General features: G+C 44.2%; 35 protein-coding genes and 1 pseudogene. 16 read left to right on the forward strand and 20 right to left on the reverse strand.

The window, feature by feature from the left end; all coding sequences use genetic code 11:
* Nucleotides 1–497 precede the first annotated feature (497 nt).
* Nucleotides 498–1,428: pseudogene (locus AACW75_RS14865) on the forward strand (carbamate kinase).
* Nucleotides 1,429–1,663: 235 nt separating this feature from the next.
* On the opposite strand, the gene maiA reads toward AACW75_RS14865, so the two are convergent.
* From maiA to AACW75_RS14890, 5 genes are all read right to left on the reverse strand, one after another.
* Nucleotides 1,664–2,368 (reverse strand): maleylacetoacetate isomerase, encoded by a 705-nt coding sequence (gene maiA / locus AACW75_RS14870; protein ID WP_145569521.1) that lies wholly within the window; start codon nt 2,366–2,368, stop codon nt 1,664–1,666.
* 21 nt (nt 2,369–2,389) lie between these two features.
* The gene (locus AACW75_RS14875; RefSeq protein WP_145569523.1) at nt 2,390–3,427 is read right to left on the reverse strand and encodes a fumarylacetoacetate hydrolase family protein; all 1,038 of its coding nucleotides are present in this window, start codon (nt 3,425–3,427) and stop codon (nt 2,390–2,392) included.
* 9 nt (nt 3,428–3,436) lie between these two features.
* A complete protein-coding gene (locus tag AACW75_RS14880) occupies nt 3,437–4,612 on the reverse strand; it encodes a homogentisate 1,2-dioxygenase (RefSeq protein ID WP_145569525.1) in 1,176 nt (391 codons plus the stop codon).
* Nucleotides 4,605–5,678, reverse strand: a complete 1,074-nt coding sequence (gene hppD, locus AACW75_RS14885) for a 4-hydroxyphenylpyruvate dioxygenase (RefSeq protein ID WP_145569527.1) — start codon at nt 5,676–5,678, stop codon at nt 4,605–4,607. Before hppD ends, AACW75_RS14880 begins: the two co-directional genes overlap by 8 nt.
* Before the next feature lie 481 nt (nt 5,679–6,159).
* Nucleotides 6,160–8,208, reverse strand: a complete 2,049-nt coding sequence (locus AACW75_RS14890; RefSeq protein ID WP_145569529.1) for a DUF3466 family protein — start codon at nt 8,206–8,208, stop codon at nt 6,160–6,162.
* Between the two features lie 309 nt (nt 8,209–8,517).
* Here AACW75_RS14890 and AACW75_RS14895 point away from each other — a divergent pair, with 309 nt between their 5' ends.
* The 3 genes from AACW75_RS14895 (at nt 8,518) to AACW75_RS14905 (ending at nt 11,084) form a co-directional block, all read left to right on the forward strand.
* The gene (locus AACW75_RS14895) at nt 8,518–8,763 is read left to right on the forward strand and encodes a hypothetical protein (RefSeq protein ID WP_017072318.1); all 246 of its coding nucleotides are present in this window, start codon (nt 8,518–8,520) and stop codon (nt 8,761–8,763) included.
* A gap of 288 nt (nt 8,764–9,051) precedes the next feature.
* Nucleotides 9,052–10,422, forward strand: coding sequence for an ATP-binding protein (locus AACW75_RS14900; protein ID WP_145569810.1), 1,371 nt, complete (start codon nt 9,052–9,054; stop codon nt 10,420–10,422).
* Entirely contained in the window at nt 10,419–11,084 is a 666-nt protein-coding gene (locus AACW75_RS14905; RefSeq protein ID WP_010432275.1) for a response regulator, read from the forward strand. Before AACW75_RS14900 ends, AACW75_RS14905 begins: the two co-directional genes overlap by 4 nt.
* Nucleotides 11,085–11,159: 75 nt before the next feature.
* Here the strand turns inward: AACW75_RS14905 and AACW75_RS14910 are convergent, their stop codons facing one another.
* From AACW75_RS14910 to AACW75_RS14935, 6 genes are all read right to left on the reverse strand, one after another.
* Nucleotides 11,160–11,819 (reverse strand): HAD family hydrolase, encoded by a 660-nt coding sequence (locus tag AACW75_RS14910; RefSeq protein WP_145569531.1) that lies wholly within the window; start codon nt 11,817–11,819, stop codon nt 11,160–11,162.
* A 1-nt stretch (nt 11,820) separates the two neighbouring features.
* Nucleotides 11,821–12,840: an ABC transporter ATP-binding protein gene (locus AACW75_RS14915; protein WP_145569533.1), complete on the reverse strand. Its 1,020-nt coding sequence runs from the start codon at nt 12,838–12,840 to the stop codon at nt 11,821–11,823.
* Entirely contained in the window at nt 12,840–13,625 is a 786-nt protein-coding gene (locus AACW75_RS14920; RefSeq protein WP_004732591.1) for an ABC transporter permease, read from the reverse strand. Before AACW75_RS14920 ends, AACW75_RS14915 begins: the two co-directional genes overlap by 1 nt.
* Entirely contained in the window at nt 13,625–14,518 is an 894-nt protein-coding gene (locus tag AACW75_RS14925) for an ABC transporter permease (protein ID WP_145569535.1), read from the reverse strand. The genes AACW75_RS14920 and AACW75_RS14925 overlap by 1 nt, the downstream gene beginning before the upstream one ends.
* The gene (locus AACW75_RS14930) at nt 14,515–15,414 is read right to left on the reverse strand and encodes an alkaline phosphatase family protein (protein ID WP_145569537.1); all 900 of its coding nucleotides are present in this window, start codon (nt 15,412–15,414) and stop codon (nt 14,515–14,517) included. Before AACW75_RS14930 ends, AACW75_RS14925 begins: the two co-directional genes overlap by 4 nt.
* A 61-nt stretch (nt 15,415–15,475) precedes the next feature.
* Nucleotides 15,476–16,579 (reverse strand): ABC transporter substrate-binding protein, encoded by a 1,104-nt coding sequence (locus AACW75_RS14935; protein WP_017075612.1) that lies wholly within the window; start codon nt 16,577–16,579, stop codon nt 15,476–15,478.
* Between the two features lie 211 nt (nt 16,580–16,790).
* Here AACW75_RS14935 and AACW75_RS14940 point away from each other — a divergent pair, with 211 nt between their 5' ends.
* A complete protein-coding gene (locus AACW75_RS14940) occupies nt 16,791–17,519 on the forward strand; it encodes a UTRA domain-containing protein (protein ID WP_145569539.1) in 729 nt (242 codons plus the stop codon).
* 129 nt (nt 17,520–17,648) lie between these two features.
* Here the strand turns inward: AACW75_RS14940 and AACW75_RS14945 are convergent, their stop codons facing one another.
* The 4 genes from AACW75_RS14945 to AACW75_RS14960 form a co-directional block, all read right to left on the reverse strand.
* Nucleotides 17,649–18,452 (reverse strand): amino acid ABC transporter ATP-binding protein, encoded by an 804-nt coding sequence (locus AACW75_RS14945; protein WP_267135300.1) that lies wholly within the window; start codon nt 18,450–18,452, stop codon nt 17,649–17,651.
* A 43-nt stretch (nt 18,453–18,495) separates the two neighbouring features.
* Nucleotides 18,496–19,161 carry an amino acid ABC transporter permease gene (locus AACW75_RS14950; protein WP_016787468.1) on the reverse strand — a complete coding sequence of 222 codons (666 nt, stop codon included), beginning with the start codon at nt 19,159–19,161 and terminating at the stop codon, nt 18,496–18,498.
* Nucleotides 19,162–19,288: 127 nt separating this feature from the next.
* Entirely contained in the window at nt 19,289–19,930 is a 642-nt protein-coding gene (locus AACW75_RS14955; RefSeq protein WP_145569543.1) for an amino acid ABC transporter permease, read from the reverse strand.
* Nucleotides 19,931–20,062: 132 nt separating this feature from the next.
* Entirely contained in the window at nt 20,063–20,929 is an 867-nt protein-coding gene (locus AACW75_RS14960) for a transporter substrate-binding domain-containing protein (RefSeq protein ID WP_145569545.1), read from the reverse strand.
* 216 nt (nt 20,930–21,145) lie between these two features.
* On the opposite strand from AACW75_RS14960, the gene pdxR reads away from it, so the two are divergent.
* A complete protein-coding gene (gene pdxR / locus AACW75_RS14965) occupies nt 21,146–22,660 on the forward strand; it encodes a MocR-like pyridoxine biosynthesis transcription factor PdxR (protein WP_237297852.1) in 1,515 nt (504 codons plus the stop codon).
* A gap of 188 nt (nt 22,661–22,848) precedes the next feature.
* Here the strand turns inward: pdxR and AACW75_RS14970 are convergent, their stop codons facing one another.
* Entirely contained in the window at nt 22,849–24,165 is a 1,317-nt protein-coding gene (locus tag AACW75_RS14970) for an aspartate aminotransferase family protein (protein ID WP_135454081.1), read from the reverse strand.
* Between the two features lie 363 nt (nt 24,166–24,528).
* On the opposite strand from AACW75_RS14970, the gene AACW75_RS14975 reads away from it, so the two are divergent.
* Together AACW75_RS14975 and AACW75_RS14980 are read left to right on the forward strand one after the other, a co-directional pair.
* Nucleotides 24,529–25,224, forward strand: a complete 696-nt coding sequence (locus tag AACW75_RS14975) for a sulfite exporter TauE/SafE family protein (protein WP_145569812.1) — start codon at nt 24,529–24,531, stop codon at nt 25,222–25,224.
* 12 nt (nt 25,225–25,236) lie between these two features.
* A complete protein-coding gene (locus AACW75_RS14980) occupies nt 25,237–25,989 on the forward strand; it encodes an SDR family NAD(P)-dependent oxidoreductase (protein WP_145569548.1) in 753 nt (250 codons plus the stop codon).
* Nucleotides 25,990–26,081: 92 nt separating this feature from the next.
* On the opposite strand, the gene AACW75_RS14985 is transcribed toward AACW75_RS14980, so the two are convergent.
* Entirely contained in the window at nt 26,082–28,487 is a 2,406-nt protein-coding gene (locus AACW75_RS14985; RefSeq protein ID WP_237297853.1) for a response regulator, read from the reverse strand.
* An 88-nt stretch (nt 28,488–28,575) separates the two neighbouring features.
* Here AACW75_RS14985 and AACW75_RS14990 point away from each other — a divergent pair, with 88 nt between their 5' ends.
* Nucleotides 28,576–29,334: a substrate-binding periplasmic protein gene (locus tag AACW75_RS14990; RefSeq protein WP_017075615.1), complete on the forward strand. Its 759-nt coding sequence runs from the start codon at nt 28,576–28,578 to the stop codon at nt 29,332–29,334.
* Between the two features lie 200 nt (nt 29,335–29,534).
* Here the strand turns inward: AACW75_RS14990 and AACW75_RS14995 are convergent, their stop codons facing one another.
* Both AACW75_RS14995 and AACW75_RS15000 read right to left on the reverse strand, forming a co-directional pair.
* Nucleotides 29,535–30,020 carry an NADAR family protein gene (locus AACW75_RS14995; protein WP_029225126.1) on the reverse strand — a complete coding sequence of 162 codons (486 nt, stop codon included), beginning with the start codon at nt 30,018–30,020 and terminating at the stop codon, nt 29,535–29,537.
* Nucleotides 30,021–30,284: 264 nt separating this feature from the next.
* Nucleotides 30,285–30,479 (reverse strand): hypothetical protein, encoded by a 195-nt coding sequence (locus AACW75_RS15000; protein WP_017075617.1) that lies wholly within the window; start codon nt 30,477–30,479, stop codon nt 30,285–30,287.
* A gap of 362 nt (nt 30,480–30,841) precedes the next feature.
* Between AACW75_RS15000 and AACW75_RS15005 the strand changes: the two genes are divergently transcribed.
* Genes AACW75_RS15005 through AACW75_RS15015 form a run of 3 tightly spaced genes read left to right on the forward strand, consistent with a single transcriptional unit; the run spans nt 30,842 to nt 33,144 of the window.
* Complete coding sequence (locus AACW75_RS15005; RefSeq protein WP_145569552.1) at nt 30,842–31,666, forward strand: ABC transporter ATP-binding protein; 825 nt, start codon at nt 30,842–30,844, stop codon at nt 31,664–31,666.
* Nucleotides 31,667–31,675: 9 nt separating this feature from the next.
* Nucleotides 31,676–32,608, forward strand: coding sequence for an ATP-binding cassette domain-containing protein (locus tag AACW75_RS15010; RefSeq protein ID WP_145569554.1), 933 nt, complete (start codon nt 31,676–31,678; stop codon nt 32,606–32,608).
* A complete protein-coding gene (locus AACW75_RS15015; RefSeq protein WP_135454093.1) occupies nt 32,605–33,144 on the forward strand; it encodes a transcriptional regulator in 540 nt (179 codons plus the stop codon). Before AACW75_RS15010 ends, AACW75_RS15015 begins: the two co-directional genes overlap by 4 nt.
* Nucleotides 33,145–33,566: 422 nt before the next feature.
* Here AACW75_RS15015 and AACW75_RS15020 read toward each other — a convergent pair whose 3' ends face one another.
* Nucleotides 33,567–35,546, reverse strand: a complete 1,980-nt coding sequence (locus tag AACW75_RS15020; protein ID WP_017075622.1) for a replication initiator protein RctB domain-containing protein — start codon at nt 35,544–35,546, stop codon at nt 33,567–33,569.
* Between the two features lie 1,279 nt (nt 35,547–36,825).
* Between AACW75_RS15020 and AACW75_RS15025 the strand changes: the two genes are divergently transcribed.
* The 4 genes from AACW75_RS15025 to AACW75_RS15040 all read left to right on the forward strand — a co-directional run bounded on the left by AACW75_RS15025 (nt 36,826) and on the right by AACW75_RS15040 (nt 43,518).
* A complete protein-coding gene (locus AACW75_RS15025; protein WP_017075623.1) occupies nt 36,826–38,043 on the forward strand; it encodes a ParA family protein in 1,218 nt (405 codons plus the stop codon).
* Nucleotides 38,044–38,048: 5 nt separating this feature from the next.
* The gene (locus AACW75_RS15030) at nt 38,049–39,023 is read left to right on the forward strand and encodes a ParB/RepB/Spo0J family partition protein (protein ID WP_135454094.1); all 975 of its coding nucleotides are present in this window, start codon (nt 38,049–38,051) and stop codon (nt 39,021–39,023) included.
* A 93-nt stretch (nt 39,024–39,116) separates the two neighbouring features.
* Nucleotides 39,117–41,279, forward strand: a complete 2,163-nt coding sequence (locus AACW75_RS15035; RefSeq protein ID WP_237297854.1) for a GNAT family N-acetyltransferase — start codon at nt 39,117–39,119, stop codon at nt 41,277–41,279.
* A 568-nt stretch (nt 41,280–41,847) separates the two neighbouring features.
* Nucleotides 41,848–43,518: a FapA family protein gene (locus AACW75_RS15040; protein ID WP_237297855.1), complete on the forward strand. Its 1,671-nt coding sequence runs from the start codon at nt 41,848–41,850 to the stop codon at nt 43,516–43,518.
* Nucleotides 43,519–43,726: the final 208 nt, after the last annotated feature.

Consider the following 43,726-nt stretch of genomic DNA (forward strand, 5'->3'; position numbering starts at 1 on the left):
ACCTATAACAACATGAGGCCGCACCTTAGTCTCAGAATGAAAACTCCAAATGAGGTGCATGAAAAAAGCCAACAGCTGACGCTGTTGACTTATTAGAAATACTGTCAACGTATTTTAGGACGAGACAATCTTAATGCGATCTGAACGTCATATTTAAAACAAAAATAAAAAATTAATCATTTTATAGCCTGAGATAATATTCACTAAAGACGAATCATTTATACAAAAAAAGAGTCCACCTCTGGATTGTATCCAAGCTTATGGATATTTAATCGAATTGCAATAACTCCCATTTCCACAGCTCCATTTCTAGTGAAATAATAATTTGATAGCTATCACATTTAGGACGGTTATTTTCCCATACTATCTCGGCATGTTAATTACTTAAGAGTAATTAAAACTTAGTAATTGTTATTAATAAGCTTGGATTTAATTAGAAACAAGCGGTTAATCCCTACGTAAAATAAAATCATTATTAAATGATCGGAGACATTATCATGCGCATAGTATTATGCTTTAGGCGGTAACGCTCTTTTAGCAAGAGGCCAAGCATTAACGGCTGAGAACCAACGTGAAAATATAATCAAATCAGCGGCGAGTATTGCTGCAATCGCACGCGAGCATGAGATTGTTATCGTTCATGGTAATGGCCCACAAGTAGGTTTGTTGATGGAACAAAACGCGGCTTATAGCGAATATTCGCCAGAGACTACCCCATACCCAATGGATGTACTCGGCTCTCAAACCTGTGGCATGGTGGGCTACATGTTACAACAAGAGCTAAGAAACATTGACCCTGAATTAGACGTAGCGACGCTAGTCACGCAAACTGAAGTATGCAAAAAAGACCCTGCGTTTGCGAACCCGACTAAATTTGTTGGCCCTGTATATACAGAGCAACGAGCCAAAGAGTTAATGGCTCAAAGCACAATGCAATTTAAAGCTGATGGCGAGTACTACCGTCGCGTTGTGCCTTCTCCTATGCCAAAAAGCATTGTTGAAATTCAGCAAATTGAAACTCTTCTAGATACAGAAAATCTTGTTATCGCTTGTGGCGGCGGCGGTGTTCCCGTGAGTATTGAGCATGGTAAGAGTACTGGCGTAGAGTGCGTCATTGACAAAGATCTTACGGCTGAATTGCTGGCTGAAAAAATCCATGCCGACTTATTTATTATCTTAACCGATGGTTCGATTTTCCGTAACTATGGTAAAGAAGACCAAGCAGAAATGAAGCAAGCAACACCTGCTAGTTTAGCAGAATTTTCATTCCCTGCTGGTTCTATGGGGCCAAAAATTGATGCCGTTTGTAAATTCGTTGAAGCTGGCTTAGGTAATGCGGCGATTGGTTCATTATTTGATTTAGATAAAATAATCACCAATGAAGCTGGCACTCTGATAACGAAAGGCGAAGGTATTGTTTATTACTAATATTATCGAGTGATAAACAATACTAATATAAATTATATTACAAGCCTCTTATTTAATTATAATGAGGCTTATTTTATTAGGACCGTTTAATGCTAGATGAGATAAGTATTCATAATTTTGGAAATTAAACCCGAAAAGAATGAATACATAATATCTTTAAATATACCCAATATTAATTATAACGTGATTTAATCCAAATAACGTTTCCAGTTCATTAAAAAACAATTCAATACGTTCACATCGGTGCATTTGCATCCGCTTGGTTCTCTGGCATCGCATCAATAAAGGCGGGTAACTGGTTACACTCCTCAACAATCGAGTTAATCAGCGGATAAGGCGACATATCAACGCCAAAGCGCAGCGCGTTATACACCTGCGGCACTAAGCAAATGTCTACGATACAAGGCAAATCCGTGAGGCTATAAACTGAATCCGCGTGTGTTTTTCGGTGTTTGGCCAGCTTCTCTTCTAACGCTGAAAACCCTTGGCTCATCCAATAGTGAAGCCAATCCATTTTTGCCTCTTGCTCGCACGACAACTCTCGCTCCAAATACTGCAACACACGCAGATTATTCAGAGGGTGAATTTCCATAGCGATATCCTGAGCCATCGCCAGTGCTTGATAGCGCAGTGGTGTTTGCTCTGGAATCAACAAGGTGTCTGGGCTGCTCTCACACAAATAACTTTCGTCCAAGTATTGCAAAATCGTCAGCGACTGATTGAGTTGAACGTCACCATCCACCAGCACCGGCACTAATTCACTGGCATTGAGATCGCGATATTGTGGATCATGTTGCTCGCCGCCATTACGCACCAAATGCACCGATTTCGACTCATAGTTGAGTTGCTTTAGGTTCAATCCAATACGCACTCGATAGGCTGCGGACGAGCGCCAGTAACCGTAAAGTATAATGTTCTTGTTCACGATGCTCTCGCTCATACTGAAACCCTATTACGTGGATTATAGTGCTCGATACTGGCTCACTTTTTGGTCTATCGCACCAAAAATAGAGTCACCCGCCGCATCAAACATCTCAAGCTTGATCGAGTCACCAAACGACATGAATTGAGTCGACGGCTTGCCATCTCGAATCGTCTCAATCATTCGCACTTCGGCAATACATGAATAACCTACACCGCCTTCGGCAATTGAAGTGCCGTGGTCAGTGCCTTGCTTATTAGAAACCGTGCCTGAACCGATAATCGCGCCTGCCGACAGTGGGCGAGTCTTCGCGGCATGCACGACCAACTCTGCAAAATTGAAGGTCATATCCACGCCCGCATTCGGACAACCAAAAGGTTGGTCGTTGTAGGTCGATATCAACGGTAGATGCACCTTGCTGCCTTTCCATTGATCGCCAAGTTCATCGGGTGTGACGGCAACCGGAGAAAACGCCGAAGACGGTTTAGACTGGAAGAAGCCAAAGCCCTTCGCAAGCTCAGCGGGAATCAAGCCACGCAGTGACACGTCGTTCACCAACATCAGTAAACGAATCGAATCATGCGCTTGTTTAGCACTTGCGCCCATAGGGACGTCACCGGTCACAATCGCGACTTCTCCTTCGAAATCTATACCCCACTCATCGCTGGCAAATTCGATGTTGTCACGAGGGCCGATAAAGGCATCTGAGCCGCCTTGATACATTAATGGATCGACCCAGAAGCTTTCTGGCATTTCAGCACCACGCGCTTTACGTACAAGCTCAACATGGTTTACATAAGCACTGCCATCAGCCCATTGATATGCGCGTGGCAGAGGTGATTCACAATACTGAGGTGCAAAGACTTCACTGCCTGTCACATGCCCATTATTTAACGAGGTGTATAACTCTTCTAACTGAGAAGCCACGCTGTCCCAGTTATCCAAAGCCACCTGCATGGTGGGTGTAAGGTGCATCGCGTGGAAGATTTCAGTGACAGCCACACACTGTTTGAGATCTTTACTCACGACCATCAATAGACCATCGCGAGTGCCATTTTTCTTGGTTGCTAATTTCATCCTTGTCCCTTACTTCTTGTCGTCTACCGGCTCTTGCAGGCTCATCTCTTGAGAACCAGTATCTTGCCAACTGTAGACATATTCTTTGTTCTCAACACTGTCGAGTTCGTCAGAGAACTGCAGCGCATGGCGAGTATCGATCATCACCGCCACTTCATCGGTAAACTTCTTCTTGTGCGCTTGCCCTGCCTTAAAGGCTTTAGGGTGAGGCCCATGCGTAAACCCAGCCGGATGGAAGGTCACCATGCCCGCTTCAATGTTATCGCGACTGAAGAAGTCACCTGCGTGATAGAACAGCACTTCGTCGTAATCATCGTTGTTGTGGTAGAACGGCACTTTTAACGCCCCAGGATCGCTCTCAATCGGGCGTGGCACAAAGGTGCACACCACAAAGCCTGCGCCAACAAACGTTGTATGCGCAGAGGGTGGCAAGTGGTAGCGATGTGACATCAGCGGTCTGATATCGCGCCAATTTACTTTCACCACAGCTAGGTCGCCATGCCAACCAATAGCATCCAATGGATTGAACGGATAAGTAATAACGCTGACTTTGTCGTGGCGTTTTACCTGAACCTGAGTCTGGCTTTCTGAATACTGAGCACGGAATTGATCGTTGATTGAAGGTATGTCGAGCACAGCAGGATCAAACACCGCGTGATTGCCGACCATGCCTTTCTCTGGCAAGGAATAAGCCGCGTCGGTGTTTTCTATCATCAAGATAAACATCGGCTCGCTTGGCTCTAAACGCCAGTTGGTTGAGCGCGGGATCATCACGTAATCCCCTTCGCTCACCGCTAGATGACCATAGTCACAATAGAGATCGGCACTGCCTTGATGAATGAACAACAGCTCATCACCGTCGGAATTACGCACCAAGAAATCCATCTTCTCGTCCATGCGCCACACACGAATTTTGCAGTCCGCATTGTGCAAAAGATGAGGCACAGCCCAAGGGGTTATCTGGCTGGCTTTTTCCACCAGCGTAAAATCGAAAGCGCGAGGGCGTAAATCGCCCTCCCACTCAGACCAACCTGTTGGGGCATGCTGGTGATGAAAGTGAGCCGCAGGGCCGAAGAATCCACTTCGCCCCGCTTCTCGCTCATAAATTGCCTCTTCGGGGAAGTCGGCATGCGCTTGTTTAGAGCACACCCCCTCCCGATGAGGAAACGAGATCCATTTATGCATCGTCTAATACTCCTCGACGAATCTGGTCCTCTTCAATCGATTCAAACAGCGCCTTGAAGTTGCCTTCGCCAAAGCCTTCGTTGCCTTTACGCTGAATGATTTCAAAGAACACAGGCCCGATTACCGTCTGCGTAAAAATTTGCAGCAAGATGCCATCTTTGGTCGGCGCACCATCAATCAAAACACGCAGGTCGCGCAACAGATCGGTGTCTTCGCCGTGGCCTTTCACACGATCATCAACTTTCTCATAATAGGTATCTGGGGTTGGCATAAAGTCCATACCGCGATCGCGCAGAGTTTTCACGGTTTTGTAGATGTCATCCGTGGATAACGCGATGTGTTGGATACCTTCGCCGTTGTATTCACGGATGAACTCTTCGATTTGTGATTTGTCGTCGGAAGACTCGTTGATTGGGATACGGATCTTGCCACACGGAGAGGTCATAGCGCGGCTCACAAGGCCCGTCAGTTTGCCTTCAATGTCGAAGTAGCGAATCTCGCGGAAGTTACCAAGGCGCTCATAGAACCCAGACCACACGTCCATGTTGCCTTGTTTAACGTTGTGCGTGAGGTGGTCGATTTCGAACAAACCAACATTAGCTTCGGCCATACGCTTTTCCGCATCGTCATAGAATCGGAAATCGACGTCATAGATACTCTGCTTGCCATAGCGATCCACAAAATAGAGCAGGCTCTCACCGATGCCGTAAATGGCAGGAATGCTCAGTTCCATCGGCCCTATCTCTGTCTTGTACTCTTCACCGCCGCCCTTGAAAGCTTGCTCCATTGCAGCCGTTGCCTCGTTGACACGAAAAGCCATGCCACATACCGATGGACCATGTACCTTGGCGAACGCTTCCGCTTGGCTGTGTGGCTGTTCATTGACGATAAAGTTGATGTCACCTTGTCGATACAGCCAAGCCTCTTTTGAGCGGTGCTTGGCGACCTCAGCAAAACCAAGTGACACAAACAACGCTTTAAGTTGCTCAATTCCCTTGTGGTCAACGGCCGTGTATTCAACAAACTCGAATCCATCCGTGCCAAGCGGGTTGTATGTATCCACCATGAACTTTCTCCTTGTACCTATTGGTTTGTATTACGTGGTTTTTTATTACGTGCTTTCTATTACGTAAATAGATGTTGTGTGTTTTTTGTCCTTAATTAAATTTGGCCTACAAGCCGACAGATTGGAATGGATGGAAGGAAATGGGCAATAACGCTAAAACCCCGTCAATTTGTAAAATATTTGTTACACGCGAATTGCTAAAACAAGAAAGTGAGTGCTATCAATGGATTGAAGAGTGGTGGGTTGATTTACAGCAGAGGAATAGATGTTATTGAATTGTTACATTCGAGCTTTATCAGCTAAAACAGAAAGAGATAAGTGTATGTTGAACGCAAAAAGAGCATCACAAAACAGGTGATGCTCTTTTAAAAAGCTTCATATCCCAACGGTATTCTCATGGGATGAGATATCAAACCTAACCCATTACTTTAATGGTTGGGGATCAAATGAAGGTTGTTTCTCTTGTGAGCACGTCATCAATTCAAGCAATCATAGAACGAGATTTTTTCAAACGAAATGAAAGCACGGAAATTAAACTGATAAGCACCAATAACCCGGTACCGGCACCACTACGTTCAACATCTTCAGCGCTATCATCACTTCTTTCAGCGATGTCCTCACTTGTTGCTCCAGATATCGGGATAAGTTTCACTGCCACCACCCTCTCGTCACCCACTCCATCATTACAATAAGCAAAGTGCGCGGTTGAATCATAAGCCATAGAAGAGGAGCTACTTTCACTCGCAAAACATTGTATTGACGTCCCGGAGATAACACCCGCGTCATTAATGTCGGTTGCGTCCAATATTCTAAAGTGGTTGTTGGCATCACTGTAGTCTCCGCCATTGGTCAGATCGTCTAACCACCAAGCTTGATCATTATATCTTGCACGTTTATCGGCATCGGTTCCGGTGTCGTTATAAGGAAAAATGAAGCCGCGATGCCTTCTTTCATGGCCGTCTACTTCAGAGTGAGTTTCGGCGTCAACATAACCAACGATTTCATTGTAGCTGTTGATCTCACTTGCTTTTCCCTCTGCACTGTCAAAGAAAATGTCTTCATCTAAACTTGCGAAGAATGTGGCTGTTGGCGTTGTGTCATTCGCATCAGCGACAAACATACGATTGTCAGACACACGATCCGACGGATAATCGCCATCTCGTTTTGCATAACCAATAACCATCATGTTTTCATTGATGTCTGTTGCGACAGAATTACTGTGAATGTATGAATCACTCACTTCTACCGTCACATTAGCGATAAATGTAGTCGTCCAAGCATTTTCCGAAACGCTGAAATTTGACGTACTGCTTGGCCTAAACACAGCTGCCTGCATAAGAAAGTTATCGGAATCATCTAGCTCTGTATTGTAACCAACTAAAACAGGATAAGAGCTATATGTCCCTCTAGATGAAATCGTTGCAGCCCTCACACTCGCCTGTGCTGAAGCTTCATCATCGTTGTAAGAGTAATAGGTCGAACTGGTTTCCCAATCGGATACTGCAAAACGGTTTCCATCATCATTGGGGCCATTCGCATCGGTTATATTCCAGACAAAAGCTCGATTAGCAAAAGCAAAGTTCTGACACTCTGGATATAAAGCAGGCTCAATATCTTCATCGATACAATTATCTAAATCCTCAGCATCACTGTCGGATGTGTACGGAGAATCGTAATCTTTATCCTCATCACTGTAATAAAAAGTTGCAACGGACGCGCTTCCGACCACATAGCTTTCCCCTCCATAACTGAAAGAGTCAAAAGCCATCGTTCGTCCCATTTGGGAAATTATATTCGCTTCGCCGTCAGCATCGCTGATCGTAATACTGGTATCGGCTTCAGGTTGGAGAACCGTAAATTCAGTGCCTGTATCGTAGTAACCACGCTGCCTATACAACTGAATATATTGGTTGTTATAGCTGTAGTAACCACTGCTGGTGTTACCAAGAACAAAACCATTCTCGTCAACTTTAGTGATGACCTTCTCCTCTGTTCCATCAACAAAGGAATAACTATAACTGCTCACATCAGGTGGGCTACTACCGACATCCGGGATCTCACTTAACGAGTAAGAGTCATAAAAAGCCGTGGAATTCGTCTGATAGCTCAGCTCGTAATATGCATCACGCTCATTTCTCAAGCCTCCAATGCCAGCATCCTCATCGCCATACCACAATAAAGAACTCCAAGCTTCACAAGTCGCGTAGCCAAGTTCGCTCGTGCAGTAGTTATAGATATCGTCATAATCTAAATAGTAGAACGTGTTATCGATACCAAAGGGGACCTCCTCTTTAAAGGAAAAACCTGGTTCTGCATTTTGAGCTTCCCCTGCGAATGCGTAATCGGTGTCACCACAACTGGTACTAAAGCAATCCGTTGTACCAAGCTCTGGTTCAACTGCGACCCCATACACCGATTCCGTTTCTACTGGTGATTCCTCTAAAACCACCCTATAAAGCGCAGCGTTACTATAAGAAGCAACCAACAACGTAGAAGAGACAACGACTGATTTTTTTACCATTGCCTTCATTCTACGGCTCCTAAAAAATAATCCATTTCAATACCAACGATAGCTTTCTGCCTTTATTGCTAAAGGCATTAAATTCATGAGTTCAATAGTGGACTAGGATAAAAATAGAAAATGTGGGAACTATGTAGAAACAATGGAGGTTTAAACAACCTGACTTGATGGGCTGATGCTCTGATGATCGGATGCTCTTTTAAAGTTAAGCGCTAACTTTCATCTCCTAGATTTATCCATTTTCTCTGCTAATTTGATCGCTAACCTATTTGCGTCAAAGAAATACACTTATATTTGGTTACGAATAGGAATTAAATGATGAACAAAATCACGACAGCATTACTTTTACTGACATCGACATTCGCGCTTCAAGCGTGCGCTGAAAGCCGAGAAGGCCCAAGAGAAATGCCAAGCTTTGAAGAAATGGATGCAAACGGTGATGGCGAATTACAATTAGAAGAGCTCAGAGGTCCACTCGCCGATGACTTTGATAAACTAGACGCAGATGGAAGCGGTGGTCTATCGGAAGAGGAAGTTCCGCCACCACCACCAAGACGTCAATAATTGTTAGAGGGTTATCCTAAAATAGTGATAATTCAATGCGAGCTGATGGGGTATAGCACCCTGTCAGCTCGCTATTCGTTTCTAACAAAAGAGTGCTTATACATGGCCTAAGATGAATAAAGAAATCAATGTCCATATTTCCCACACGATCGAGGGCTAATATTGGTTTATCTCATTTTATTGTCTTAACTCACTCTATCGTCTTAATTCACTTTAATTTCTGGAGAGAACGTGCGCATATCAATTTTCACCAAACTGTTTGTTTCAATACTAATGGTGTGCGTGACCATGCTCTTTGTACTGACCTATTTTATTAACTCCAGTTTTCAAAGAGGGCTCCAAGATTTCACAAATAATAATGAAATTGCCCTAGCTCAAGAACTCGCCAATAACTTAAAGCAATATTACTCACCTTCCGAAAAATGGAGGCGGCTAGAGCGTGAACCACATTTAATCGCCAGTAGCATTGGCGGCCCCTCACGACCACATCCTCGTGACAGACACCCATCGCCACCACCATTAAGAGAGCCGGAAGCGCCAAGCCTTCAACCTATTTGGCAACGACTCAACATTTTAGACCAAGACGGGCGAGCCATAATTGGACCGCCTGAAAACCTACATCACCTTGAAGATGGTCAGCATCAAGCGCTAGTCGAAATAACACTGGATGATCAAGTAATTGGGTATATCTCCATCGTTCAGATGGATGAAATATCAGGGCCTTTAGCAGAAAGCTTTTTCAAACAACAAACGACGCATGTAAGCACTATCGCATCGATTACCGTGTTGCTTTCATTCCTTATCTCTTTGTTTCTTGTTAGGCGATTTTTGAAACCATTGCGTGCTTTGTCGAAAGGTGCCAAATCTATCGAAAATGGCGATCTCGATTTCTACATTGAAAAAAGCGGCAATGATGAATTGTCCGATCTCATCGGAATATTTAACGGTGTTGTCGAGACACTAAGAAAACAGAAAACACTTAGAGAACAGTGGTTATCGGATATTTCACATGAACTTAGAACGCCTATCACCGTGCTGAGAAGTGAACTAGAAGCGCTACAAGACGGTATTCGATCACCTGAGCCAAAATACATCGACTCGTTACATCAACAAATCATCACGTTGGGTCAACTCGTTGAGGATCTTCACCAACTCTCCCTGTATGACATCGGATTTAACCTTAATGTTAAAAACAACGTTGATATACATAAACTGATTGATTCTGTGATCGTTCAAAACTCGATCCGTTTAGAACAGAAAAACATCACATTAACAAAGCACTATGACCATTCGGCCCAACTGTTTACCTCGTGTGATGAGAGATTACTGACACAACTGTTTGTGAATCTGTTAGAAAATAGCGCGCGATACACTGGCGATAATGGGCATGTATCGATAGATGTTACCGACATTAGTGATAGTATTATTATCAACGTTGAAGACAGTGATCCAGGTGTACCTGATGCATCACTTCCGCGTTTGTTTGAGAGGCTTTACCGCGTTGATAAATCGCGCAGTCGCTCAAGTGGCGGTTCTGGGCTTGGCTTATCTATCTGTAAAAATATCGTTGAAGCGCACCAGGGACACATTACTGCCAACCACTCAGAATTGGGTGGACTACGAATCATCATAGCGTTACCAAAGGAAATAAAATCGTGATTTTAGTCGTCGAAGATGAGCCTGCATTAGCAAGTGTACTGTGTGAGTACTTAGAGCACTCTGGCCTTGAAAGTCATCATATTATCGATGGTAACCTTGTCATTGACTGGGTAAAACAAGCATCGCCTAAACTCATTATTCTCGACCTCATGCTACCCAATCGAGACGGGTTGGATATTTATCGAGAGCTGAGAACGTTCAGTGACATCCCAGTAGTTATGGCGACAGCCAAGGTCGAAGAGATTGATCGACTCGTTGGGCTTGAATTGGGTGCAGATGATTATATATGTAAGCCGTACAGCCCGAGAGAAGTGGTCGTGAGGGTGAAAAATATTTTGCGCCGTTCCAACAAGCCCCAAGCCACGTCAGCAACGAACGCCATTGATATTGATGAATTGAGTATGACCGCTGTCCTATGTGGTATTAAGCTAAGTTTAACGCCAGCTGAGTTTCGGCTTTTGCACCTTCTTTATCAAAATGTTGGCCGCATTTATAGTCGCGATCAATTGATTGATAAAATCTACGACGATAGAAGAGTAGTCAGTGATCGCACTATCGATAGCCATATTAAAAACTTACGCAAAAAAATGGTCTCGATAAATGAAAAATGTGACTACATCAAATCCATTTACGGGATAGGTTACAAACTAGAAATAGAATAATACGAATCAAAAAGCCGCTTTCATCAGCGGCTTTTTTCGTTCTAAAGCGAACATAATTCAAAGATGGGATCAGCGTTAATCCCAGTCGAGAATCGACCAATTCGGTTGCGCGGCTATTGCTTTTAAACGCGGACACGGATTCACCAGATAGGCAAAATCAGCGTGTTCACACAAAGGTAAGTCATTGATTGAATCGGTATAAAAGTGGATGTCTGAGTAATTGGTTTCTTGCTTATCTAACCATTCTTTTAAGCGAGTCACTTTACCTTCTCGGTAGCTTGGTACGCCTGATATTTGAGACGTGAAACGGCCTTGGTTTTCAATCAAGTCGATACCGAGTGCGTTCTCAATACCCATCTTACGACCGACCGCTTCCACTAAGAAAGTTACGCTGGCAGAGATGATCAGCATATCGATGTCGTCATTTTCTAGCTGTTCAATCAAAGGTTTCGACTGTTTAAACTGCTTGGGCAAAATATGCTGTTCAACACACTCTTCCACCAAGGAGGTAACTTGCTCTGTTGGCATATCGGCTAAAGGTTGCATGGAAAACGTTAGGTAATCTTCCATGTTCAGTTTGCCTTCCGAATACAGGCCCATTAAGCGCTTATCTTCTTCGATAAAGTTAGGCGCAGTAGCAATGCCCTTTTCAACCAAGAACTCATTCCAAAGCATCGCTGCATCAGCATTGATCAGCGTTTCGTCCATATCAAATACATACAAAGGTTTGAACATCTTAGGCTCTCACGGGTTGAATTTCGTTGAGGTTAAACAGGAGTTCAAGTTGGCTGCCGTTTGTCAACAGTCGTTCAGAGGAACGGTTAAGCAGGTCGACCGTTAATTCACATTCATCAACATCCACTTGGTAGCGAATCACGTTACCCAAGAGCTGGTGGTTGCGAATGGTGCCGGTTTTCGGCGCAGAGATATGTTCGCCATATTGTCGGCCTTGCTCTTTAACGTAGATAGATTCAGGTCGAATCGCCACCTTCCACTCGGTTTCAATATTGAACAGCTGCTTAGCCTTATTCGCTTGCACCAGATTGTAGTGACCCATGAACCCAGCCACGAATTCATTGGCAGGTTGAGTGTAGATCTCTTCAGGTGTACCGGCTTGGACGATCTCACCTTTATTCATCAAGAAGATGCGGTCAGACATGATCATCGCCTCTTCTTGATCATGAGTCACGAAGATCGTGGTTAGGTTCATCTCTTTTTGAATATCTCGGATCTGCTGGCGCAGATGTTTACGGATCTTCGCATCCAGCGCTGAAAGTGGCTCATCCAACAACAAAATACGCGGCTTCACCACCAAAGCTCTTGCCAAGGCCACACGCTGACGCTGTCCGCCCGATAGCTGATGCGGGTAGAACTTCTCTTTGCCCGTTAAGTCCACCAGCCCAATCACTTTGGCGACTTCGCGCTTAATCTCGTCAGCAGCAAGCTTTTTCATTTTCAAGCCAAACGCAATATTCCCTTCAACCGTCATGTTCGGGAACAGCGCATAAGATTGAAACACCATGCCAATTCCACGTTGTTGCGGCACTTGGTGAGTAATCTCTTCGCCGTTAACCCAGATTTCGCCACCATCGACCGGGTTCAGACCTGCCAAGCTTCGCAGCAGCGTTGATTTACCGCAACCACTTGGGCCAAGCAGAGTAATGAACTCACCCTTATCGATGGAAAATTGAATGTCTTCAAACACCGTGTTGTCACCAAAGCGCTTGGTGAGGTTTTTCGCATTTACATAACTCATTATTTGGTTCCCTGGCTGAAACGACTTGCCAACCAAGTCAGTAAGAAAATAAACAGGAAGTACGTCATCACAAGGGCTGACGTGAAGTGACCACTGGTTTGACGCATGTTGTATAGGTAGATTTGCAGTGTCTCGTAGCGTGTGCCGACTAAGATGTTGGCGAACACGAACTCACCCAATAGGAACGAGAACGACAAGAACAGTGACGCCATTAAGCCTTTCTTAAGGTTTGGCAAAATAATCAGCAAGAATGCCTTGGTGGTGCTCGCACCTAATAGGTGTGCTGCGTCCATCAAATCATGCAAGTTAATCGCTTCAAAGCTGTTGGCAATCGCGCGATACATGAATGGCAGTGCGATGGTGAAGTAGGTGCCAATCAAAATCCACGGCGTGCCTATCAAAGAGATTTCGCTGTCTGCATACAATTGAAGTAAACCAACCGATGACACCACAGGCGGCACCGCGAACGGCAGTAAGATAAGGATATTCATCACCTTATCGAGTTTCGGGAAATAGTAAAACACCACGAAAATCGCAGGCAGAACCAACACCACACTCAATGACAGTGCCGCCACGCAGATAAACAGTGAACGACCAAAGGCTTGCAAGAAGCGAGGATCCGTCAGCAGGTTGATGTACCAATCTAACGTGAAGCCATCCGGCAGGATAGTGGCGCCCCATCGAGAAGAGATCGAGTAGATAAAGGTCGCTAAGATCGGGATCATCATGATGCCGACAATCGAATAGACCACGGTTTTATGAAAGCGAGTATTTACGGTGTTCATTACTTTCTCTTCCCTGCGTAGCTTTTGCTGATCAGCCATTGGTTAATCACAGTAATAAAGGCCAGCATCGCCATCAGAATCACAGAAATTGCCGCGGCTAGGTTTGGCTCTAGGAACAGGTCGCCCGATACTAAGCTCGCGATTCGAATCGTGATCACATTGTAGTTGCCCGAGGTTAACGCATACACGCTCGCATACGCGCCAATCGCGTTAGCAATCAAGATGATGAAGGTGCCAAGCAAGGCAGGCGACAACACAGGCAGCGCTATTTTGGTCCAGTACTGCCAAGTTTTCGCGCCAAGCAGTGCCGAGGCTGCTTGCCAGTCGTCACTCAAGGCATCGAACGCTGGATACAGCAACAACACCGCCAATGGGATCTGGAAATAGATGTAAATCGCCAGCAAACCCCACTTGCCGTACAAGTCAAAATCGCCCAGTAAACCGTACTGCTTGAGCAATAGGGTGATCGCACCGTTGGTACCCAAGATGATGATGAATGCAAACGACAAAGGCACACCAGAGAAGTTGCTGCTCATATTGGTAAAGGCAATCACCGCATCGCGGATTTTAGAATCAACGCGGCGCAGTGAAGAAACGAGCAAAGTCGCAATCGCTAAGCCAACAATGCTCGACCAAATCGACAACCATAAACTGTTGCCAAAAGCCTGCATCATAAAGGCAGAATCGAACACTTCAGCGTAGTTTTCTAGAGAGAGTTCGTCGTCATAGAAGAAGCTGTTGATCAGCACCCAAACCATAGGTGCCAGTTGGAACAGATAGAAAAACAATGCGAAAGGCGCAAGCCACAAAGCGGGCTTGAGGCGTTGAAACAAAGATTTGGTTTTAGGTTGAAGCGCTGAGCCATCGCTCTGCGTGATTACAGAACTGCTCATAAGGCCAACAATTCCTGAGTGTAAGATTTATCGTGTTCAAGGTTGAGTAACTGGCACACGCTGCCGCAGATGTCGGTCTGTTTCACTGAACATTCTTGGTGTGTAAACTTATCGCCAATCACAAAGAAAGGCACTTCGCGCTCTTCAGGCAAAATGCCACCGTGAGACAAGTCATTGTTCATGCCATGGTCACTGGTGATGATCACCTGATAGCCATCATCTACCCACTTCTCAAGGTAATTCGACAGGTAGATATCCGCGCCACGAGCACTGTTACGGTATTGGCGAGAATCCAGCCCGTGCTTGTGCCCTATGTCGTCAATGTTCATTGGGTGAATCAGCAAAAAATCAGGCTGATGAGTCACGCGCAGGTGCTCGGCATCCAAGAACAAGGCCTCATCTGGGTAGTGATCCCAGTGGTAGAAACAACCGTGTTGAATGTTCATGGTTTCATCGTTGGTAAAACGGTCACGCACAGCGTCAAACGGCGCTCGATTATACAACTCGCTCACCCAATGGTATGCCGCTGCAGCCGTCACTTTGCCTTGCGATTTAGCCAAGCTGAAGATCGACTCGTGATTCGATAAACGCACGATTTGATTGTTAACGATACCGCTTTCGACAGGGCGGACTCCCGTTAAAATGCACTCATACAGTGGGCGTGACATAGATGGCAGCTCACACTGCACAGGGTAAAGCGTGGCGCGCAGCTTATTTTTTTGCGTGCTTTGCGAAGTACCCTGTTTACTGTACGAATCGCTCTGTTTATTATGCAAATCGCCCTGTTTTGTCTGCAAATTGCTTAGTTCTAGAAGACCGTTCAGGTAGCCCATGCAATCACGGGCTACCTGATAATTCAGTCCATCTAGAACAACAAGGATAACCTTATTGCTCATGGTCTATTCTCTATTGCTTGTTTCTAAAAGCCACCTATTGAAGGTGGCGTGTTAAGCGGGGTTATTGCTGGTGAATCAATACACTTTCTTGCCATTGACGTGGCAGGCGACGTGCTGATTTTTCCCATGCAGAGAAGTCAGTCACTGGGTGAACGTTGCTGTATTCATCGTTTGAGATCAGCTTGTCTTGTACTGATTTAGGCAGCGTAATGTTGCTACGGATTGGACGTGCGTAACCTTCAGCTAGGTTGATTTGGCCTTGATCGCTAAAGATATATTCACGAGCCAACTTCGCCGCGTTCGGGTTTTGCGCGTATTTGTTGATGATGGTGGTGTAACCAGAGATCACCGAACCATCTTGTGGAATACTCACCGTGAAACGCTCACGGTCAATCGTGTCGCGGTAGTTCAGTGCATTGAAGTCCCACATGATTGCCACTTCCACTTCACCTTTTTCAAGGTTCGCGATGCTTGGGTCTGTGTAAGACAGACGGCCTTGCTTCGCTAGCTCGCCAAAGAATTTAATCGCCGGCTTTAGATTTGACTCGTCACCACCGTTAGCAAACGCAGCCGCTAGAATCGCGTTGTTTGCTTGCGCTGCTACACCGACATCGCCGACTGTTACTTTGTAGTCACCTTCTAGTAGGTCGCTCCAAGTTTTCGGCGCATCTTCAACAAGGTTGTTGTTGGAAATGAAAGAAATAGTGCCGGTGTAAGCCAGAGCCCAGTGACCATCTTTGTCTTTCGCCCAGTCAGGAATGTCATTCCAAGTGGTTGGTTTGTATGGCTGAGTGACGTTTTTCTTCACTGCCACACGTGCAAATGCGAAACCCACATCACCAATATCAGCGGTTGCGTTTTTCTTCTCTGCTTCAAATTTCGAGATCTCTTGCGCTGAGCTCATGTCAGTATCCTGATGCTTCAAACCGTAGTTTGCTTTCAGGTCTGCCCATGTGCCTTTCCAGTTTGCCCAACTGTCGGGCATGCCTACACTGTAAACCGCACCTTCTTTTTGAGCGGCTTTTACCAGTGATTCAAGATCGGCATCCTTTGCCATCGCTGGCATTGAAAGTGTTGCCGTTATTAGCGTCGCACCTATTAGCTTTGTAGGTGAACCCATCAGTTTTCTTGGCGATACAGTTGAACGGCTAAGCAAAGTTTTCATTGTCTCTATCCCTCTGGACTAGATCAGTAAGTTCGTTTTGTATTCTATCGCCGGAGTGTGACGCTTTCGCGCAAGTTATTTGACAGTTAGGATGCATTTGTGTGGCAGTTATATGTCACTTACATGACAGTAAGCCATTGTTTACTGTCACATTCCTGTTAACTCCATGGTTTACCTTATTGAGCACACGAACTTATGGACTAGATCAGTAATGAGAACATTGGGTACCGGACAATCAGGGACACAACTAGGAAGAATTAAGGCGAGCATTAGAGAACAACTTCAATCAGGTATCTTCACCGAGGGGCAAAAGTTGCCATCAGAAAGAAACCTCAGCGAACTGTTTTCCACCACACGAATCACGCTCAAAGATGCGTTAGTGTCGTTAGAAACTGAAGGCCTCATATACCGAGAAGAACGCCGAGGCTGGTATGTGTCACCCGAACGTATCCGCTATAACCCATTGTCGCGTTCTCACTTTCATCAAATGATTCGCGAGCAACATCGTATTGCAGAAACTCAATTACTAGGTACTCGCACAGAAATGGCAGCGGGCAATTACGCCAAAGCACTAGAGATAGAACAGATAACACCAATACACGTGATAGAGCGCCTGCGCTTTATTGATGGCAGAGCGGTGCTATTTGTTGAAAACATCCTAAAAGCCCCCTTGTTTGAGGGTGTGCTGTCGGAAAACCTCACCATGTCACTGACAGGTATCTACCGAGAAAAATATGGCTACGAGACCCAACGCTCTCGCTTTGACGTAGTCCCTACCTCTGCCCCAGCCCATGTCGCCAAGGCATTGAATTTGGCAGAGGGCCAGCCTGTTCTTAAGATCTGCCGAGTGAACTACAAACAAGACGGCGAGTTGATGGATTGCGAATTGGAGTACTGGCGACCCGATTCTGTAGTGATTCATATTGATAGTATTGGGTAGCGTCACATGACCATTTGTCTAAGTTTAGGCTTAGGCTTAGGCAGAAAAAGCTTACACATACAAAAAACTCCGACTGATTCTGTCGGAGTTCTTAACTGTCGAACCTTGAAGTTGTGCAAGCCATCTAGCTCATGAATCGAGCTTAAGGAACTGTCTTACCCTTGCTGAGTCTGGGTTAGTGAAAAACTTCTCTGGGTTGGATTTTTCAATCAAGATGCCCTTCTCTAGAAACACCACCTGATCCGACACCTGACGCGCGAACTCCATCTCATGTGTCACCACCACCATGGTGTAGCCCTCTTGCGATAGCTTCTTCATCACCAGTAATACCTCTTCGACCAATTCAGGATCGAGCGCCGAAGTTGGCTCATCAAACAGCAACACATCTGGTTCCATAGCAAGTGCTCTAGCAATAGCGACACGCTGTTTTTGCCCGCCCGATAACATGCTTGGGTAGCTATCCAGTTTGTGCGACATGCCTACCTTATCAAGTTGTTTACGAGCCATCTCTTCGGCGTCTGATTTTGCTATCTTCTTAACATGAACGAGCGCTTCCATCACGTTTTGCAACACGGTTAAATGCGGCCATAAGTTGAAGCTTTGAAATACCATGCCAAGGCGCTCTCTGAGTTTCGCAAGCTCTTTATATTTTAGTGGCTTACCCGTTTCTGAGTTGATCCCAATTCGTTCATCACCCATAAAAATCGTGCCGCGTTCAGGTTGTTCTAACCAATTCATGCAGCGCAATAGTGTCGACTTACCTGAACCCGATGAACCAAGAATACTGACCACATCGCCTTTGTTAATAGTCAGGTTGATGTCTCGTAGCACCTCAATTCCGTCAAACTGTTTGGACAAGTTTTCAACGCTGATGATCGTCTCTAGTGCTTCCGGTTTTGGCTCACACTCAATCACTTCCAAACTCACTCCCATAGAAGGGCTAATCGGAGCTTCCGTTTCAATAATTTTCGATGGTTTAAGCATGGCTTAGTCCTCTAAGTTCAACTTTGGTTTGGATTCGTTTGGTGATGGTTTCAAGTGCAATACTCACAGCCCAGTAGAGCGCGATAGCAATGATGAACGCATTCAATGGGATAAAATATGTGGATTGAATACTGTTAGCTGCCGCAGTAATTTCAGCGACCGTAATAATGCTGAGAAATGCGGTGTCTTTTAAGCAGATGATGAGTTGGTTAGTGATCAGAGGAACCGACTTAAATAATACGTTGGGCGTGATGACTCGGGTGAAGGTTTTCAGCTTAGAAAAGCCATAAGCGTGCGCTGCTTCGATGTAACCAGGCTCTAACCCTTTACGCACACCGCGGAAAATCTCACAGAAATACGTACCATGATAGAGACTGAGCGCGATGATTCCCGCTGTCACTGCGTCCAATCGAATACCAACCTGAGGCAAACCGTAATAGAGCAGGTAGGCTAAGATCAGAAACGGTAAGGTACGCATAATGCCGATCAAACTGTTGATGGTGTACTTAACACCGAGTCTCGAGTTTTCGAGACAGTACAACAAACCAATACCTATGACGAAACTCAAGATTGAAGACGAGACAAAAAGATAAAACGTGGTCACAAAACCAGAAGCAAACAGCTCTTTTTGTTGCCAGATAATATTCCATTCTTCCATATTTACTCCTTATATTTACCCACGAGATAGCACTTCAATACGCAGATAAATCGTGTTTCTGACCAAGTAGTCATAACGGCTAAACGGCTAAACTGCGACTACTGCTGCTGTTAACAGATGTATGCACTTATTGCTGCAGATAAGTAGCTCGGTTTTCAGCCACAGATTGCAATTTCACCAATACCCCGATGATCAACATGTACAAGACACCCGCACACAAAATGGGTCCCAAAGGCTCATAGGTCACAGCGGAAATTCGATTCGTTACTCGGGTTAAATCAACAATACCAATCACCGCGATGGCAGGGCTGCCTTTGATTAAGAACGACATCTCATTGACCAGTGCAGGTAGGCTCATGATCACCATTTGTGGGAACATGATTCGGCGAAAATAAGTCAGCCGCCTCATGCCAATAGCCTCGGCTGCTTCCATTTGCCCTTTTGAAAAGTTGAGAAAGGCATTGCGCCAAATTTCCGCATTAAATGCTGAGGTGTTGAGTGTGAGCGCTAAAATGGCAGAAACGTGTTTGTCTAAATTGATGCCAAATGAGGGAAACGAAAGAAAGATAAATAGAGCCAAAGTCACCAGAGGTGTTGCTCGTGCCCAACTGACATAGATGCCCAACATTTGATCGACAAACGGGATTTTCATCATTCGAATTAAGGCAATCGCTAGCCCAATCACCACACCCAATACAATCGAGACTGCCGATATCCATGTTGTAGCCCACGCGCCCTGTAGCAGCTGTTCCCAAGCGTAATAATCCATAAACGACCTCTTTAAAAAGCGACTTCTTGCAATAGGCTTTTGCGCGAATGACAAATGGGTTAAATCGCTCTGACCCTTTTGTCATCGGCACAAACAGCGGTTAACTGTTTGTGCCAGCACGTGCTTACTGATCTACTGGACCGCTGTTAGCTTGTGATACTGATCTACTGAAGTGATGGCTTCCGAAGGAAGATGCTCGAACGATTCACCGAACCACTTCTTCTGCAGCTCTGCCATTTTCCCTGTTTGCTCTAGGTGAATGAAAAACTCAGTGAGATAAGCCAATAGCTCAGGGCTCTCTTTTGGAACAGGCCAGCTTACGAAGCCAGGGCCAGATACCGCCTCACCTTTTTTAAAGACGTTAGACTTAGATTTCACCACCTCATTAACCGAAACCACACTATTGATGACGTAGTCGATTCGGCCAATAGCTAAATCTGAATACGCTTCTGGGTACGATTGGTACTGAACGACCTTACCTAAAGATTTACCCTGTGCTTCGAGCATTTCTTCAAGCTCTGGCAGTCGCTCTAACAAAGCACTACCCGCTTGCAAGCCAACAGTTTTACCGTCTAGATCCGCCACCGTATTGATGTCATCAGCATCCGCTCTGGTTAAGAAATAGTGCTGCGCTGAGGCAATAGGCGGCGTAAAGTCAAACACCTTCAATCGGGCGTCTGTCACGATTGCGCCCGTTAGCGCCACATCGTACTGACCCGCAGATACCGAGGCGAGCAACCCTGTCCAAGGTAAAATCTCTTGTTCAATATCGAACTTTGAATATTCACGCAGCTCATCAAGTAGATCTTTATTGATCCCCGCAGGCTTGCCTCGGTCAATGTAGTTGAATGGTGAGTAGTTATCTTCTGTCGCCACTTTCATAAAGCCTTGCTTTTCGATGGCTGAAAGTTCTGATGCTTGTGCAACACCAAAACAACCCAGCACGACGGTTGCAGCCGCTGTTGAAACCCATGCCTTCATCGTCATTCCATGTCTCATGTGCTTTCCTTATCGAGATTATTTGCCTGCCTTTACTTTATGAACGGAATGCATCTAAGACGTAGAGCCAATTTAATTTTCAGATTGGGACAGAGCCATTTTCATATAAGAGACAGAGTAAAAAATCACCGTTGATAGTTGATATAAATTCTGGCTCATTTCTTGCTATTTTATACAGATTGGACTGAGGTTCATTGAGAATAAGGACTGTATCTCATGGCGATAAATCACAATTGTTTCATCGAGTTTGATTCCAAAAGAAGCCTGCAAGAACAAGTACGTAGCTATTTGGTGACGGCGATATTGAATGGTATTTTTCCGGCTGAACAAGCGCTCCCATCTTGTCGTAAGCTCTCTAGCCAATTAGGTGTTTCACGCAATACTGTGTCCTTGGTGTACGACAGTTTACTCGACGATGGCTACCTGATAAGTAAACCTCGCAGTGGTTATTACTTATCAGAAAAGTATCAAAATCCGAGCGATGAAATTGACTCTAGCTTGGATCATTTTGAATCAACAGACAGCAACAATGCACCGGATTGGAGCAAACGAGTGAAGCTGCAATTAAGTCAATACCCACGAATAGTCAAACCGTCGCACTGGAGTTGCTATCAATACCCGTTTATTTTTGGCCAGCCTTCAATCAATGACTTTCCATTGGCTCAATGGCGAGAAGCAACAAGAAAAGTGACCTCAGATCCTCATGACCACCGCTGGCTGTGCGACAAAGTAGATAAAGACGTCGATATGCTGGTGGAGCAAATACGTACACGGGTGCTACCACAACGAGGCATCCACGCTCAAAGTGATGAAATCCTAATTACGTTGGGCTCACAGAGTGCGCTCTATCTGCTTTCAACTTTACTGATGAATGATCAAAGCCGAGTCGGCGTCGAGAACCCCGGCTATAAAGAAGCAAACCACATTTTTAATCTCTCAGGTGCGCAGTTACACCCTCATCAAGTAGATGAGCAGGGGTTAAAACTCAATGAACACTCATCGCTGTGTGACCATTTCTACGTCACTCCGAGCCATCAGGCGCCAACTGGGGTTACCATGAGTGACGAACGTCGAACTCAGTTGCTTGAGATAGCAAAGGCCAATGATGCCATCATTATCGAAGATGATTACGATGCCGAGTGCAATGTTGAGTGGAATCCAAAACCGGCACTTAAAGCTAATGATAAAGATGGCCGAGTCATTTACGTCAGCAGCTTTTCCAAACTATTGGCACCCGGCTTGAGATTAGGCTACATCGTGGCACCCGAAGAGCTGATTTATGACTTAAGAATCTTGCGCCGATTAATGTATCGACATGCACCAAGCCGTATTCAAATGGAAGTGGCACATTTTATTGAACAAGGCTATTACGACAGCTTTGTGAGGCGCTTCAGAGAGAACACGCGTCAACGTTGGAAGCTGCTCAATGATGCCGTCTTAAAGTATTTACCTGATTGCAAACGACTCGCACAAAGCGAGCAAGCCAACTCATTATGGCTACAAACACCGAGCCACATTAATAGCCAGCGACTGGCTTCACGAGCCGCACAGAAAGGGATACTGATTGAAACCGGGTATTCACACTTTATGACTAATACCGAAACGGAATCGGACTGTGAATCATTGTCAGAATATGATCCCAACTCTTATTTCCGATTAGGATTTCACGCCATCGATAAAGATCTGATCGCTCCCGGCATCAAAGAGCTGTCTGAGGTAATGAAGATTTAGCATCACTTAGGGCTGTTTTACCGACGCTCTCCATGAGCATGAATTAAAAAGATAATGACGTAAAAAAGAGCATCAATTGATGCTCTTTTTAAGACCGACATAACAATCTAAAAGCCAGACGCTTAAATAAGAATGGGGAGTCCTTATCAAAGTGCCTTGGTTTCTTTATTGGTTATCTGGTTAAAGAATTAAGATGCAAGCTCACACAAAACGTCATCAATGATCTTAACGCCTTTCTTTATCTCGCTTGGTTGGATAACCAAAGGAGGAGTTACATGAATACGATTATTAACAATAAAGGTTAGCAGGCCTCGTTTCGTTAGCTCCGCTTTCAATTGACCCATTTTCTCATTGCTCAATGGCGTTTTACTTTCTCGATCTTCGACCAATTCAACCGCCCAGAACATCCCTTTACCGCGCACATCACCAATCATAGGATGCAGCTCTTGAAGGCTGAGCAGAAGCGGCCCAAGAACGCTATTTCCGATATTATCTGCATGCGTAACAATGCCCTCTTGATCCATCACATCGAGCGTTGCAACGATCGAAGCCATCGCTAGAGGGTGACCAGAATACGTTAAGCCACCCATAAAGAAGTTCGACTTAAAGTACTCAACGATCGGTTCGCTGACCACCACACCACCAGCCGGAACATAACCAGAGTTAACTCCTTTCGCGAAAGTAATAAGATCAGGCACGACATTAAAGTGCTCAAACGCAAACCACTTACCCGTTCGGCCAAAACCGACCATGACTTCGTCAAAGATCAATTGAATACCGTATTTAGTTGCAAGCTCACGCACGCCAATAAGGTAGCCTTTCGGTGGAATTAGGAAGCCTGCAGTTCCCGGAATCGTCTCTAGAATAATCGCCGCAATCGCCGTTGGCCCTTCGCATTCAATCACTCGCTCTAAATGCTGCAGGGCACGCTCACTCTCTTCTGCCTCAGTCGCCGCGTTGAACTCGCTTCGATAGAGAAATGGATTGAAGAAATGAACGTGCCCACGGCTATACTCGTTTGGAATACGGCGAAAATCGCCCGTCGCCGCAATCGCTGTACCGGTATTTCCGTGGTAAGAGCGATAAGCAGAAAGCACCTTGTCGCGTCCTGTGAACTGTCTTGCCATGCGAATTGCATTTTCGTTGGCATCTGCGCCTGCGTTGGTAAAGAACACCTTCTTAAACTTGCTTGGTGCTTTAGACAAAATACGTTTAGCTGCCAAACCACGAGTGAGGTTTGCTGTCGCAGGTGCAACGGTCACCAATGAATCAGCCTGATCTTTAATGGCTTTAATCACTTGTGGATGCTGATGACCAATGTTGGTGTTAACCAGTTGGCTACTAAAATCAAGGTACTCTTTACCTTCGTAGTCCCACATTTTGCATCCTTGCCCACCAGCGATAGCGATAGGTTCTGCTGCTTCTTGAATCGACCAAGAATGAAATACGCTCTTGTCGAGGTCGATAATATCTTGGTTTACAAGCTGTTCTGTTGATACTTCCATTTCATCGTCTCCATAAACAAAACTAGATTCACAACCCTCTCGCTTCAGTCTTTCTCGTCTATCAAAGCGCGAAGAAATACGAGATTGAAAAGGCTGCGCTATCGGATGGAATAATCTTCGTCCCAAACAGGGCCCAACTCATAGTGTCAGTTTCAACAAAATCTTGGGCCAGTGAATCAGCTCAAACCTCGTCCCCGATCCAACCAACAGCCTGACCCAATCCAATCGTCGATCTGGCTCTATTCAAAATTCTTAGGTGTGAATAGATTGAAAGGCAGACGAGACAAGTCTCATCGGACGCTAATTAACGCAGCAGCAATATCAAAAGCAAAGAGGTGAGCAAGAGTGGAAATAGGATTGGCGATGATATTGATTCTGTTTGCAGGTGTGGTTCGAGGCTATTCAGGATTTGGGTTTGCGATCATTGCAGCACTATCTCTCAGCTTTATAGTTCCACCATTACAAGCGGTAACCATCGCTATCCTGTTGGATTTTTTAAGTACCTTTCCGCTGCTCAAGCGAAGTAAAACCACCATCAATATCCGGCTTATTGCGCCGCTGTGTATTGGCATGTTGGTTGCGGTGCCTTTCTCGCTGTATTTCATTAGCACGATATCGGAATCAGGCTTGAAGGCCTTTATCGCGATGATGTCTTTGGTCGCTGGTGCACTGATTATTTGGGATTTTCGCCTGACATGGTTACACCAGCGGCACGCATTTTGGGCAGGAGCTATATCCGGTTTCAGTATGACCGCGGCCTCTTCTGGCGGGCCTCCATTAGTGACGTATTTAATGAATCTCACTATTGAAGCCAAAGAGCAGAGAGCGACCGCCATTGTATTTTTCTTGTTGAGTTCTGCTGTTTCATTAAGCGGATTTATTTGGATAGGTGCATTCGACCAAGACACGTTTACCACAGGCTTATGGTTACTTCCGGCGGCTGTGATTGGCAATTTATTAGGCCAGAAACTGTATACATCAATACCTCACTTGCCTGCAAAAACAACGACCGCGCCGATCCTTATCGGCATGGCACTACTTATGTTAATTTCAAATTAGAAGGATTTACTTATGGATAAGATAGCGTTCATTACAGGGGCGACGTCCGGATTTGGTAAAGCAGCGGCAAAACGCTTTGCAGAAGACAATTGGTCGCTCGTATTGTCGGGTCGTCGTATCGAAAGGTTGCTCGACTTAAAGGAAGAATTGACGGTGCCTGTACATGTGATTCAACTCGACGTTCGAGACGCATACGCCGTAAAAAAAGCAGTTGATTCGCTACCCGCTGAGTTTTCATCGATTACAGCGTTAGTTAACAATGCAGGCTTAGCCTTGGCACCGGAAGGTGCACCTGATGTGGATTTAAAAGATTGGCACACTATGATCGACACGAATGTCACTGGATTAGTCAATGTCACGCATGCTCTGCTTCCGAAGTTAATTGAAAGCGGTGCGGGCAGCTCAATCATCAACGTAGGCTCAATTGCTGGGCAATGGCCGTATCCAGGAAGCCATGTATATGGCGCAAGTAAAGCGTTTGTAAAACAGTTTAGTTATAACCTACGCTGCGACCTTCAAGGTACTGGTGTGCGTGTGACTGACCTTTCCCCTGGCATCGCAGAAACAGAATTTACTCTAGTGAGAACTAAGGGTAACCAAATGGCATCAGACAACCTTTACCAAGGTACCACACCACTTTCGGCAGAAGACATCGCAGAGCAGATGTTCTATATCGCAACGCTGCCTGATCACATCAACATCAACCGCGTTGAAGTGATGCCCACTCGCCAAGCATGGTCGCCGTTCGCCATCGACAGAGACTAGTTTCAAACACTCTAAAGCAAAAAAGGTGGTCTATGCTGACCACCTTTTTTATTGCATTTTTACCCTATGCCCAGTCTTCACAAGCATCTAGCCTAAACAATCTTCTGCTCATGTTCCTTGCTCGACTCTGTCTCTTTCGACAAGAAACTTGCAACGATCTCTCTCAGTTTCCCTTGGTTAACTGGCTTGGGTAAAAACTCATCCATACCGACATCAAAACATAAATGCTTGTCTCTCTGCACAACGTTGGCCGTCAGCGCAACAATTGGGATGTGTTTTGAAGAGCCCTCTTCGAGTACTCGGATCTGCTTCGTCGCTTCGAAACCATCGAGAACAGGCATCTGACAATCCATAAAAATCATCACATAGTCATTGGCTTTAAATTTCTCGACACCAATCTCACCGTTGTCTGCGATGTCGACCTCGAATCCGAGCTTCTTAAGCATCATCTTAGCGACTTGTTGGTTCACTCTAGAATCTTCAACAACCAAGACTTTGCCACTAAATTCAGCTTTGACTGGCTCTGGTTTCGGTTGGTCTTTACTTGAATCTTGTTTATTTGATTCGGCTGCTGTGACAAAGACTGTTGGCTTTGTTGATTCTGGCTCATTGTCCTTGAACGCGACCTCACCTCGATTTGGGTAGGTAAAGATTTCAGTATCAGCGGCTCTCGCAAGGACTTCACTGAGCGTCCATTTAAGCTGGTTGTCTTGATAAGGGCGAGCAATGTAGGCAACAAAACCCACTTGTTTAGCTCGAACCTCATCTTGTTTTCGTGGGTCAGCCGATATCATCACCAATTTAGGACACGCTTTACCGAAGCGCTCAATCAAGCTTCTTGCTAGCTGGAATCCGTCAACGGTTGGCATCACTTTATCAATCAGTACGAGATCATAAGGCGACGATTTAGCCATCGAATCTGAAACCAGCTCTATCGCTTGGCTTGCTGTCTCGCAACACTCAGAGGCAACACCGAATGACTGTAGCTGTGTTGACGTGATACGCATGTTCAGTTGGCTGTCATCCACCAATAACACCGAGATTTTGTTGAAATCGATGTTGCTTTCATCGGTATCCAAACACGGATCAAAGTCAGCCGTAAAATAGAATGTACTTCCCTTGCCTATGACACTGGTTAGCTCAAGCTTACTGCCCATTAAGGTCACGATCTTATCGCATATCGTTAGACCGAGCCCAGTGCCTCCGTAAATACGAGTGGTGCTGCCGTCGGCTTGTTGAAACTTATCGAACACCGATTGTTGCTTGTCTTCTGCAATACCTATACCGCTATCAGCAACCTCGAACCTCACTCTGAGTTTTTGCTCTGGCTCTATCACTTGATCTAAATGAAGCGAGAGCGTGACATGGCCATGCTCGGTAAATTTGATCGCGTTGCCGGCTAAATTGTTCAACACTTGTCGTAGTTGAGTGCCGTCGCCAATGACCATAGTTGGGATTTTAGGGTCGATAGCTAATTGGAATCTGAGTCCTTTTTGCTCAGCTTTGACTCTAAAGGTCGACTCAACATCGGCTGCGATGCCCATCATCTTCATTGGTTCTTGCTGCAGTTCTAGACGACCCGCTTCGATCTTCGAGTAGTCAAGAATGTCATTGATTAAATCAAGGAGTGTAAGCGAAGAGGTATTGAGCATATTGACATACTCTTTTTGCTCTTTCGGCATGTCCATTTCAGAAAGCAGAGACGACAACCCGATAATCCCATTCATTGGGGTACGGATCTCGTGGCTCATGTTGGCAAGGAATTCACTCTTGTTGCGGTTAGCAATCTCAGCGACATCTTTGGCTTTTTCCAATTCGAGGTATTGTTGACGAATTCGTTCAATAGACTGGTTATAACTGCTCTCTAGTGTCGATATCTCATCTTGATAAGTACACGCTGTAGGGGTAAGAAAGCGTGGCTTGTTGTCATCGACTTGCTGCTCATTGATCTGAGAAGACATGACCATTAACCGCTTAACCACGAGACGATAGACAATGGTTAAACACACCACAGACAGTAAGAAAATTTTCACGGCTTCAAAGGCAAGCAATAAGAGGACTCGTTCTTCGAAGTCATTGAGGATCATGCTTAAATCGGACTGCACCGTTAACGTCGCAAGGGGGTAATCTTTACCTCCCATTTGGTGCACCATTTCCCAAGACTGAGAATAAGACTGCCCAGAGGTGAGTTGCCCCAATTCTAAGATTTTTTCATCGGGACTTTCAATAAGCAAGTAGCTCACGGAGGGTAAGCGAGAAATGCCTTCAGCTTGTACGAGTAATTGAGCACGATCTTCAACCCACAAGCTCGCAGTTAAGCCGGAAAGGTATCCTGCTTTAACCTGTTCGATCTGAGAACTGATAAAAGAAACTCGATTTTGGTACTCCACATACAATCCCAGACCTGTCACTATGACTGTGAATAAGGTGCTGATTGCAATGATTGTCCCGATCAATTGTCGAGAGAGTCCAATATAGCGTTTTCCTTTTTTCACCATACAAAAATTACCATTATTGTTATCCTAGCAAACTACAATTACTCAACTAGTATAATAGTAGTCATTCATCAAATAACTAGGGAAGGTTATGAAAAAACATCTTATCGTTGCATCCATAGTCAGTTTGTTTTCAAGCAGTTATGCTTTTTCAAGCGAACCTATTCACTACTACATTATTGCGAGCCAAGCGCAACCTTTTCAGATCGAAACTGACGGGTCATCTCACAGAGGAATTGTTTCTGATATTGTTCAGGCAGTATTCGATGACAGTCAATACGAGATCGATTACCACACCTACCCTTTCAACCGCATGATAGACAAGCTAGATGCTCGAGAGAATCCAAATTGGGTAACCTACGGCAGCCCTAGTTGGGGAAACATCCAATCTGTAAACCTGTCTAAAGATCCGATTTACAATGTAAAACACGTATTGCTCAGTAGTGGCAAGGAACCATTTGAGTTCAATACTATCGACGACTTAAACGGAAAAGCGGTGGTCTTGCTGGTGGGGTTTGAGTATCCAAACCTAGAGCCTTACATCAAACAAGGCAAGCTCAACGAGATTCGAGTTAAAGATTACAGCGCGGCTTTTCGTGTATTAAATCGAACTCCGGGTGATACCGTTTTTGTTGAGATGGAATCGAGAATCAAATACAACCTAAACGAGCAGAAGTTAAGTATTGATGATTACCAGATGCAAGAATTTGGTTCAGTGATCAATAACTACCCTATTCATTTAGCATTTGACCCTGAAATGGATCCTAAGCTGCAAAGCTTCATCGACCAGCGTCTCGACCAAATGAAAGACGATGGACAACTAGATGACATCGTACAAGGGTATTTATAGCCCCTTCATTTATTTGTATTAGCGCCTAGCTGACGTTATAGAGCACTTTTCTACTCTTAGTCACCTTACGACTTGCAACGAAAAGGCCGCTCTGCTTAGATTAGATTAGACTAATACTAAATTGCAGAGCGGCCTTTTAAATTCATTTTTAGGTAAACAAACGTTTAACTAGAATCCGGATAGATTCATTCGCGAGTTAGTTAATGCGACGCGTTCGAATGCAATTGTTGAGATCGAAGTTGTTGACGTACCACCATCAAGATCTCACCTAAACGATTCTCGCCAGTTCCATCACCACCATCTCCCCAGAAATGGTCTTTGTGGGAATGCTCCTTGATAACCGAGTCTCCAGTATTAGCGAGAAACAGAGCAAACTGTGGATTCTGTTTAAACTTCTCAGTCACAATAAATTCCATCACTTCAACACGAATGTCATACCAATCTTCACGAACTTGGTCTTGGTAATCTCGACTTAAAGAGAAGGCTTCTGCGGGTGTTCTGGCTTCTAGGATAGAAACACGTAGCGCTTCAGAGGCAAATTTCATCGCTTGATAATAATGCTCGCTGGTTGCCCAGATTTGATCGTCAACCCGAATAGGACACGCCGCGAAATTTGAGAGGTATCCATTTGGATCTTCGGGTTCATAAAACAATACTTCTTTGGCTTTAGCCACAGAACTAGACATAGCCTTCTCCTTACCAACGACATCGCATATTTTTGCTTTAACCTTAAAATTAGTGGCGTTGAATATTGCTGTCAAACAACTTAGTTCAAGAGTAAGCCATCAACATGTTTTTAGTTGGAAAGAAGTGACATTGAAAAGAATTTACTCAACTAATTGGCAGGATAGAATAATCGTTATCATTTGTTTCAACTAGAAAAAACAAAGAAAGTTTCTTATTAATCAAAGGGTAGCATTGCGCTACCCTCTTACGTTCAATCAGACTGATTAGTGAATCAGACCTAGCTCCCTCGCTTCTTCCAGACTAAAACCGCTTTCTCTAATTTCTCTTAGAACCTCAATACGACGACGAGCTTCAGCAGATTTCATTTTCTTTTCTGGTTTAAAAGATACTTCTTCTTCAGCATCCCACTTGTTTGCGATATTTGTCATTTCATCATGGTTGATAGAATTAATGGACATGTTTTCCTCCGAAAAGCACCATGTAATGGACAGGTAATCTGTAGCAAATACAATTTAGCTTGTTAAGAGATTCTGTACTGAAATGTGATGATTCCGACGCTTCACAAAGCTAATTAATAAATGGCTCATTTAAACTTTGCCAAAGCCATTTTCTGGGATTACATTTACAAGATTCCCCATAATAAATGTGGTTTGATCTAACTCTCATTTTCCCCTTTCTCATTTATTCTTTTCCACTGAAAATTCGTGAAATAACCCAAGATAATTTTCGAGGCACTTCATTCTTTTTGTGCTCATCGCTTTCACTAAATCCAACACATGCTAATGATAATAGTTATCAATATCATAACTGAGTATTTATCATGTCTATGGAAAATTCAGATACACCTCTTCTCGAAGTGAAGAACTTGTGTGTCGATTACATCACCGATGACGGCGATTTTAATGCGGTAAAATCCGTGAGCTTTAGCATAGGTCAAGGAGAAATCTTTGGCTTAGCCGGGGAATCAGGCTGTGGTAAAAGTACCATCGCTTTTGCCATTAACCGCCTGCATAAGCCACCGGCTTTTATCTCAGGGGGAAAGATACTGTTTAACGGACAAGACCTGTTGAGCTTATCTGATAACCATTTAAATACGTTGCGTTGGAGTGAGATTGCTATGGTCTTCCAGAGCGCAATGAACTCGCTCAACCCTGTCTTAACCATTCAAGAGCAGTTCGCTGATGTTTTACGTCATCACAAAGGCATAACCAACGAACAAGCCAAAGATCGCGCCGAGAAGTTACTCGATCTGGTGAATATTCCACGCCACCGACTCACAGAGTACCCTCACCAATTCAGTGGCGGCATGCGCCAGCGTTTGGTGATTGCCATTGCTCTCGCTCTAAACCCTAAGCTGATCATCATGGACGAGCCAACCACCGCACTGGACGTAGTTGTACAGCGCGAGATACTGCAACAAATACACCAGCTCAGAGAGGAGTTTGGTTTCTCGATACTCTTTATCACCCACGACCTGGCTCTTATGAGTCAACTGTGCGATCGCATTGCCATCATGCGTCACGGTCAGATTGTTGAAATTAACCAAGCTTATGAAATTCGTAACAATCCGCAGCACTCCTACACCCAAAAGCTTTGGAGTTCATTCCCTAATATTCACCAACATGCTCACGCGACCGCGTGCTAGGAGAGCTCAATGTCACAACCTATTTTTCAAGTAAAAAACCTCGTTAAAGAGTTCACTGTTGGTGGTGGATTTGGCAAAGAAGAAATTTTCAGAGCACTGCATGGCGTGAGCTTTGACTTGTATGCAGGGAAAACACTGGCACTGGTTGGTGAATCGGGTTGCGGAAAAAGCACCTGTGCCCGATTGATGACCAAGGTTTACCCAGCGACAGAGGGAGAGATATTATTCAAAGGCAAAGACATCTCCACGCTAAACAGCCGTAAAGATATCTTGGATTACCGCAGCCGCGTACAAATGGTATTCCAAGACCCGTTTAGTTCACTCAATCCAACCCACACCATTGAGCACCATTTAACGCGCCCTCTTAAAATCCATAAGCAAGTCGCCAACAAAAAGGCACTAGCAGAGCGTCTCAAGGAGTTATTAACGCTGGTGGAGTTACCCATAGAAACTCTCGCCAAATACCCACACGAGCTCAGTGGAGGCCAAAGACAGAGGGTTAACCTGGCAAGAGCGCTTGCGGTTGGGGCCGAGGTTATCCTCGCCGATGAACCGACCTCGATGTTAGATGTCTCGATTCGCCTTGGCGTGTTAAACCTAATGCAACGAATGAAGCAAGAGTTAGGAATTGGCTTTTTGTACATTACCCACGATCTTGCCACTGCACATTACATAGCTGAAGAGACAGCAGTGATGTACAAAGGCCAGATCGTCGAGTGGGGATCAACGCAGTCGATCTTAACCAACCCCCAACACCCGTACACTAAATTGTTGATCTCCGCGGTACCGGATCCCGATCTACCATTTGGCGAACTTGTCAAAAATGAGCCAAACTATTCAATAGACGCTGATCGTATTCGAGAGCAAAGCAGTGAAATACAGCATAAAGTAAAGCAAGTTGCTGATAATCACTTTGTAAAACAGTGGGATAATGTTGCATGAATGAACTAGACACTTGGTTAGAGCGCATCGAAGATTGGTACAAAGACCGAAAGCATGATCAAGTGGAAAGGTTGGAACCTTTGATCTTAACGCCTCCAGATGCACTCTGGGGGCCTTTGATCACAGATAAACAGAGCAAGGGTATCGCATGTTGGTTAGACGGATGCCTGAGAATCTTTACGTTTTATCGGTACAGAAGCGAAGCACAAACATCATTGAGCTTGTCATTGAATCCAGAAGTGGCTCCGCACGGGGCTAGCAACTCGCACCATCAAGAAAAGGCCTATCAGTACCTGATGTTTGGTTACAGCAAACTGCAGGCCGTTTCATGTGATCCTAGAGCAGAACCTGGCTTGCAAGAGTGGTGTACACAGCGAGTGCAACACTTGTGTGTGCTGGCTCTGGAGTTTGCGAATCAGCAACATGAAACACGTTGGCAAGAAGAGTCAGAAAAGTTGATCGAGTCGCATGTACGATTTATGGCGAGCCAAAACCAGAACGATGATCAAGGTAGAGTTAAACATCAGCTTCATTGATCACCCCTTCTCGATCAAAGACTGTCGCATCAGACCTAAGACCTTGAGTGACACCCACTCCTCTTAAAAAGACCCGATCTACAGAAAGCATGCTCTAACCTTGATCATGCTTCAAGGGTTAATTCTGTAAGATGTTGAATCTTAATAGCTATATGAAATGGTGAGATGAATTTTAGGCAAAAAAAAGCGAGTCCCTTGGGAACTCGCAAAAATCTATTCAGTATGATGTAACAAAATATGAGCCAATCTATTAATCATAAGAAAGGACAAAAGGTTGTCTATTCGGGATAAATAATAATCAACTGGATGCGTTACATTGTCATCGCTTTGTCAGCGTTAAGTGCGGTTTTAATCAGCACCTAATGTGTTCAAACTATCTATTCATCGACCGTCAATACAGGCTTATTGGTACCGGTGGATGACTAATGGCCAACCGCCATTTCATCGAGCGCTAAGAACACATTCTCGTCTAGATGACCTTCGTGAACTTGTTTACATACTTTACGACGCACAGCCAAACCCGAGATAAGACGCTCAATGGACAAATGTCGATTGCTGGTGCTGTCGCGGTCGTTGTACAGCTCAATCAACCTACTCAGTGTTTCGTATGGGATAACGTCCTCCCCTACTCTTAGCCAATCAAGCTTCTCAATAAGCTCTGAGCACTCTTCTTTAATTGAGGCATGTGAGTGCCCTGTCATTGCTGATAAAGCCGTTATGCTGCGTTCTAGAGCCTCTGCTGAGGTATATTTGGATAGAGTTATCATGATCTCGTCGGCATTGATCTCGACAGAGTGTTTACGTTGTTTAACTCGACGTCCCAATTTGCCTCTTGGTGACGGCGCTTTACGTTGAATGGGCTCAAATTCACCATCAATAATCTCAGACAGCTCTTCCAATTTTTGCTTAGAGACCATCTCATTACGAAGTGGGTTCGGGAGCGTTGGTGCCATATTACGCTTTCCGGCGTTGGTGGTACGTGCTCTTGAGTAACGCAACACCTCTTCCACATTACATTTGATATCGACCTGATAATCGGTTGTCTTACCTTTTTCGATCAACGACGTGATCGTTAGGTGATAACCCCACAAGTTAACTAAGAAAGTATCCTCTTGATCCCCAACTTCTCCGAGCTTCCTGAGTTCGCGAACCAGATCCATAGAGAAACGACGCCAATCGATATTGCGAGCCAATTTCTGATTCAGTTCGCTCAGTAACATGCAGTCCGTATGACGACGTGCCATTCGGCTTCTGAAATAGGAATACATTTGGAATACCAAGGTATGTTGCTTCAGAATTTCAGGCGGGAACAGGAAGAAATAATCGCGAGTAAGTAGCTCTTCGTAAAACGAAGGTTCCCAGACAAGGATGTATAGGTTCGGTTTGATACGAATTTCGCCGTCAGAGCCCTCTGTAGGCGCTTCTTCTGATGCGGTAATGGTTCTAGCTAAGAATCGGAAACGATCACTCTTAAAGCCTTCTGGCATGTTCTCACTGAGCCAGCGGCCTGTAAGCTCGTGAAGTTGAAAATCCGTAAACTCGATACGATCAATACTATCGCGGATCGAATCACGAGCTGGGCCACTGTCTTTTTTGCCTCGTAAAGACAAAATATCAGTGATGTAGAGTGGTGTTTTGTTGGGCGTGTGTTTCGCGTCTAGATGATAATCATCTTGGTGATGATCATGATATTGAACGGTTAGCGTGAATAACGCGAATAGCGTCATCAGATCATCAACCGTCATAATATTTTTAGAAGATCGTGTCTCGATCACCGCTCGAGTGCCAGAGATCGAAACCATAGATTTCTGGTAACTTTTACGCGTTCTTGGTGGTGCTAACGCTTGATCAATAATCCCAGCCCAATTGGTTGGCGAAACAATGAATTGATCTGCTTCATCTTTCATCGTCGGTGGGGTATTCAGTCCGTGTTCATTCAATAAACGTTTGTTTACTTTAGTTTGAGCTAGAGCCTTAGAACGTTTTTGCTTTTCATTTTGCTTTACGCTTTCAGTTACTAAGCTGGTCGCACCTAATACCGATATCAATTGGTTCGGGTTAACAAAGCGATGTAGCATGGTTTTACCAGCAAGGCCCTCTTCAAATCGAACAGGAAGTTGTTTGAAAAGACCAATACTTACAGCCGCTCTCAGCCTTTGTTGCAAGGCTGCACGAGTCACTTGACCATCGGTTGATTCGATAATTTCAGTTGTAGAAACATATCCGTCTCGGCTGCTAAACCCACGAAGTGAAATTAGGTTAAGAAGTTCTATTATGCTTTTGGTGACACCTTTGAAGTGTTGATATTGTTCTATCCATTCAACAGCTGTTTCAGATACCTCAAATAAATGACCATCTTTGTGGCTTCGTGCCTTAATTAACAATTTCTCTTCTGGTTTCATTTTTGATCCGTATCACACTAACCGTAATTTCACTATAGTTCCTGAATGATAAAGAAAGAATGATCATAAATAAAGAGAATTTATTGGCTTTTAAATAACTGATCTTTTTGATTAATATGATCTTAAATGATTAAGTGATCTAATGATCTGGGCGTCGGTTGCCTTGTAAGTTACTGAATTTAAACAGTAAAAAAAATGTTGCGTGGAAAGCATGATCATAAGAAACACGAAACGATGATCATTATTATAGGGAAAGCATGATCACAGAACATCAGAACTATGATCATTAACTCATTGTAAGCATGATCATTATTGAGTCGAAAGCATGATCATTATACTTATACAGCTTATCCACAGCCCGAGATTTTCGATGCGCTTCTCAGTTACTTTTAAGCTGCGAATGTGGATATTTTTTATTGTAAATCCATCGGAACAATGATCAAGAGATCGCTATTTTTATTGTTCTGAATCCTTCTAGTACAAAACTTGGTCTGTATTTGATGTTAGTTGGTTACTTCGATGTATTTAACGTGGGTTCTCATTGATACGCATTATACAGGAAGCATGATCATGAAATTGTCATGTTCGAGTATTCTCTCCCTGTGCAGATTGAGTTTTCAACAAATTAGGCGTTATAGGCCCTGAATCCCCATTACAAAAGCATTTGTCCGTAACTTAGCACCAAAAATACATGCTTCCGGAATGATATCTACTTGATCATTTTTCCGGAGGTTGATCATTTAGAACGGTCATTCATTCGGATCAATATTAATAAGACTACACCTTGATCATGCTTCGTAATGTGGCCTAATCAATTTTTTAATGAGAGATGTACTCCTTGATCATTCTTCCGACTCTGGCGTCATTTTGTTTGCCGAGTTACGCTCCTCCTTCATTTTTATTTTAGTTCGCTAGCCCACTTTCTGGTTTTACTATTTTTGTAATGAAGTAAAAATTGAAAATCTGCTAATTTCGAATGCAAATCACACGAACCGTAATCTATGGTTGTATTTCAATCGTTCCGACAGTTTTTTGTTGAAATGACATTTACATTGTAAATAAGTGACGTTGTGACATTTTAAATGTAGAGGAGAAATAACATGGTTAGAGGAGGTAAAATCGGAAATTTTTGTGTTCATCTAAGCTAATGTTTCATCGAATTGTAAAAACGATGTCTATTTTATGTGATTTTGCTCATAAATGAATGTTCATGTTTTTGTTGTGTTTGTCATTGATCGCTGTACAATTTGTGGTTAGTTAATCATTACGGAAACTGGCAATGAAAAGAGAACAAACGATTGATAAGCTCTATCAGCTGGCCGAACAAACTCAACAAGTTCAGGCTGACCGAATTGAGATTATTCTGGAAGAGCGAAGTGATGAACATTTCCCTCCAATGTCTAAAGCTATGATGGAGACGCGTTCAGGCTTAACTCGTCGAAAATTGGATGAGGCTATCAACAAGCTTGAAGCGGATGGTCATCAGTTTACAAAGAACAACGCCAATCATTACTCGATTTCATTGACGGAAGCTCACATGTTGATGGACGCGGCTGAAGTGCCAAAGTTCCACCAACGTAAACAGCATGTAGACAACAAGCCATGGGTTATCAACGTACAGAACCAAAAGGGTGGTACGGGTAAATCAATGACAGCGGTTCATCTAGCGGCTTGCTTGTCTCTGAATTTAGATAAGCGCTACCGTATCTGTTTGATTGACTTGGACCCACAAGGTTCTTTGCGTCTGTTCTTAAACCCACAAATTAGTGGTGCAGAGCACGACAGTATCTATTCTGCCGTCGATATCATGCTGGACAATGTGCCTGAAGGCCAAGATGTCGACCTGGAATTCCTTCGCAAGAATGTACTATTGCCAACACAATATCCAAATCTGAAGACGATTTCTGCGTTCCCAGAAGACGCGATGTTTAACGCTGAAGCGTGGCAAAGCCTGTCTCAAGATCAGTCACTTGATATCGTTCGTCTGTTAAAAGAGAAGCTTATCGACAAAATAGCTGATGATTTTGATGTGATTATGATCGATACCGGTCCGCACGTTGACCCGCTAGTGTGGAACGCGATGTACGCGTCAAATGCACTTCTTATTCCATGTGCGGCAAAGCGTTTGGATTGGGCTTCAACGGTTAACTTCTTCCAGCATTTACCTACGGTGTACGAGATGTTCCCGGAAGATTGGAAAGGGCTTGAGTTTGTTCGCCTGATGCCAACCATGTTTGAAGACGATAACAAGAAGCAGGTATCAGTATTAACAGAGATGAACTACCTGTTGAATGACCAAGTCATGATGGCAACTATTCCAAGAAGCCGTGCTTTTGAAACTTGTGCAGATACTTACAGCACGGTTTTCGACCTAACGGTTAGCGACTTTGAGGGCGGTAAGAAAACGCTGGCGGTTGCTCAAGATGCGGTACAAAAAAGTGCTCTAGAATTAGAGCGAGTATTACATAGCAATTGGCCTTCACTTAATCAGGGATAACAAAAATGGCAATTAAAACATCTGACTTAAATGCAAAGCTATTTGGTAAAGCAAACAAACGTCGCGTAGCTACACCACAAGAAGCGCAAACGGCAGCAAAAGAACAGGCTCAAGTGATTGAGCTTTCTGTTGCGGGTGAAGAGCTGGTTTCATTTGAATTGGTTCGAATTCCCGCGGCTGATGTTGCAACTCGAACAGTTGTTTTTGAAGAGAATGCTCGTGAGCAATCTTTCTTAAATGAACACGCGCTTTCTGATGTTCTTACAACATTAAAAGAGCGCGGCCAACAATATCCGGCGGTTGGTCGTAAGAATAAAGACGGCAAGATTGAAGTTCTTGATGGTAGTCGTCGTCGCATGTCATGTATTTTGGCCGACAAAGAGTTCCTAATCTATGTTGCTGAAAATATTAACGGCGAACACGCTAAGTTCTTATCAGACGTTGCCAACGCTCATAAGCCACTTTCTCTGTATGAGAAGGGCAAAGAGATGCAAGCTAAACTTGATAAAGGCGAAGCTGAAGATCAAAAAGCACTAGCGAAAATGTTCCAGTGCAGTGAAGCTTTGGTGAGTGGCGCGTTGAAAGCAGCGGCTTTGCCTCTTGAATTGCTACAAGCTTACCCAAATGTGAGTGATCTTGGCCGTCCTACTATTGTTAAACTGCACAAACAATTTGGTGGTCTGACTGGCGAGCAGCAGCAAACATTACTGACTAAGTGTGATGCTTCTGAAGGTTTTGTATGGCAACGTAGTGAAGCTCAGGGTGTCACTCGTTTAACAAAAGACGTTACAGAGACTTTAGAAGGTTGGATTTTTGAACTGGCACCTGCGCCAGCTAAAAAAGTTTCTCCAAAAGTTGAGCTTATCAAAGGCCGTGCTTCATACAGCCGCAAGGGTTCAAACTTGGCGTTGAACCTTAAGAAAGTTGATGATGCGACAATGGAAGAGATTTTAGCCTTCGTTCAATCGAAGCTCGACTAAGTCGACGACTTTCCATTACAACTCTAAAGCCGCATTATGCGGCTTTTTATTTGGCTGTGATAAACTGTGTTTAGATAAATCTGGACGCTCACTATGACAAACCCAACCAACACTTTTCTACATACACTCTCCAATATTGCCCAACATAATGATCACCGTTTTGGGGTGGTCTTTAATGGCGAATGCGATTGGCAAAACTCTTCTGTTTTAACTTTCCTTCAAGATGTGAACCCTCAAACCATTTTCCAGGTTGGTGGGGATCCATTTGATGGTGTGACTCATGTTCAAGTAAAGAAAGGTCAACAGCTTCTTGGTCGTGAATGCCAGATTCTTGTTTGTGATTTTAGAGAGCAGTTTGATGCTAACAGTTTTAGTGCTGCACTTGGTGCGTTAATCGGTGGCGGTTTGTTGTTAGTTATACCGCCGAAAACGGAAGAGTCTGAAGAGGGGATGGATTCTGCTTTTGGCAAACGTTGGTTAGCGTCCAATTTCGCTAAACTGTTTTCTATATCTCAAGACGATGAACAGTTAGCGCAGCTTTATACTCGCAATACATTGCCTGAAAAATTAACCCAGCCGGATTGTTTTGATAGATTTGAACAACAAAAGACGGCGATAGAATTAGTAAAAAAGATTGTCTCTGGACACAGAAAGCGTCCTTTAATTCTGACTGCCGATAGAGGTCGCGGTAAAAGCTCTACACTGGGAATTGCTGCTGCGCAGCTCTTGGCTGAGCGCAATGGGTTAAATATTATTGTTACTGCACCTTCTGTTAAAGCGGTTGAGCCGGTCTTTTCTCATGCAACCGAACGGCTAGAAACTTACGAAGCCGTTAACGCTACCCATATTCGTCATCAAGGCGGAAGCTTAAGATTCGTCGCGCCAGATGAGTTACTCAAATCTAAGCCTAATTGTGACTTGTTGTTGGTTGACGAGGCGGCCGCTATTCCAATCCCTATGCTTAAATCTATGGTAGATGTTTATCATCGTATGGTTTTTTCAACCACTGTTCATGGATACGAAGGAAGTGGGCGAGGGTTCGGGCTTAAATTTGAAGCTTGGCTTTCTGAGCATCGCCCGGGTTGGAAAGGCTACAAACTGGAACAACCAATCCGTTGGAATAATCATGATCCCCTAGAGCGTTGGTTGTTTGATTGCTTTCTTCTTAATAACGACCTGTCACCTTGTGATTTGCCTGCTCTCAATGCGATCGAACAAGATGATGTTTCTGTTTATGCAACGAATCATTTAGAACTGGTTGAGTTATCAAAAGCAGATTGTTTGGCTGACCCTGAGAAGCTTCAACAATGTTTTGCGCTTTTGGTTGATGCTCACTATCAGACTTCTCCAAATGACTTAATTCAGTTTCTTAATAACCCGGCTATCCATTTATACGCGGCTTGGCAACAAGACGATTGCTTGGGTTGTATGTTGGTTACGGAAGAGGGTGGGTTGGATATTGAATTGATTACTCAAATACAGATTGGGAAGCGAAGACCACTCGGTCATCTTGCTCCCATTCTAATGGCAAACCAGCTTGGTTCGACACAAGCGGCAAAGAGCCGTTGTGTCCGAGTGATGCGCATTGCTGTTTCAAACCGCCATCAAAGTTTGGGTATCGGTAGCTGGATGCTGGATAAATTATCTGAGCAAACTGACCAAGCAGATTATTTGGCGACAAGCTTTGGTGCGACTAGCGAACTGATTTCTTTCTGGCGACATAACGAATTTGTACCTGTTCATATTGGCCATCAACGAGATCAGGCTAGTGGCTGTCACTCGGTATTAATGGTTAAGCCGCTTAACGAGAATGCTCAAGGTTGGATTGGTCAGCTGCAAGGTCACTTTGAACGTAGTTACTGTTTTCTGATGTCAGGCTCTTTTACTTCTCTTGAAACTGATATGGTGCGTGCGCTACTGCCAAGCAATGCTGAGTCTGTAAGTGAGTTTGAAATACAGTTAATCAGGAATTATGTCGATGGTGGTAATAGCTACGACAGTATTGGTTTTAGTGTGTTGAAGCTAATCTTGCTCAACAATGTTCGTGACGACAAAAGGCTTAAATCTAAGTTATCTGGTGCTATTGGTTCTAGTGTATTGGATTCTGGTATTTCAGATTTGCTAATCGCAAAAGTCGTTCAACAGAAAGGGTGGGGGACTTGTGTCGAACAATTTAACCTTGTTGGACGGAAACAGGCAGAGGCTCAGTTTCGATTAGATGTCGATGTCCTATTATCAAATTTACAGTGTAAATAGATAGATTAGCTTTGAATTGGATTTACAGTGTAAATTAGAAAGTTGGATTTACACTGTAAACTGAACCTCAACCTCAACATCGTTATATTCGCTTGCTTCATCATCCACCTACTCGTCTCCGTGTCGGCTTCTCTGTCTTTTATTATAACGTAAACAATCTGCTGACCTCATCTGCTTGGTCTTGTGATCTACGTGTTCTGTCAATCTATATTCCCCTGCTGTAACCAATATCTTATTTGGTGTTTTTATACCTCTATTGATTTTTTCATGGCCATATAATTATTTAGGCAACTTCTGATTGAAGGAACTAAGTCTCGATAGATGGTTTCTAAATCTTGAATTTGTCTTTAATCAGAATTATCTCGACTTAGAAAAATTGTTAAATAAATCTGCTTTTTATTTGTAAAGGTGAAGAGGACCATAAAATGGACCTGTCTTACTTATGAGTCATCTTTGCAAAATCGAAAGTAAGTGATGTGACGCTGATTATTCAAATGCGGTGATTCTAAGGTCAGAACGAATTATATAGACTGAATAACAACTGAGTCATTAGGGATACTCAATTCGAATGTGGGATAACATCGTTACATTGTCAGAAGACAAGCAACAAGTGATTGCACGTCTGCCGTCGGGGATTGTGGTCGACGCAAGCTTTGACAACAAGACACTACCACCAGCCTTGGAAGCATTAAGCGTATCAAACTATTTTCTTTTTGAAGAAGAGGTGTTGCGTTTTGTTACTCTTGCTAAAGAGGGGAAGGGAGAAGCGTACGACGGTATTTTGATTGCTGAAGTGCGTGATGCAACTGTTGCCGTCGAATTGTCTGATGATGAGATGCTCGCCAGCCTCGTCGTGACTGGGCCATATAGTGGAAAAGCATTACGCGGTAGTGACATTATTCACTGCTTAGCTTTGGCTCAGATAACAAAAGGCATTAATAAGTTAGCCCTCAGAAAAGTACTGATGATGAGCAGCAAACTGAAACCGGGTGAAAAGTTTACTCAGCCAGTTGCCAAAGGCACGCAACCCGTAAAGGGAAAAGATGCAAAGTTCGCAGCATTGGTTGAAGATATTACTCGCCAAGTCTTGAAGCCCCGAAATAAAGACGAAGGCAAGATCGATATGCGAGATTTGGGAGAAACCATTACTGTTGGTCAAAATGATCAGTTAATGAAACGTACCCCTGCTACGAAAGGCATTGCTGGCTTTACCGTCCAAGGGCGAATTATCCCGCCGCTTCCTGGACAGGACAGTTTAATCAAACCTGGCAAAGGTACCTACATTTCCCCTAAAGACCCCAACTTACTACTCGCCTCATACCCTGGTTTGCCCATCATTAAAGACCGTACCATTGAAGTCGACGATGCGTTGTGTGTTAGCAATGTTGATGTATCTACTGGCCACGTTAAATTTAAAGGTAATGTGTTTGTTTCTGGAAACATCGAGCCGGGAATGATCGTTAAGGCGACAGGGAGTATTACTGTTGGCGGTTTTATTGAGTCGGCAGAAGTTCAGGCTCAGGGCGATATTAAAGTCGCGAAAGGAATTATTGGTCACACAGCCAAAGAAGGCGAACCCAAAAGTTGTAAGGTTTTCACAAAAGGTTCTATCACAGCAAGCTATGCGCAGAATGCAGAGTTGCAAACAGCGAATGATATTCGACTTGGCGTACACAGCATGGGTAACGACATTCGCTGTGGTAACAACCTTACCGTGATGGATTCTTTGAAGAAACACGGAACGCTCAGTGGTGGCGAAGCTAAAGTCGGCGGTAAAGTCGAATGTGTGTTTTTGGGTGTTGAGGGAGATACAGCGACCAAGGTTCATGGATTTGCACGCTACGATGGATACAGACAAAAGATTGCCGAAGTGAAGGAAACTTATAAACACGCTCAAGAGCAAACAATGGGTGTGATTCGTCAAGAGCTCGAATTCAAGAAGCGACCAAAAGCTGAGAGAAGTGAAGCGCAGGCGTTGGAAATTGAGCAACAACGAGAAAAAAACAATCAAGCAATCGAAAGCACTAAATCACAGTTAGATACACTCGAAGCAGAGTTTGAAACGAATCTTGCTGAGTGCACGGTAGAAGCGCATGAAAAGGTTTATACCCGAGTCACTGTTCAGTTTGGTGATGAGACGGTGACGACCAAGCGAACTCATGGTGGGAGTGTGTTCTCATTCAACCAATACGAGATCCAGTGTTCATTCAAAATGGAACAAGAAGATATTTCTCTATAATCTCAGTTTCGGTTTCAGCGACAACTATAACTGAACGACTCTGAGTTGAGTCAGTTAGCGAGTTTATCTGACTAATTTGACTGTCTCGTCCTAAAATACGTTGACAGTATTTCTACTAAGTCAACAGCGTCAGCTGTTGGCTTTTTTCATGCACCTCATTTGGAGTTTTCATTCTGAGACTAAGGTGCGGCCTCATGTTGTTATAGGT

The sequence above is a fragment of the Vibrio sp. L3-7 genome (assembly GCF_963898195.1).
Taxonomy (GTDB): domain Bacteria; phylum Pseudomonadota; class Gammaproteobacteria; order Enterobacterales; family Vibrionaceae; genus Vibrio; species Vibrio echinoideorum.

Excerpts from the sequence above, each read along its gene's own strand:
- AACW75_RS14985 (WP_237297853.1), bottom strand. The coding sequence starts at position 28,487 with ATGGTGAAAAAAGGAAAACGCTATATTGGACTCTCTCGACAATTGATC.
- AACW75_RS14960 (WP_145569545.1), bottom strand. The coding sequence starts at position 20,929 with ATGAGACATGGAATGACGATGAAGGCATGGGTTTCAACAGCGGCTGCA.
- AACW75_RS14875 (WP_145569523.1), bottom strand. The coding sequence starts at position 3,427 with ATGAAATTAGCAACCAAGAAAAATGGCACTCGCGATGGTCTATTGATG.
- AACW75_RS14890 (WP_145569529.1), bottom strand. The coding sequence starts at position 8,208 with ATGAAGGCAATGGTAAAAAAATCAGTCGTTGTCTCTTCTACGTTGTTG.
- AACW75_RS15030 (WP_135454094.1), top strand. The coding sequence starts at position 38,049 with ATGGCAATTAAAACATCTGACTTAAATGCAAAGCTATTTGGTAAAGCA.
- AACW75_RS14935 (WP_017075612.1), bottom strand. The coding sequence starts at position 16,579 with ATGAAAACTTTGCTTAGCCGTTCAACTGTATCGCCAAGAAAACTGATG.
- AACW75_RS14915 (WP_145569533.1), bottom strand. The coding sequence starts at position 12,840 with ATGAGTTATGTAAATGCGAAAAACCTCACCAAGCGCTTTGGTGACAAC.
- AACW75_RS15035 (WP_237297854.1), top strand. The coding sequence starts at position 39,117 with ATGACAAACCCAACCAACACTTTTCTACATACACTCTCCAATATTGCC.
- AACW75_RS14925 (WP_145569535.1), bottom strand. The coding sequence starts at position 14,518 with ATGAGCAGTTCTGTAATCACGCAGAGCGATGGCTCAGCGCTTCAACCT.
- AACW75_RS14880 (WP_145569525.1), bottom strand. The coding sequence starts at position 4,612 with ATGCATAAATGGATCTCGTTTCCTCATCGGGAGGGGGTGTGCTCTAAA.
- AACW75_RS15020 (WP_017075622.1), bottom strand. The coding sequence starts at position 35,546 with ATGAAACCAGAAGAGAAATTGTTAATTAAGGCACGAAGCCACAAAGAT.
- AACW75_RS14945 (WP_267135300.1), bottom strand. The coding sequence starts at position 18,452 with ATGGGAGTGAGTTTGGAAGTGATTGAGTGTGAGCCAAAACCGGAAGCA.
- AACW75_RS14955 (WP_145569543.1), bottom strand. The coding sequence starts at position 19,930 with ATGGATTATTACGCTTGGGAACAGCTGCTACAGGGCGCGTGGGCTACA.
- AACW75_RS15015 (WP_135454093.1), top strand. The coding sequence starts at position 32,605 with ATGAATGAACTAGACACTTGGTTAGAGCGCATCGAAGATTGGTACAAA.
- AACW75_RS14920 (WP_004732591.1), bottom strand. The coding sequence starts at position 13,625 with ATGAACACCGTAAATACTCGCTTTCATAAAACCGTGGTCTATTCGATT.
- hppD (WP_145569527.1), bottom strand. The coding sequence starts at position 5,678 with ATGGTGGATACATACAACCCGCTTGGCACGGATGGATTCGAGTTTGTT.
- AACW75_RS14900 (WP_145569810.1), top strand. The coding sequence starts at position 9,052 with ATGCTCTTTGTACTGACCTATTTTATTAACTCCAGTTTTCAAAGAGGG.
- AACW75_RS14910 (WP_145569531.1), bottom strand. The coding sequence starts at position 11,819 with ATGTTCAAACCTTTGTATGTATTTGATATGGACGAAACGCTGATCAAT.
- AACW75_RS14940 (WP_145569539.1), top strand. The coding sequence starts at position 16,791 with ATGAGAACATTGGGTACCGGACAATCAGGGACACAACTAGGAAGAATT.
- AACW75_RS14970 (WP_135454081.1), bottom strand. The coding sequence starts at position 24,165 with ATGGAAGTATCAACAGAACAGCTTGTAAACCAAGATATTATCGACCTC.
- AACW75_RS14995 (WP_029225126.1), bottom strand. The coding sequence starts at position 30,020 with ATGTCTAGTTCTGTGGCTAAAGCCAAAGAAGTATTGTTTTATGAACCC.
- AACW75_RS15005 (WP_145569552.1), top strand. The coding sequence starts at position 30,842 with ATGTCTATGGAAAATTCAGATACACCTCTTCTCGAAGTGAAGAACTTG.
- AACW75_RS14975 (WP_145569812.1), top strand. The coding sequence starts at position 24,529 with ATGATATTGATTCTGTTTGCAGGTGTGGTTCGAGGCTATTCAGGATTT.
- AACW75_RS14950 (WP_016787468.1), bottom strand. The coding sequence starts at position 19,161 with ATGGAAGAATGGAATATTATCTGGCAACAAAAAGAGCTGTTTGCTTCT.
- AACW75_RS14980 (WP_145569548.1), top strand. The coding sequence starts at position 25,237 with ATGGATAAGATAGCGTTCATTACAGGGGCGACGTCCGGATTTGGTAAA.
- maiA (WP_145569521.1), bottom strand. The coding sequence starts at position 2,368 with ATGAGCGAGAGCATCGTGAACAAGAACATTATACTTTACGGTTACTGG.
- pdxR (WP_237297852.1), top strand. The coding sequence starts at position 21,146 with ATGGCGATAAATCACAATTGTTTCATCGAGTTTGATTCCAAAAGAAGC.
- AACW75_RS14895 (WP_017072318.1), top strand. The coding sequence starts at position 8,518 with ATGAACAAAATCACGACAGCATTACTTTTACTGACATCGACATTCGCG.
- AACW75_RS15000 (WP_017075617.1), bottom strand. The coding sequence starts at position 30,479 with ATGTCCATTAATTCTATCAACCATGATGAAATGACAAATATCGCAAAC.
- AACW75_RS15040 (WP_237297855.1), top strand. The coding sequence starts at position 41,848 with ATGTGGGATAACATCGTTACATTGTCAGAAGACAAGCAACAAGTGATT.
- AACW75_RS14930 (WP_145569537.1), bottom strand. The coding sequence starts at position 15,414 with ATGAGCAATAAGGTTATCCTTGTTGTTCTAGATGGACTGAATTATCAG.
- AACW75_RS14990 (WP_017075615.1), top strand. The coding sequence starts at position 28,576 with ATGAAAAAACATCTTATCGTTGCATCCATAGTCAGTTTGTTTTCAAGC.
- AACW75_RS15010 (WP_145569554.1), top strand. The coding sequence starts at position 31,676 with ATGTCACAACCTATTTTTCAAGTAAAAAACCTCGTTAAAGAGTTCACT.
- AACW75_RS15025 (WP_017075623.1), top strand. The coding sequence starts at position 36,826 with ATGAAAAGAGAACAAACGATTGATAAGCTCTATCAGCTGGCCGAACAA.